Genomic DNA, 55920 nt, shown 5'->3' with positions numbered 1-55920 from the left:
ATTCCTGCCTGCCGCCACCCCGCTTGGTATTGGTCTCGATATTCTGGCGAATGCGCGTGTGTTCGTCTCGGGACGTTGGCACCCCTCCATCCTTGCCTCGACCGGAGGAACGCCATCAGTGCTTTTCTCGGGGAATACCCACAAGATCGCAGGTCTCGGACGTCTGCTTGGACTGCCAGATGCATCGATCGATGCGAAGCGCCTGGGGGACGCGACGCCACAGATTCTCGACATGACCCGGCGATTCCTGGATGAGGGTGAGGTGCGACGTTCTGATATCTTGGCGCGTGTGGCGGGACATGCGAAACTGGCAGAACGAAATGTCCGCTGCCTGATGTCATAACATCAAGGCTGTCACTCAGAACGCGTGCGGAATAATCGGAAACCGCATGTTATAACCTGTCGTCGCTGTGGTTTTGGCGCACCCACTATTTCTATCGTCGAGGAAGTGAAAATCATGCCGTCCGTCGTAGCCAAAGATACCTTTAGTTTCCAAGATGTCGTTTCGGGTGCCGTCTCAGCCGACATGTTGCGAAAATCGATTGGCGTCAATGGATTTGTTGTCGTGAAAGAAGTCTTCACAGCGGTAGAGATTGCCCGTATGCGTGAGCAGGCAAAGGCATATCTTGAGAAGCGGGGTCTTCGTTTGGGCCTGGGAAGGACGCGCTCCAATGTCGCAGCTGATGACGACGAACTTGCCTGGGTTTTTGGGCATGATCGGATTGTTCAGGCGATTGGCTGGTCATTGAATGACCCAAAGGTGATCTTCACTGGACATAGCGATGCCCACATGAACATGGTCGCTGGATGGCACAAGGATAGCGAAACGCGCTATGGTAGCTATTTCTCTCAACCCTGCATTGGGGCAGAGGAGTGCCGTGTTTACAAGATTGGGATTTATCTTCAGGACCATTCCCATAATGACACCGGTCTGAAAGTGCGAAGGGGGTCCCATATGGTCGCGAACTTGACTGATGGAGAACTTCTTACGCTGCATTCAGGTCTTGGTGATATCGTGATATTTGATGTCCGGATCAGCCATTGCGGGGATCTTCCCGATGGTGTTGAGACTGTGATGCAGAAGGTGTCACGTGTGCTTAAGGGGCGGCATGCTCAGAGGCAGGATCCAGATCTATTCGTTCGAATTCGGGAAGCCTATGTGAGGATGCGCCGAGATCAGCAGAAGATGTCTCTTTTCTTCACATTCGGTGTCGAAAACTCCTATACGCGAGATTTTTCTCGCACGAATATGAAGCGGCAAATCGAGCAGGTTCGTCTTGCGGGAGATCAGATTCGCCTCGATTTTCCTGCTGAACTTGTTCAGAAGCTAGGGGCTGCGGGGATCGGGATTCCGGACTTTAAATCTCTCGTCTGACCACTTCGGATAAGGGCGCCGACGCTCGCCTGAAGGGCGAGGCAACGGAACCTGTATGTCAAAGTATCGCGTAGCCATAGGGATCGCCATCTGATGGGCCGCATTTCTGCGTTCGAGGGGCTGCGTGGTGTGATGGCCTGTTGGGTCATGCTTTTTCACATCGCCGCTTTTTCCGGCATGTCGTTCGCGAACGCCATTCAACCTGATATACCGGTCGATGTGTTCATTCTGATAAGCGGTTTTGTGATCGCGCATCTTTTTACAGCGAAAGACGAACCTTATGGGCAGTTTATCTTCCGTCGGTTTATGCGGCTTTATCCCATATATTTGCTCGCACTCGCACTGGCGATTGGACTTACAGAGGTATATCGGCATATCATTTTCGATAGTCCGCTGTCGCCATTCATGGGCTCGCAGCAGGAGCGACAGACGGAAGTGGATGAGGCGTTCCTTGTCCACATTGCCGTCCATCTGACGTTATTACATGGTGCGCTTCCAGATGCTGTCCTGCCCCGGTCCTCAATGGCCATCCTCAGCCCTGCCTGGAGCATTTCGCTGGAATGGCAATTCTATCTCATCGCTCCGTTTGTGATTGGCTGGATCAAGACGCTTCGCCGTTTCTTCATTGCTTTGACGCTCGCTTATATAGGGTTTTGGCTGATCCGATTGTCTGGTCTTGAGTTCGGTAAGCCATCATTCATCCTGCAAAGATTGCCTCACTTTATTCTTGGGATTGGAGCATATCTTTTTTATTTTAAATTACTACATGAGGGGAAGGCTTCTCCACGGCAGTCCAAATTTCTGTTAATAATAGGGACTGTCTGTGCTGTCGCTCTTGCGTCACAGGCGGTATTTATTGGCTTTCTATTTCTTCTGGCGATCAGCTGGCCGCTCAATTTGCGTGGAGGCGGCCTTGCATCTCGAATAGATAGTGCGCTGTCATCGCATTGGGTGGTTGCGGTTGGCGCTGCATCTTATTCGATTTACATCCTTCATGTTCCAATCATCTGGTTGGTGCTTCATTTCTTGATGCCAGTGGTCGGTGGAAACCGGTATGGGATCTTTGCGATCATGCTGGCGGTGGTACCCGCGGTCACGATCGCCATTTCAATGCAGACGTATCGATATGTGGAGAAGCCGTTGATGCGATTGCGGCTCACGCCTCGTGTGAATTGACCTATCCCCTGAAGATCATTCCGTTTGGCAGGACCGTTACCACAGGAGATGGCCGCATCGCGTGTTCCTGGCAGATCGCCGACCTCCTCACAAAGCAGAAGTGTGGAGGAAAATGTGGGCTCATGCACGGGCTCTCGCGTTCCGTCGCCTCGCTGCAGCCCACGGTTTTGCAGGGGGAATGTCGAACTCGGTCGGCGGGGTTTGGGTCTGGCTCACTGGGCGCTCACGCGGGTGGTGGGCAGATGGACGGCGATTGATGTTCCCGTGCCTGGCGTGCTGTTCACCTGCATGATGCCATCGTGCAGGGCTACGAAAGACGAGACAATCGCGAGCCCCAGTCCTGCACCTTCCTGACGGCGCACCATCGGGTCGCTATCGATGCGCCGGAACGGCTGAAGCGCCCGTGGAATTTCATCCAGCGCCATGCCCCGGCCATTGTCGGTGACGGTGATGGTCAGGGATCTGTCGGGCATCAGGCGCACGACCAGGGAGATACGGCCGCCATCGGGCGTGAACTTCACGGCATTGGTCAGCAGGTTGATGAGAACCTGGCGCAGCTTGCGGCTGTCGCAGCTGATCGCGACCGGCCGGGACGGCGTCATCAGGTGCAGCACGTGGCCGGCCTTGCGGGCCCGGGCGGAGATCATGGCGATCGCCGGCCGGACGATGTCGTCGACCATCACCACCTCTTCATCAAGCGTCGCCTCGCCGGCCTCGATCCGGGCCAGATCGAGCAGATCGTTGATCAGTTCCAGAAGATGGCTGCCGGCGTTGGCGATATCGCTGGCATATTCCATCTGCTTGGGCACCAGCGGCCCGAAGATCTGTGCCTTCAGCGCCTCGGCCATGCCGATGACCGCGTTCAGCGGTGTGCGCAGCTCGTGGCTCATATGGGCGAGAAAGGCGGTCTTGGCGTGATTGGCGGCCTGCGCTTCATCGCGCGCCCGCGCCAGATCCTCTCGTGCGTGCGCCAGTTCATTGACCCGTGCCGACAACAGGGCGCGCTTGCGGATCAGCGACCGCAGCGTCCGGCGATTGACCTCCAGCGCCAGCAGCATCGACAGCAGCAGCAGGGCCGCCACCGCTTCAGGCCACATCATCGCCAGCACCGATGCCTGGGTCCGCCTGAGATCGGTGCCGTGCACCAATGTCCAAGGGGTGCCGGCGATCGGCCGGGCGAAGAGCGCCATGCCATTGGCGGCCCGGATGGTGCCGTCATCGCCGGCGGCGCGGGTATCGGCAAACGACCCCCGCGCGCCAGCCGCCTGCCACACGGCGTCGATGGTCTGCCCTGCGGTCTGCCCTGCCACCGGCAGCACCGATCCGCCTGCGTGGGATGAGCCGACGGAACCGGCATCTGCCGTCGCCACGATCCGTCCGGTATCATCCACCAGCATCGGCGTGCCGGCGGTGGTGCCGATCTGCCGCAGCATCGACGCGATGGCGGCAATGGTGACGTCGAGGGCGATGACACCCCGGAACCGGTCATCGGCCAGAACCGGCCGGACCAGGGTCACCACCGGCACCCTGCCGGCGGCATCGTCATGGGGGGCGGTCCAGAACTGCCGGCCGGTGGGGTTGACGGCCGGCCGTGCGGGCGTCAGCACCGCGCCGGTCAGAAGATCGTCGTGGAACCGGGTCTGCGACGATGGCCCATAGGGATAGAGCATCAGGAAGCCCAGATCCGAGATGTAGTAGATCCAGGCGGCTTCGGGCAACTGACGCAGGGCCTGCAGCATGAACGGCTCGATCCGCGCCACGGCCGCGACCTCCGCCGCCATCACCATCGCCCGGTCGGGATCGCGGTGCAGGCGACCGGTCAGCCGGCCCGAGACACCCGCGCCGGGCGGCACCTGGAACATCGGCATGGTTCCGCCGTCGTCCCCGGCTCCCACCGGTCCGTCCGGCAGCATCGGCAGCGGCTGGGCCGACCGGTCGGTGATCGCCATCGTGGCAGCAATGGCCAGGGCATCGACCTCGACAGCCGCAATCCGTGCGCTCGTGGCGATCATTTCGGCGCCGGTCTGCAACCGGGCCTGACGATCGGACATCAATGTCGCGAAGCGTTGCTGGTACTGCACATAAAGACCACCACCGGCCGAGAACAGCACGCAACCATACACCACGGTTGCCAGCCACCCGGCCATTGGCCGGCGCGGCTGCCGTGACTGCCTCCGTGCCGCCGTGACAGCGGCCGGTGCCGGCTCGGTTGATGTCTCAACAGTCATGAGCGAGACGCTACACGAGCGGATTGCGGCCGTCATCGGAAATGCCGCGCAAATATCAGATATGTCTCAGATCACGGTGCATATCGTCGGAATGTGTCGCCGTACCGCCGCAGTCGTCGCCGCATTGGCAAGGTTGCAGGGAAACAACTGCCGTCAGACGTTCTGCAACGGGCACTTGTCCAAACTCCGCCCCCGGCCATCAGCCTCGCTTCCGGCCGCCCTGATCAGCGGTCCCAGTCGTCCTGCACGCCATACGGCTTCCTGCACGTCATACGGCTTCCCGCGGGTCATCCGGCGTTTTGCGGATCATCGGGCGCTGTATCGCGTTCCCAGATCGGCGGCGGCCGGTTCATGGCGTCGAGCGCGCCCTCCAGGATGTAGCTGGCGGCGGCCTTGTCGACCAGTTCCGCCCGGCGCTTGCGCGACAGATCGGCATCGATCATGTGACGCTGAACGGCGGCGGTCGACCAGCGTTCATCCCAGAACAGCATCGGCAGATCCAGATGCTCGGCCAGATTCTGGCGGAACTGCCGGATCGACTGGCAGCGCGGCCCCTCGCTGCCGTCCATATTGACCGGCAGGCCGATGACCACGGCCACGACCGCGCGTTCTCGGACGATATCGACCATCCGTACAGCGTCGATCTTGAACTTGGTCCGGCGGATCAGCTCAAGCGGTGTCGCCACCTGCCGCCGCTCGTCGGACACGGCCACACCGATGGTCTTGGTGCCGACGTCGAGGCCCATGATCCGGCCGCGGGCGGGCAGGATACGGGCAAGCTGCCAAGGGCTGAGATCGGCCTCTGGGGCGGGGTTGCGGTTCGTCATGCCGGGTGCTACCTTGCCGCCTCGCTGCCGCTGAACGGGTGTGTCGAGAGCCGCCATCTGGCCGCTTTTCCGCCAAGGATGTCAAGCACGGCGGGCATGCACACGCGAAGGTGCATGATCCGCCGTCGACCGGCCCGGGTAGGCGGCCGTCGTCAGGATTGACCGCCGGTTTTCGCGAAACCGACCGCTGGATTCAATGGAGTGGGCAGCGACGATGACGCTCGATCGAGCCGCCGTCAGGAAGATCGCCACCCTCGCCCGTCTGGACGTGCCCGAAGATGAGCTCGACGGCTATGCCCGTGAGCTGGGGGCCATTCTGGACTGGGTCGAGCTGCTGCGCGAGGTCGACACCCAGGGCGTCGCACCGATGACCGGTGCCTCGGCCAAGGGGCTGCCGCAGCGCCCGGACGTCGTGACCGATGGCAATTGCCGCGACAAGGTGATGGCCAACAACCCGGTCGGCGACCCGGTGTTCTATGTGGTGCCGAAGGTGGTGGAGTGAGCGCGATGGCGACCCGAGCGACCGATTTCACCATTGCCACCGCGGCCGACGCCCTGGCGCGCGGCGAGGTGACCGCCCGCACGCTGACCCAGGCCCATCTGGACCGCATGGCCGCGACCCGCGCGCTGAACGCCTATGTCGCGGAAACCCCCGACATCGCGCTGGCGCTGGCCGATGCCGCCGACGCCCGCCGCGCCCGTGGCGAGGCGCTGGGGCCGATGGACGGCGTGCCGATCGCGGTCAAGGATCTGTTCTGCACCGAAGGTGTCGCCTCGACCGCCTCGTCGGCGATCCTGGCAAGCTTCGTGCCGCCTTACGAGTCGACCGTCAGCGCGAAATTGAAGGCCGCCGGCGCGGTGATGCTGGGCAAGACCAACATGGACGAGTTCGCCATGGGCTCGGCCAACATCACCAGCGCGCAGGGCCCGGTGCGCAATCCCTGGGGCCCGGATGGCGACAGCTTCCTGGTGCCCGGCGGTTCGTCGGGTGGCTCGGCGGCGGCCGTGGCCGCGCGCTCGGCGATTGCCGCCACCGGCTCGGATACCGGCGGATCGATCCGCCAGCCGGCGTCGTTCTGCGGTCTGGTCGGGTTGAAGCCCACCTATGGCCGCTGCTCGCGCTGGGGCATGATCGCGTTTGCGAGTTCGCTGGATCAGGCGGGGCCGATCACCCGCACGGTCGAGGACGCGGCGATCATGCTGGGCGCCATGGCCGGCCATGACCCGAAGGATTCGACATCGGCCGAGATCGCGGTGCCGGATTTCCGTGCGGCCGTGAACCGGGGCGTCCGGGGGCTGAAGATCGGCGTTCCCAGGGAATACCGGGTCGACGGCATGCCGGCCGAGATCGAGGCCCTGTGGCAGCAGGGCATCGACATGCTGAAGGCCGCCGGTGCCGAGGTGGTCGAGATCAGCCTGCCGCATACCCGCTATGCCCTGCCGACCTATTACATCGTGGCCCCCGCCGAGGCGTCGTCGAACCTGGCGCGCTATGACGGTGTCCGCTATGGCCATCGGACCCGCGCCAATGTGTCGAGCCTGGGCGAGATGTACGAGAAATCGCGTGCCGAAGGCTTCGGTCGCGAGGTGAAACGCCGGATCATGATCGGCACTTATGTGCTGTCGGCCGGCTATTACGACGCCTATTATCTGAAGGCTCAGCAGGTCCGCACCCGGATTGCCGGCGATTTCACCACGGCCTTCGAGCAGGTGGACGCGATTCTGGCGCCGACCGCGCCGTCGGCCGCCTTCCGCTTCGGCGAGAAGATGGACGACCCGGTGCAGATGTATCTGAACGACGTGTTCACGGTGCCGGCAAGCCTGGCCGGCCTGCCCGCCATCTCGGTGCCGGCCGGGCTGTCGGCCGATGGCCTGCCGCTGGGCCTGCAGGTGATCGGCCGGTCGTTCGATGAAGAGACGGTGCTGGCCGTGGGCCGCGCGATCGAGCAGGCCTCGGGCTTCGACGCGGTGCCGGCCATGGTTCGGGGGACTGTCTGATGGGCCTGATCCGCGGCAACACGGGCGACTGGGAGATCGTGATCGGTCTTGAGGTCCACGCCCAGGTGTCGAGCAATGCCAAGCTGTTCTCGGGCGCCGCCACCGCTTACGGCGCCGAGCCGAACACCCAGGTGTCGCTGGTCGATGCGGCGATGCCGGGCATGCTGCCGGTGATCAACGAATGGTGCGTGGCCCAGGCGGTGCGCACCGGGCTGGCGCTGAATGCCCAGATCAACAAGCACTCGGTGTTCGACCGGAAGAATTATTTCTATCCGGACCTGCCGCAGGGCTATCAGATCTCGCAGTTCAAGCAGCCGGTGGTGGGTGAGGGCGAGATCGTCGTCGATCTGGACGACGGCGAGAGCATGACCGTGCGCATCGAGCGCCTGCATCTGGAACAGGATGCCGGCAAGTCGATGCATGACCAGCGGCCGGGCGAAACCCTGATCGACCTGAACCGGTCGGGCGTGGCGCTGATGGAGATCGTGTCGAAGCCGGATATGCGCGCCCCCGAACAGGCCGGCGCCTATATGCGCAAGCTGCGCACGATCCTGCGCTATATCGGCAGTTGCGACGGCAATATGGAGGAAGGCTCGCTGCGCTGTGATGCCAACGTCTCGGTCCGCCGTCCGGGCGACGAGCTTGGCACGCGCTGCGAGATCAAGAACCTGAACTCGATCCGCCACGTCATGAAGGCGATCGAGTATGAGGCGCATCGTCAGGTCGGTGTGCTGGAGGATGGCGGCAAGATCGTGCAGCAGACCCGGCTGTATGATGTGGCCAAGGGCGAGACCCGGTCGATGCGCTCGAAGGAAGAGGCGCATGACTACCGCTATTTCCCCGACCCCGATCTGCTGCCGCTGATCTTCGATGACGCCTTCATCGAGACCCAGCGCGCCGCGCTGCCGGAACTGCCCGATGCCAAGAAGGCGCGCTTCCAGCAGCAATATGGTTTGTCGGCCTATGACGCCGGCGTGCTGGTGGGCGAGCAGGCATCGGCGGCGTTCTTCGAAACCGCGGCGGCCGGACGCGATGCCAAGCTGGTCGCGAACTGGACGATCACCGAGCTGTTCGGCGCGCTGAACCGGCTGTCGAAGGGCATCGAGGACAGCCCGGTGACCGCCGACAATCTGGGCGGGCTGGTCGATCTGATCCAGGACGGCACGATTTCCGGCCGTCTGGCCAAGGAAGTCTTCGCCGAAATGCTGGAAACCGGCGAGACCGCCGCGGCCGTGGTCGACCGCAAGGGGCTGAAGCAGGTGTCGGATGAGGGCGCGATCGCCGCGGCCATCGACCAGGTCATCGCCGCCAACCCCGACAAGCTCGCGGAATACAAAGGCGGCAAGACCAAGCTTGCCGGCTTCTTCGTGGGCCAGGTGATGAAGGCGACCGGCGGCAAGGCCAATCCGCAGGTGGTGAACAAGCTGCTGACGGAAAAGCTCGACGCCTGATCGCGCCGATCCTTCTGCGCGAACGCCCGGCATGGGACCATGCCGGGCGTTTTGCGTGGGGGGGCGTTTTGCGTGGGGGGCGGCGATGTGCGGCGGGCGGGCGTGACCGATGCGCGCGGCCGTTGTCCGCCGCTTGCCAAAGCCGCGACGACCGGCCATGGTCTGGTCAGACGACACCATTGACGCAAGCCCTGAGGTCTCGCCGCCAGATGCCGCCCGGCCATCGCCAGCTCAGCCCCCATCCGCGCCGCCGGCTTCGCCGGGCGGCTATGGTGCTGCTGCTGGCGGCGCTGGCACAGATGATGGGCGTCATCGCCCATGCGCCGATGGCGCTGGCGATGGTTCTGGCCCCGGGGCAGGTTCTGGAGATCTGTTCGCCCACGGTGGGCGACAGCCGGACCGATGATCGCGGCGCGCTGCCGGGCGCCGTCTGTCACGATTGTCTGGCCGCTCAGGCGGTGATGACACCCGCCGAGCCGGCTCCGCTGCCGCTGCCGGCGATGCGGCAGGCCGTCCCCGACCGGCCATGGCCGGCATCCCCTGTCGATATCGCCGCCGCCGTACCGCCGGTGCCGGCGCGGGCACCACCTGTCTTCGTGGACTGACCCTGCAAGGATCACGGTCACTTCCATTGCGACTACAGGATACAGGTTCCATGTCGATCATCTCCCGCACCATCCGCGCCGGTGTTGCCGGCGCCGCCCTGATGCTGGCCGCCGGTGCCGCCTCGGCCCATGACTACACGGCCGGCGACCTGCATATCGAGCATCCCTGGGCGCGCGCCTCGGTGAATGTCGGCGGCACCGCCGGCGCCTTTCTGAGCGTTCAGAACCACGGGGCCGCCACCGACCGGCTGGTGTCGGTGTCGAGCCCGGTTGCCGAGGCCGCCGAGATCCATGAGAGCTTCGAGGACAAGGGCGTGATGCGCATGCGCCATGTCGAGGGGATCGAGATTCCGGCCGGCGGCGAGGCGATACTTGCGCCCGGCGGCTATCACATCATGCTGATCAAGCTGAAGCAGCCGCTGATGCCGGGCGACAAGGTGCCGGCGACCCTGACCTTCGAGACGGCGGGCACGGTCGATGTTGAGCTGGCGGTCGAGAAGCCGGGCGCGGGTGCGGCTGGTCATGATGCCCATGACGGCCACGGCATGAAGAAGACCGATCATTCGGCCCATTGATCAAGGCCGTCCTTCGGCCGGGGAGCCGCGATGACCTCGGATGCCATAACGATCCGGCCGGCGGTGACCGATGATGCCGACGCGATCAGCCGGATCATTCTTCAGGCGCTGCGCCAGACCAATGCGGCGGATTACACCCCCGAGGTCATCGCGGCGGTCGCGGCGAATTTTTCGCCCGCGGCCGTCGCCGCGCGCATGGCCGGCCGGCGGGTTCTGGTGGCCGTGGCGCAAACCGGCGCGATCGGCACCGCAAGTCTCGACGGGGCCACGGTGCGCAGCGTCTTCGTCCAGCCCGATGGCCATGGCCGGGGGATCGGCACCGCCCTGATGGCGGCGGTCGAGCGTCTGGCCCGGGCGGACGGGCTGTCCCGGCTGGTCGTGCCATCCTCGGTCACGGCCGAAGGCTTCTATGCCAGGCTTGGATTCGTGGCGCTGCGCGATGAATACCATGGGGCCGAGCGGACCATCGTCATGGAGAAACGGTTGCCGCCGCCGGCCTGATCGGATCGGCGGCGGCAGGCCCGGATTCGTCGTCCGGGCCTGCCGCCCAGACTATGGTGATCATCCCGTCACCCTGGTGACAATGCTCGTTGATGTCGCTGTCATCCGGCTTGAAGGTGATTGCCGTTCCGCAGCAGTGTCATTGAAATTTCAATCCAAAAACGACTTCGGTCGTGAAATCCTGCAACCACTGCATTAGGCTTGACCGATCATAATCGCCTGAAGCGGATGGATCGTCATGGATAGCCTGATCGGAACCCCGGAGCGCCATCTGGCACGCCTGACTGCCGAGACTGCATCGTCACCTCGGCGCGATCAGAGCCGCCCGGCCAGGGTTGCCGAGAAACGGGCGTTACGCCAGAACGGTCTGAAGGCATCGCAGGCGATTCCCTTTGCCGAGATGGCCAGAGATCCGCTCTATCAGCGGATCGCCGCGGCCACCTGCCCGAAGGCTCTGAAGGCCGATCTCGCGGCCTTCGGCCTGGAGACGGCGGCCGAGGTCGCGGCCTGCAGGTCGCTCCCCGGCCTCAACAGGCTTCTGTCGCGCCGCGCGGGCAAGGGCGAGACGCCAGGCGAGGCGACACAGGATTTCTTCGGCCGGGCCCGACATGAGGCGATCCGCGGCTACCGGCTGATGCGGCACATGCTGGCGGTGAAAGACCCGATGAACCAGGGGCTGCGCCATACAAGCGCCAGTTTGTCGGTGGAGATGGAGCAGGCGGTGCGGTCTGCGGGTGGGCAGGTCTATGCCAAGCCGTCGAGCCTGCAATCGAACCAGTCACCCGCGGCCTATCTGCGCTATCTCTATCGCATCGCCACGGGGCTGGACGAGGAGATCGGCATCACGCCGCCCGAGCAGGGCGGCCGCCGGCTGGAGATCCGACGGCCGGATCTGGCGCGGCTCGTGTTGAGCGAAACCAATCTCAAGCAGGAAATCCCCACCATCGTGCTGGTCAACGAGGTGTTGACGGCGGGGCTGGGCGCGATCGATATCCGCACCGCCTTTTACCCGATCGCGCTGCCCTTCGATAAACCGGCATCGGCGACGCGGGCGGCGCTCGCCCAGATCGGCGGCACGACGCTCAACGACATCGGCGCGCAGACCTCCCGGAGCGTGTTCCCGCTCCGCGCCGATGTCTGCCTCGCCAGCGATCAGGCGGGGCTTCTGGGGCTGACCGGTGCTGTAGACGAGGCATCGGGCGTCGGCAGCGAAATCGCCCTGCTCACCGAGGATACCGGCATTCCTCCTGAGAGCCATCCGACCACCCTGGGCGGCCTCTACGGCGTGACGAACGAGCTGGAAACCAGTACGGTCGTCAAGGTGATGGCCCGCCTCGACCTGGATTTTGACCGGCTCATCCAGTTGCTGGGGCTCTATGTCGCTCACCAGGAAAATGGTCGGCCGGTTGCCCCGAAGGATTATGCGACATCATTTCTCGACAACAAGTTCCCCTTCCAGCTCATAACCCGGAGCGGCCACACCTATGTCTATCTGAACAGTATTGATGTGGCGCCGCCCGAACTGCGCGGGTTCAACTATCTCGCGCGCCTGCATCACGCGACCGGGCTGGACTTTCATCACCTCAACTGGCTGCTGGCCTGTCCGGGCGTGAGTGAGGCGGGCAATCCCGGAGCGGCGTGGGACCGCGTCGCCCGCCGGCATCTCACCACGACCGGTCTGCGGGTGCTGGCGGGATACAGGCTCTGCCGCGATGCCTTCGATCTGGGGCCAGAGGCCTATGCGGCGCTGTTCGGAGAGATCTGCCCGTTCTGGCGGAGCGACATGGTGGTCGCGGGTGCCGAGGGCGGCATGGCGGGGTTGGAGCAGACCGAAATCTCGTTCCTGCGCACGCTGTTCGGCGATGACGCATCCTGGCTGCACCAGGTGATCACCGAGGCCGCGACACCGATCGACGACACCCGGCTTGCCGATGTGGTCTGCCGTGGGCTCGGGCTTTCGGTGGTCGAACTGGATGGCCTGATCGATGCCTTGAACGCCGGTTTCAGCCTGAAGACGGCGCTGGATGCCCGCGGCCTTGGCGCATTGTATCGCCTGACCACGGTCTTCCGCATGATCGGCTGGCCGCTTCTATCGGGCCTGCGGCTGGTGTCGCTTGTAAGCCGGCAGTCGACCGTCGACGACCAGCTTCGGCGCGACCTGACGGCAAGGAACGAGACTGCCGCCGAGACGGCGCGTCTGTGCACGGCACTCGACCAGATCATCGAACTCGCCCGGTGGATGGCGGAGGTCGAGCTGTCGCCCGACATGCTGCTGGCCCTGCTGACGCCGACCGGGACCGCCGGCCTGCGGGCAGACGAGGCGGACCGTCTCTGGTTGAGCGATCTCGCGGCGGCGATTGCGTCCGCGCTGGTCAATGCCGACAGCTTTCGCGGGTTCGAGGCATGGGACAGCCGGGACGCATCGTCGATCATCATCCTCGGCGAGGCCTGGGACGCGCATATGCGGGCAGCGGGCGGGCTGTATCGGGCGTCCGGCGTGTTTCATCCGGAGATGGACCGCGCGGCCATGGTTATGATCTGCCGCGATTTTCTGCACGAGGCTCACGCGGTCGATCTCGACATCGACAGCAACACCGCCCGGCTCGACCGGCTGGTCTCGGCCCTGGACAAGGCCCGCGACACCCAGGCATTGACGCTTCAGCGCTCTCTGGGGACCATTGGCACCACGCTGACGGCCTTGGGCGCCGGGGCACTGATCATCTGGGCGCAGACCAATGCGTTGGACGCGCTTCATACCCTGCTGGCCGGCGCCGACGACGCGGAGGCGTTGCTCCAGCTTCGGGAACTGCGGCGCCACGCGTCAGTGGTCGATGCCGTGGCATTGGGCGATGTCGCGTTGCAGATGATCGCCTGGAGGCCGGATTGGCTGGCCCCGGCGGCGGCTGATATGAGGCAGGATCCGCGGCGGCCCCGGGCGCTGGGTCTTGAGCAGCTTGTCGCCCTCCACCGCTTCGCGACGCTTCAGGTCGGTGCCGCGACGGATGAGGCGTGGCTGGGCTATCTGACGGTGGCACGGGATGGCCGGCCGGGGACCGAGGCCACGGATGACGAGGTGACGATCTGGCGCACGGCCTGCAAGGACATGCTTGCCATCCTGCTTGGCTGCCCGGCCGCGGATGTTCTGACCTATCTGGTGGACCTTGCCGGCCCCGAGGGTGTGGCCGACGATCTGGCCACCATCGACGCGGTCGCCCGTCATGCCCGTCTGGCCGATGATCTTCGCATCGGTGCCGACGAACTGCTCGCGCTCAAGGGGGTGAGCGCCCCGCCTGCGAGCGGTGACCGGACGGGGGGCGACTGGACGGCGGCGGCGGCCGCGGCCGCTGCCGGGCTCGCGCGTTTCAAGGGCGGCAGCCAGATATCCGCCTTCCGTCATGCCCTCGCCGAAGTCGAACGCGACGCGCTGGTTGCCGCCTATATGCGCACCACGATCGCTGCCGATGCCGATCTCGCGGCCCAGGTCACCGACCGCGACACGCTCTACAGCCATCTGTTGCTCGACGTGCAGGTGACGAGTGCTGTTCCGACCAGCCGGCTGGTCGAGGCGACCAGTTCCTTGCAGCTCTATATCAGTCGCGCGCTCAATGGCCTGGAACCGGGGGTCGGCTTCGTCGATCGCCCGGCCCTTGCCGCAGAATGGCGTCTGAACAGATATTATCGGCAATGGGAAGCCAATCAGAAGCTTCAGCTCTATCCGCAGAATTATATCGAGCCGGAGTTGCGCTATATCACCTCGCCGGAATTCGATGACCTGCTGCAATCGGTCTCTGGCGGCGATATCAGCGAGGATAGTGTCGAGGCGGCGGTGAACACCTATATGACGGGTCTTGCCGGCTGTTGTGATCTGAGCCTGTGCAGCCTCTATGTCGAGCAGGGGCACGAGACTGCCTCATCGAATACGATCTATCATTTTCTTGCCAAAGCGCATTGGGAACCGGGGCGTTTTTTCTATCGTAAACTTGAGGCGGACTACGAAACGATTGCATCGTTGGCTGACCCGTCGCGGTATCTCAAGGCGCTCGACTGGACATTCTGGCAGGAAGTCTTCATCCCGAAGGCCCATGATCTTCTGTCTGACGTGACGCTCTGCTTCTTCCTGAACCGGTACTATTTCTTCTGGCTGGAAATCGAGGAACGAAAGAGCCAGAGCGTCGACGGTGAGGTGATTTCCTGGCGGATTCACCCACGCTATATGCGGTGCGATGCGAATGCCCTGACCGGCGTGATGCAGACGCCCGGTCTGTTCATCAACGGCGACACCGCCGGCAGTGACGACCTGCTCATGATCGACGGCTCGTTCAACTGGTCGGGCCGGAAGCCCGCGCTCGACGGCACCTATCAGCCGCTCGCCGTGGCAAATGTCTTTTCCTATGGCGACGTGGAGACCGAGGCCGAGGCGGTGGGTGGTCAGGATGGCGCCATCATTGTCAGCTTCGGTGTCAATCTTGAGGATGCAAGCCAGGTTGTCCGGAAAACGTCGCTTCAGATGCGCCTGACCGAAAAATGGGCCGACGCCATTTTTATTCTGAGTGATGTCATTGATACGACGTTTCAGGATGCCGCACCAGCCGGCTACAAGAGCATCTATCCGCGACTGTTCGTCGAAGATGGCGTAATCGCCGATACATACATCAAGACAGGCTCTTTTCCCCTCATCGATTTACTCACTGAGACCTATATCTGCAGCCGTCCTGCCGGTCAGCCTGTCGATCTTTCTGTGACCAATGACTATGGTGACCCGAAAAATGCCGTGATCAACACGACCTTTGTGCCGTCTCCCATTGGCGGGGGGACGCTTGGTGTTGTCAAGGTGAGCGCCAATCTGGGGCACCGCACATATTCGAGGCGCGTCTACAATTCCACCGCGCAGGATAGCGCGTTCGCTGCCCTGAGAGAGGCGCAGCCGACCGAGATCCGGATGAAGATGACTATAACTTTGATATACGGGTCGCGCAGGCCGGCCAGGAGATTGGATAGTGCCTGGTTTACGAGTACCACGGCACTCTACAAAGATGATTTCGCCGACATGCCCTTCAAGGACATGACGACCCTGAAAACCGTGCATATTCGCGACGAGACGATCGAGGGGGGCGTGGCACTTCCCCGCGACTGGGTGCTCTGGGAGGGAGAAGACGCGTTTCTGGTTGTAGATATAGAGGTCGAAAGACTCGTCTCTAATATGATATTCTCTGTGATCGTGAAGGGAGAGCCTGTCGATTTCTCCAAAGGCCCAAATAACGATCCGAGAAATTTCAGCGTTGGGGCTGCTACCTTCCAGCTTTATCCCGCTAAGGGAAAATTGAATACCGGATGGGCGCTTGGCGGTGCACATGACAGCCACAATTTTATCCATATCATGGATCGGGAAAACGCGGCCAACGCGGATACATTTCTTCTTCTGAATTCATCGCCAGCACTCAGTTCCCTTGCGGAGACGATGCCGCGGCCCGGAGGTTGTGCCAGCCTCTTTGCCTCCGGGAACCAATCGCTCTCGGAAGACCCTGGTACGTTTATCAAAGACTTCGAGAGCACCTTGCGAGTGGTCTATCCTGACGACACCACATCGCTCGATACTGTCCGTACCCCGTCACCCTTGTTTGACTTCGATGCGGCCTATGGCGGCTATGGCTGGGAAATCTTCTACCACATTCCATCGGCCGTGGCCGCCGGCTATGCGAACAGCGGACACTATGACAAGGCCATCGGCTGGCTGGAGAAAATCTTCGATCCTGGCGCCGACCAGCCCTGGAGAGTGGCGCCACTGATCGGTGCCTCGATGCCGGAAGGCGCATTGGCCTTCGACACCGGTGATATCATCGTCGACCCGGATCGGATCGCCACCGATTACCCGTTCTATTATCAGCAGGCGGCGATCCGCCATTATCTGGAAGTCATGCTTGCCGAGGGTGACGCTGCCTATGAACAGCAGAGTCAGGAGACGCTGCAACAGGCAAAGGCAATCTATGTCGCGGCAAAGCAGCTCTTCGGCGAGAGGTTGCCTGAGATCCTGGATGCCCTGACCAACCAGCCATGGCCCAATCCCAGCCTGGATGATGTTTCGGTCGATGGCCATACTGGCTTTCTGCCACCGTATAATCAGGAGCTTCGCGCGCTTTATGACACGATCGAGGCGCGCCTTGCCAATCTCAGGCAATGGCTCGACATCGACGGCAACCCGCTGAACGTCCCATTGCTCTCGGCGCCGATCGATCCCAGAGCGCTCCAGACCGCAGCGAAAGCCTCGTTGACCCTGGGACGTGGCGACGAGCCGGAGGAGGCGGAGCAGGATTCCCTGGTCGACTTCACCACCCTCGTCAGATCGGCCAAGCTGTATATCGGGAATCTGCAAACCACCAGCACCCGACTGCTGGCCACACTGGAGAAACTCGACGGCGCGAGGATCGGCCGATTCGAGAAGAGTATTGAGGCAGAGAAAATCCGGCGATCCGCTGCCGTCCAGGATCTGACGCGCGATGCCGCTCAAAAGGATGTTCAGATAAAGCAGGCTAATCTGAGCGGTGCCACCAGCGCGCTCGCCTTTCATCTGGGATCGGTTCTGGTTTCACTGGGGGCGCTTAATTCCTTTGCAGCCGTCGATGCCGGCAGAAAGAGCATTGAATTCGTTTATGGCAAAGCAAAGCTACGATATGACATGATAAGGGCGGTCGCTTTTTCATTTATTCCCAATATATACGGATTGGCATCTGGCGGACAGCGGTCTGAGCAGGGGGCAATTGCAAATATTCTGGGGATGTTGACCAGTGAGATTTTGTATGATTCAAAAAAATCAGCCATTGATAAATACAAAGAAAGCTCTCTGAAGATCGTTGATCAGTTAAAAAACACCATAGATCTCACAGCAAAGGTATCTTCTGCCTCTTTGGAACTTCAGAAGGCAAATATTTCTCTGAATGAGCAGGAAAAAAAGCGAGAGAATTTGGACTTTGATCTTCAGGATCTCGAAAACATCAAGTTGGAGAAGGCAAAAAATTTCGCCACGCTCGATTTCTATCAATGGCTGGCGGATGATCTTCAATCGCTCTTCGAGGAAGAATGGGCGACGACGCAGGATTTCTGCAAGCTGCTGGTGAGGCTCTATGAGTACGACACCGGGGAGACGAACGGCGCCAGCTTCATCAAGACGACAAGTCCGGGTGGCGACTATCAGCGGCTGAACGCCCCCTATCGGCTTGCTCTGGATGTCGAGCGGCTGGAGGCGGCCTATTTCCGCGCGCTCATGGATCAGCAGGGCCAGAGCGCCACGATGAGCTTCGCGATGAGCGAGCTTCCGGCGCCCGGTGGCGGCAGCTCGGCGCTGACCACCCTGATCGAACAGGGCGAGACCTATTTCGACCTCACCGACGAGATGTTCGACACGCTCTATCCGGGCCAGTATGACCGCCGTATCCAGAGCGTGCGTGTCAGCTTTCCGGGCCTCGGCCGGGCCGGCCTCAGCCCGCATGCCCGCCTGACCCAGATCGCCAACACGCGCTATGCCACCCGCGAGCGCGATCCGAAGCGGGGCGGTAAGATCCGCAAGGACAGATACGCCTTACAGAGCATCGTGATCAGCGCCCCCAGCATCGACACGGCGACGCTCGACCACCCCGATGGCAGCCTGAAACGCTTTCAGCACACCGGCGTCTCGTCGCGCTGGCATCTGGTGCTGCCGGCGGTCCACGAGCTCACGCGTCACCGACATGGCGCCGGCCGAAGCAAGGCATGGCATGAGGCCGCGACCCGGCATGTCCAGGCCCTGAAACCCCATCTGGACGATGTCGTGTTCGAGGTGACCTTCTCGGGCCGCTGGTAGGCATCCGGCGGCGAAACGGCAGCCCCGGTCAGTGATGTCTGATCGGGGCCGGCACGTATCTGTCACCGATGCCGTTTGTTGACCGCCTTGGCGATCCGGTCGCCGACCGACTGCACCAGTTGCACCAGCACGATCAGCAGCACCACCACCGCGATCATCATCTCGGGCATGAAGCGCTGATAGCCATAGCGGATGCCCAGATCGCCAAGCCCGCCGCCGCCGACCGCGCCGACCATGGCCGAATAGCCGATCAGCGACACCACCGCCAGCGTCAGCCCGTGCACGATGCCGGGCAGGGCCTCGGGCAGCAGCACCTTCAGCACGATCTGCAACGGCCTGGCACCCATGGCGTGGGCGGCTTCGATCAGGCCGCGATCGACCTCGTGAATGGCGCCTTCCACCAGCCGGGCGATGAACGGGATCGCGGCCACGGTCAATGGCACGATCGCGGCCGAGGTGCCGATAGAGGTGCCGGCCACCAGCCGGGTGAAGGGGATGATCGCCACCGCCAGAATGATGAACGGGATCGAGCGGGTGGCATTGACGACCGCGCCCGCGATCCGGTTCCAGGCCGGCGCGCCATAGAGCCGGCCACGGCCGGTGACCGCCACCGAAATGCCGAGCGGACCGCCGATCAGGGTGCCGATCAGGGTGGCGACGGCGACCATATAGGCGGTCTCGCCGGTCGCGCGCAGCAGCAGGTCGATCAACTGCGGCGGGAAGACTGCGTTAAACCACTGGAACATGATCTGTAATCCGTGCATCGAGGCCGAGGCCGTTGATGAAGTCGACGACAGTGGCCCCGCGGGCCTCGCCGCCGGGCACTTCCACCAGCATCAGGCCGAAGGGGCGACCCTGGATGTATTCGATCCGGCCATGAAGGATGTTGACCGAAATGCCGCGATCGGTGGCCAGCCGGGCGATCGCCGGCTCGAAGGCGGCATCGCCCTTGAACACGATCCGCACGACGGCATTGCGGCCGGCGCCGGCGGGCAGGGCGGCACCCGCGTCGAAGCGGCGCTTCAGGCCTGAGGGGATCGCGAGATCGACCTCGCTGGACACGAAGCTGCGGGTGGTTGCGTGTTTCGGGTCGGTGAACACGTCATAGACCGGCCCCTGTTCGATGATCCGGCCGGCTTCCATCACCGCCACCCGGTCGCAGATCTCGCGGATCACGCCCATCTCGTGGGTGATGGCGACCACGGTCAGGCCCAACCGCTGCTTCAGATCGACGATCAGCGACAGGATCTGCTGGGTGGTTTCAGGGTCGAGCGCCGAGGTGATCTCGTCGCAGAGCAGCAGTTCCGGGCTGTTCGACAGCGCCCGGGCGATGCCGACGCGCTGCTTCTGGCCGCCGGAGAGTTCCGACGGATAGCGGTCGGCCTTGTCGGCGAGGCCGACCATGTCGAGCAGCGGCGCCACCCGGCGGCGGCGTTCGGCACGCCCGACACCCGCCAGTTCCAGCGGCAGGGCGACATTGTCGAACACGCTGCGCGACGACAGCAGATTGAAATGCTGAAACACCATGCCCATCCGGCGGCGGCCGGCGATCAGCCCGGCGCGATCCAGCGCCATCATGTCGACGCCGGCCACCGTTACCCGGCCCTGGGTCGGCCGCTCCAGCAGGTTGATGCAGCGCACCAGCGTGCTTTTGCCGGCGCCGCTGCGGCCGATGATGCCATAGATTTCGCCGGCCTCGACCGTAAGGTCGATCCCGTCCAGTGCCGAGACGGCGGTCGCGGTGCCGCGTGCGGCATATCTCTTCGCGACCCCTTCCAGCGTGACCATTGCGGTCATGCGCGCATGTCCTTCCGTCCAACCGGTTCGCGGATCGTGACGCGCCGGCGGCCCCTGAACCGCGGACACAAAAAAATCCCGCGGGCGGTCGGCTGCCGGCGGGATCGATCCGCCTCTCTTTAGCGGCATTTTTATAAAGGCGCCCCGCAAGCTGAAGCCTCAAATCGGCGCCATGTCCAGACCATAATCCACGCCATTGCTTGTTGAAAGAAACGAATGCGCATATGCGGCATGTGAATGTCGCATGGTGGACCTGAGAGCCGGATCATGCTTCAAGATGGCCTCACGGGCAGCCGGCTTCACCGGCACGCGGCGATCGCCGTATCGGCTGATGCCCGCAGCGATGAGGGATATGATGAGCTACACGGTCAAGGAGTTGTTCCTGACCTTGCAGGGCGAGGGCGCGCAGGCCGGTCGGGCCGCGGTGTTCTGTCGCTTTGCCGGGTGCAATCTGTGGTCGGGGCGCGAGATGGACCGGGCGGAGGCGATCTGCCGGTTCTGCGACACCGATTTCGTGGGCGCTGACGGCAGCGGCGGCGGCCGCTTCGCCAGCGCCGACCAATTGGCGGCGGCGATTGCCGCCTGCTGGGGCGATGGACGGCCGCACCGCTATGTGGTGTTCACCGGCGGCGAACCGCTGCTGCAACTCGATCCGGCATTGATCGCCGCGGTCAAGGCGCGGGGCTTCGAGATCGCGATCGAAACCAACGGCACGATCGCCGCACCCGACGGCATCGACTGGATCTGTGTCAGCCCCAAGGCCGGGGCAAGGCTGGTCCAGCGCCGGGGCCAGGAACTGAAGCTGGTGTTTCCGCAGGCCGGGCTGATGCCCGGCGACCTGGACGAGATGGCCCTGGGCGACCTCGATTTCGTGCACCGCTGGGTGCAGCCCATGGATGGTCCGGCGCAGACGCGCAACACCGAAGCGGCCGTCGCCTGGTGTCTGGCCCATCCGGGCTGGCGCCTGAGCCTTCAGACCCACAAGCTGATCGGGATCGCGTGATGTTCGAACTGTCCAAGCAGTTCCGCTTCGAGGCGGCCCATACCCTGCATCGCGCGGTCGATGCCGAACCCAGCCGTCGCATTCATGGCCATTCCTACCGCGCCGAGGTGGTGATCCGCGGCCGCCCCGATCCGCTGAGCGGCATGGTGCTCGACCTTGGCCTGTTTGAGCGCGCGCTAGCTGACGCCCGCGACGGGCTGGATCATCGCCTGCTTGATGAGGTCGCGGATCTGGGGCCTGCGACCATGGAGAACCTGGCCGGCTGGATCTGGCGGCGGCTGGCGGGCAGGCTGCCGAGGCTGGCCCGGGTGACCGTGCACCGCGACAGCACCGGCGATATCTGCACCTGCCTCGGGCTGGACGAGGTGGCGGCATGACCGCGCCCGACCGTGCCGCCAGCCTCCCGGCACGGACATCCGGCGCCCTGGTGCTGTTCTCAGGCGGCCAGGACAGCGCCACCTGCCTTGCCTGGGCGCTGGAGCATTTCGAGCGGGTCGAAACCCTGGGCTTCGATTACGGCCAGCGCCACCGGGTGGAACTCGACTGTCGGCAGGTGCTGCGGGCCGGCATGGTGGCGATGAACCCGCGCTGGGCCGCGCGGCTGGGCGATGACCACACCCTCGATCTGGGGGTGCTGGGCGCGATGTCGGAGTCCAGCCTGACCCGTGCGGTCGAGATCGGCCTGCGTGATGACGGCCTGCCCGATACCTTCGTGCCCGGCCGCAACCTGATGTTCCTCACCTTCGCCGCGGCGCTGGGTTTCCGACGCGGGCTTGACCATATCGTCGGCGGCATGTGCGAGACCGATTATTCCGGCTATCCGGATTGCCGCGACGACACCATCAAGGCATTGCAGGTGGCGCTGAACCTGGGCATGAACCGGCGCTTCGTGCTGCACACCCCCCTGATGTGGATCGACAAGGCCGAGACCTGGGCGCTGGCCGCGCGGCTGGGCGGGCCGGATCTGGTCGATCTGATCGTTGCCGACAGCCATACCTGCTATCTGGGCACCCGTGGCGAACGCCATGACTGGGGCCATGGTTGCGGCACCTGCCCGGCATGTGTCTTGCGCGCCGATGGCTATCGGCGGTATCGAGAGGCCGGGCACAATGTAGACGGGGCGTGACGGCAATGGAGATGCGGGGGTTTTTCGCGATCGGGCTGGAGGCGGTGACCCGGCCGATGAATGCCGGCACCCTGTTCCGGGCGGCCCATGCCTTCGGTGCCGCCTATGCCTTCGCCATCTCGGATGCGGGTCTGACCCGCAAGGCGGCCCAGGCGGATACCTCGACCTCAAATCGCCATCTGCCGTTCTTCCGGCTGCCGGCGATCGAGGGGCTGATGCTGCCCGACCGCGCCATGCTGATCGGTATCGAGATCGACGACGCCTTGGACAGCATGCCCTATATCCCCCACCCAGAGCAGGCGGTCTATCTGATCGCGCCGGAGGGCCTGTCGGCCGACGCCCGCCGGCGGTGTTCGGCGGTGGTGCGCCTGCCGGGGCGGCTGGCGCTCAACCCGGCGATGGCCGGCGCGCTGGTGATGTATGACCGCATGCTGATCCATGGCCGCTTCGCGCCGCGCCCCGTGGCATCGAGCGGCGTGCCGGGGCGCGGCGCCGGCGCCCGCCACAACCAGGACTGACCGGCAAAGACGGGGGCGGAGGCGTCACGGATGGGGCCGGCGGCGCGGGATGTCATCCGATGCGGGCTCACTGCCGCCCAACCGCGTGAGGCGACGGGCGCCTTCCCGCTCGATCAGCGCCTTCAGGGCCTCGCGCACCAATGCCGACGTCTCGGTCAGACCGGTGCAGGCCTGTGCCTTTGCCAGCAACGCGTCATCGACGGCGATGGTGGTGCGCATGGTCCGGTCTCCAGTGTCATGCATTGATCGTGGCGTCGAACGATGCTGCAATCAATGTCGTTCACGATGGCTCAGGGTCGGCCGGCCGCCATACGCTTGGAAGGTGCTTCGATGACGATGTGCAGGTGCCGGTTGCGAGCGGCCGCTTTGCCAGCGCTGGCTAGGTGCTTCAAGAGGCGCTGCGGCTGATGACGGTTCGGGATCGGCAACTTGCGGCGCTGGATGCCGCCATAGACCGTGGCCTTGAAGACGAGCGTGCCGGCAGATTGCATGATGCCGACGCCGTCCTCGACGAGCTTGATGCCCGCTATGCCAGCATGAGCGAACAGCGGGCTCAGCATCCGACGCCTTGACGTCCGTGACGGCTCCGGCGGGCCGGAGCCGTCACCTACGCGTCACGCCCCCTGCCGCAGCAGGAACTTCTGAAGCTTGCCGGTGGGGGTGCGGGGCAGGGCGTCGACCACGCGGATGATGCGCGGGATCTTGTAGCGGGCGAGGTTGGCGGCGCAATGGGCCTTCACCTCATCCTCGTCGATGGTGGTGTCGGCCCTGGCGACGATGATCGCGGTGACCGTCTCGCCCCATTCATCGTGCGGCGTGCCGATGACCGCGACCTCGGCAATGGCCGGATGGCCGGCCAGCACGTCTTCCACCTCTTTGGAATAGACGTTCTCGCCACCGGTCACGATCATGTCCTTCAGCCGGTCGATGATGAACAGATAGCCATCCTCGTCGATGCGGGCGAGGTCGCCCGATCGATACCAGCCGTCATGGAAGGCGGCGGCGGTGGCGTCGGGATCCTTGTGATAGCCCAGCATCATCGACTGGCAGCGCAGCCAGATTTCGCCGGTCTCGCCGGGGCCGGCCTCGGTATCGGTGTCGCGCATGACCTTCAGGTCGCAGCCGCTGACCGCGACCCGGCCGATCGATCCGGCCTTGGCAATCTGTTCCTCGGGGTAGAGTGCGGTGCCGGTGGGGCCGGTCTCGGTCATGCCGAAGACCTGATAGAACCGGTCGGATCTGTAGCGCTCGGCCAGCATGCGCGCGGTGCCGGCATCGATCGGCCCGCCGCCATAGATCCAGGCCCGCACATGCGACAGATCGATGCTGTCGAAATGCGGCAGCATGCGCGGCGGCATCAGGAAGGCGATCGGCGCGCCGAAGAACAGGGTGCAGCCTTCGTCATGCATGGTCTGGACGAAATGCAGCGGGTGATATTCGGGCAGCAGCACAACGCTTGCGCCGACGAAGATGCTGTTGATCAGCATGTTGTTGAGCGGAAAGCTGTGCCAGACCGGCATCGCCAGCAGCACCCGGTCGCTGGGCCCCAGACCATAGACCAGACTGGATCCCACCCCCGCCAGCAGGACATTGGCATGGCTGTGCAGGCAGCCCTTCGGCCGGCCTGTGGTGCCGGAGGTATACAGGATCTCGACCGGATCGGTATCGGCCATGGTCACCGGGCTCGGGCCGTCACCGGGTGCCACACCGGCGAACAGGCCGGGCAGGTCAGCGTCATCGGCTGCATCCAGCGGCCGCACGACCGCCGCACCCGCGATGTCGGGGCCATGGGCGAGGTCGCGATCGACCAGCCACAGCTTGGCGTCGCTGTGATCGAGGATATAGGCGGTTTCGGGGCCGGCGAGCTTGTGATTGATCGGCACGGTCACGGCACCGGCACGGACCGCGCCGAAGAAGGCCACCACCCAGTCGATGGTGTTGCGGCCCTGAAGCGCCACGGCATCGCCGGGGCCGATGCCCAGCGCCTGAAGGCGGGCGGCGGCGTCGCTTGCCGCCGCATCCAGATCGGCGAAGCTCAGGCGCCGGTCGCCCGCGACCAGCGCCTCACGGGTCTTGAACTTGGCGGCGGCGCTGGCGAGCACCGCGTCGAGCGTCCACATGAATGTTCCCTCCCTGGGAATGGTGCGTCCGGCTCCGTTGCGGAGCGTTGTTGTTCTGGTGCTCAAGGTGTGTCGTGAGGCTCAGGCGGCCCGCTCGTCATGGCGGCGGTCGGCGGTGCCCATCGCCAGATGGCCGAGGGCATCGCCGCCCAGATCGCCGGTTGCCGGCTGGACCAGCGGCTCGCGGGTGATCAGCATGGCGGCGGTCAGCGCGCTGCCATCGCCCTTGGCGGCGATCCGCCAGTCGGCGGCCTCGGCCTGAAGCGTTGCCTGCACGCAGCGCGCAAGCCCCCAGGCCAGACGACGGCCGTCGGCTTCGGTCGGCTCCGCCAGCAGGGGCGACAAGGTCGCAAAACCACGGCCGATGGCCTGGCGGACCGGATCGAGGGCCGGCGCCCGCAGATCGGCCAGCCGGCGCTGCATCTCCTCGACCAATGCGCCGCCCAGATCGGTGGTGGTCAGCACCCGCAGCACGTCATGGGCCAGCACCGAGGTGGTGCCCTCCCAGATGCAGTTGACATGGACATTGCGCAGAATGCGCGGGATGCCGGTGTCCTCGACATAGCCGGCGCCACCGAAGCTTTCCAGCAGCTCGCTGGTCGCCCACACACCCTGACGGGCAGAGGCCAGCTTGGTGAGCGGGGCCAGCAGCCGGGCCAGGCCGGTGTTGTCGCCATGTTCGGCGGCGCCCATCACCCCGGCGGTGTGGAAGGTCAGCGCCAGCATCGCCTCGTATTCGGCGGCGATGCGCGCGATCCAGCCCAGATGGATCGGCTTTTCGGCCAAGGTCGAGCCGAAGACCCGCCGGCGGCCGGCATAATCGCGCGCCAGCGCCAGCAGATGGCCGGTGCCGGCCGGGCCGCTCCACGACGACCACAGCCGGGCGATGTTCAGCAGCCCGCCCATCTTGCCGACACCACGCCCGATGCCACCGACCGGCACGCCGATCATGTCCTTCAACTCAAGCTCCGCCGTGGGCAGGGCGCGGGTGCCCAGCTTGTCCTTCAGCCGGCGGACCTCGATGCCATTCCAACTGCCATCGGGTTTTTTCAGCTCGACCAGGAACAGCGACAGGCCGCGGCTGCCGGGGGCGGCACCCTCGGGGCGCGCCAGCACCAGCGCCATCTGTGAGGTGGTGGCGGAAGTGAACCATTTCAGGCCGTTCAGCGCATAGCGGCCATCGCCGAGCGGTCGGGCGGTGGTTTCGCTCTGCCCGACATCCGAGCCGCCGGCGGCTTCGGTCATCCACTGGCCCGAGGTCCAGCCGCCCTGGCGTGCGGTGAGCTTCGGCACATAGCGTGCCGCAAGTTCGGGATCATGCTCGCTCAACAGCCGGGCGGCGCCATCGGTCATCACCAGCGGGCAGGTGGCCATCGCCGAGACCGGATCATACAGATTGACCATGCCTGCCTGGATGATGCGCGACCAGGGACCGTAAGGCGCCTCGTATGGCAGCGCCACCAGCCCTTCTTCCTGGCCGATCGCAACCAGCCGCAGCCACGAGGCGTCGACATCCACCCGGTCGACCCGGCGGCCCCAACTGTCGAAGGCGGTGTGCTCGGGCTCGTGGCGCTCGGCCTGATCGGCCAGCGGCGCCAGTTCGGCGGCGGCTCGGGCACCGAACCGGTCGAGCATCACCTGCGCGTCTTCAAAGGCATCGCGCGGCACCAGCCGTTCAATCGTGTCGCGCAGGGCCGGATCGGTGCGGAACCGGTTGGTGATCTGCGGCGGGTCCTGAAAGAAGCGGGTCAATGGAGGTCTCCTTGGGCAGATATGTCTGCGGCAGATCAGGGCAGCGTGGCTGCCAGCGGTAGCTGTGCCATCCGGACGGGCGCGCCATCGGGCCGGGGCCCCAGCGCCTGAACGCAGAAGCGGGTGACGGTGCCGATCAGGTGGTCGGCATCGGCCGTGGCCGTGGGCGTCGTCAGCGGGCCGGCCATCGCCTCGGCGATCGCGCCGACGATCGCCGAGGCCAGGATGTCGGCGTCCTGGGGCATGACCTCGCCCGCGGCGACGCCGTCGCGGATGATGCCCGCGAAGATGTCGCGGTAAGGCGGGCGATAGCGCAGCCGTTCGGCCTCGATCGCCGGATCGACCGGTTCGGCCAGCAGCGCCCAGGCCAGCTTCGGCCCCTTCAACGCGCGCCGGGCAAAGGTTTCCACCACCGCCGCCAGACGGTCGCGCGCCGCGCCGGGCAAGGCGGCGGCACGGGCGCAGGCGTCGATCTCGCGCTGGCTGGCGCGGCGGAACACCTCTTCGAACAGATCGGCCTTGGACGGGAAATAGCGATAAAGCAGCCCGGTCGAAACCTGCGCCTGCGCGGCGATCGCCGGCATGCTGGCAGCCGCATAGCCGCCGCCCGCCACCAGGGTGAGGGCGGCGGTGACGATGTCCTCGCGGGTCCGGGCAAGCCGTTCCTCGACCTTTTTCGTGCGTCGATATGCCATGACAAAGAGTGAACCATCTTTCATTTCTTGTTGCAAGCGCTCTGAGGCAGCCGTAGAGTTTGTGCAATCACAAGAAGAGTCGAGCCTCACCGGGAGTTGAAGTCATGGACCGATTTCCACACGAACCCAGGTTCCCACACGAACCCTATGCGTTCGGCTGGTATCAGATCGATTATGCCGATCAGCTAAAACCCAACGACGTCAGACCGTTCCGGGCCTTCGGCCGCGAATTCGTGCTGTGGCGCGACGGCGAGGGCACGGCCCATCTGTTCGATGCCTATTGTCCGCATCTGGGGGCGCATCTGGGCCATGGCGGCCGGGTGCAGGGCACGGAGCTGCAATGCCCGTTCCATGGCTGGCGCTTCGATCAGGCGGGGCGGTGCAGCGGCATTCCCTACAGCCCCGACGCCCGGCTTGGCGGATCGCGCGCCGTGACCGCATGGCCGGTGGTGGAACAGAACGGCCTGCTGCTGGGCTGGTGGCATCCGGAGGGACAGGCGCCGGGCTTCGAGACGCCGGTGCTGCCGGAATATGGCCATCGCGGCTGGTCGCGCTATCGCCGGCATCACTGGCGGGCCAACACGGTCTGGCAGGAGATTCAGGAGAACATCGTCGACAGCACCCATTTTCATTATCTGCACGGGGTCGACAGTCTGGCGGTGGTGGATCGCTGCCAGCCGACGGGGCCGGTGCTGGACGTGAACATCCTGCACCGGTTCCGGACCCCGGCCGGGCTGCAGGACGGTTATATCCAGACCACGCTGTATGGTCCGTTCTTCGCAACCGTCCGCTTCAGGATCGGCGATGTCGCCGAAATTCTGTTCGTCGATGCGGTGACGCCGATCGATGACGGGATCGTCGATGTTCGCTTCAGCCTGCTCGCCCGACTTGAGGGCGTGCGGATTCCGGATATGAGTCTCGCTCTGGTTGATGAAGCCATTAAACAGGTGAGCGAGGATGTGCCGATCTGGAACCATAAGATGCATTGGGCGACACCAAGTCTTGCGCCCGGTGATGGACCCGTGATGAAATTCAGAGCCTGGGCAAAACAGTTCCGCAACTATAAAGACGCTGGGAATACAACTTTAAATGAGCAATTTGCCACAGTCTGAACAACTTTACGTTTATTCCTGGCAAGGGGAGGGCGATGTCCTGTCCTCTCCCCTGGCGCGGGGGCCGTGGAGCGAGACGGCCCAGCACGGCGGCGCGCCGGCGGCTTTGCTGGCGCATGCGGCCGAGCGCATGGTCGGCGAGCCGGGCTGGTTTCTCAGCCGGATGACCATGGAACTGTTGCGCCCGGTGCCGGTGGCGCCGCTGAGGATCGTGGCGACGGCCGGGGGCGGTCGGTCGGTGCAGCGGGCCGGGCTGTCGCTGATGGCCGGGCAGCAGGAGGTCGCGCGCGCGGTCGCGGTGATGATGCGCGAAGAGGCGCTGGATCTGTCGCCGCCCCGGACCGATGGCCCGGGCCTGCCGCCGCCGGCGGATTGCAGCGAACCGGTGCGTATTCCGGGCATGCCGGAGGTGCCGTCCTTCCACTACACCGCCATGGAGTCGCGCTGCGCCACCGGATCGGTCCGCCGGCCGGGGCCGGCGGCGGTGTGGTTCCGCCTGGCGGTACCGCTGGTGGCGGGCGTGGCGAATTCACCGGCGATGCGGGTGATGGCGGCGGCGGATTTCGGCAATGGCATCAGTTGGACTCTGCCGCCCGACCGCTTCACCTTCGTGAACACCGACCTGACCGTGCATCTGCACCGGGCGCCGGTGGGTGACTGGGTGGGGGTGGACGCGACCACGGTGATGCAGCCGCATGGTGTGGGCCTGACCACCGCGCGGCTGGTGGACGAGGCCGGGCCGATCGGTGTGGCCATGCAGGGGCTGGTGGTCAGAAGCCGGGCGGCCGTGGCCGCGTGACGCAGAACGGCCGTCAGGCGACCACAATCCGGGTGCCGGCCTGGGCCGCCGCATCGGTGATATGACGGGGTGGCATGGTGTCGGTGACGATGCGGTCGATCTGGGCCAGCGTCGCGATCCGCACCGGGGCGGCGCGGGTGAATTTGGATGCCACGCCCACGGCGATCACCATGCGCGCCGCCCGGATCATCGCCTGCTTGGCCGCGACCTTGTGCAGATCGAAATCCATCAGCGCGCCGTCGTCGTCGACCCCTGAAAAACCGATCACCGCCACATCGCAGCGGAACCGGTCGAGCCCCGATATGGTGGTGTCGCCGATCAGCGAGCCATCGGGGCCGTGGATGCTGCCGCCGGTGACATAGATTTCCGAGGCGCCGCCGCCACCGCCCGATCCGGCGGCCAGCAGCATGGCGGCGGGCAGGCTGTTGGTGACGATGGTGAAGCCCGACCGTGCCGCCAATGCCCGGGCCACCGCCTCGACCGTCGTGCCGACATCCAGGAACATGGCCGCGCCATCGGGGATCAGCCCGGCGGCACAGCGGCCGATGCTGTCTTTGGCACTGGTCTGGGTGGCCTGTTTTTCCGCATAGACCGGCCGTACGGCCGGCTCGATGACGCCGGCGCCGCCATGAAAGCGCTGAAGCCGCTTCTGCGCGTCCAGCCGGATGATCTCGCGCCGGATGGTCTGGGCCGAGACGTCGAACTGGCGCGCCAGGGCATCGATGGTGGCAAAACCCTGATCGCGGACGATGGCCAGGATATCGGCCTGACGCGGGGTCAGCCGGTCATCGTCGCCGGTGCCGCCGGCGTCGTCTTCAGCCCTGATCATCTGGTCGGCATCCCTGGTCATGCATCATCATCCCATCTGATCGCCGGCTCTGGACGCGACGGATTTTGGAAGATAGTTTACAAGCACCCCCGCCGGGCCGCGAGCCCGGTTCCGATCGGACCGGAGATGGTGATGGAACCGCAGCTCTTCGTGGCAGACGGCAGGCTCTGGCGCAATGATGGTGTGACGGCGCGATCCTTCGATCCCTGGGCGCTGGCCTGGCAGGACCAGACGGCGCTGCCGGGCGATGTGGCGCCGGTGGTGGCCGAAGATGCCGTGGCCATGCTGGCGGCCGGCGGCGGCATGCGTCGCCTGCCGGTGGCGGTGATCGGCCCGCGGGAGCCGGTGGGCGACCAGGAAGCCATCGCCCGCGCGCTGGGCGCCGCCATCGCCGGGCTGGGGCTGGTGCTGCTGACGGGGGCCAAGGGCGGGGTGATGGCGGCGGCCAGCCGCGGTGCCGCCGAAGCCGGCGGGCTGGTTCTGGGGCTGGTGCCCGACGAGGACTGGCGGATGACCAATCCTTACGTGACGGTGCCGCTGGCAACCGGCATCGGCCCGGTGCGCAACGCCCTGATCGCCCGGGCGTCCCCTGTGCTGGTGGCGGTGGGCGGCGGCTATGGCACGCTGTCTGAAATCGCCTATGGCCTGCATTTCGACAAGCTGGTGCTGACCCTGGCCGATGCGCCGGTGGTCGACGGCGCGATCATCTGCGCCGATGTGACCGATGCCCGCGCCCGCATCGCGCGCCGGATGCTGGCGCTGGATGCCGCTCTCTGATCCGCCGCCTGATCGTTGCTGCCATCCGGCCATCGCTGATCTGTAATCAAACGATCATTGGTGACTGAAATGGAAGAAAACGATAATGCGCCCGTCACCCGGGATGTCGCGGCATCCCGGCCTTTCCGGCACCGGACCCCGCATCGATGGCACTCGTCACCGCACTCTATCTGGTCTATCTGGCGGCGCCGATCGTGCTGCTGGTGATGGGCTCGTTCGGGCAGAGCTGGACCAACACCCTGCTGCCCACCGGCTTCACCACCCATTGGTATGAGGAACTGGCCGCCGATGCCAGCTTCCGCCGCGCCTTCGTCACCAGCCTGAAGGTGCTGGCGGCAACCGCGGTGATCGATGCGCTGATCGCGGTTCCAGCCGCCTATGCGATCCACAATGCCGCCGCGCGCGGGGTGCGGGTGGCCGCGCGGATCGCCTCGCTGATGCCGGTCGCGGTGCCGGAACTGGTGCTGGGTTTCGGCTTCATTCTGGTGTTCTCGTCATCGACCCTGCCATGGCTTGGTTCGTTCGAACTGCTGGTCGCCGCCCATGTGGTGCTGACCCTGCCCTATCTGCTGAACACGCTGCTGGCCGATATGCAGGCGCTGGGGCTGGCACAGTTGGAGGCGGCGGCCGCCACGCTGGGCGCGGGCTTCCGGCAGCGCTTCGCCGATATCGTGCTGCCATCGCTGCGCCACAGCCTGACATCGGGGCTGGTGATGGTGGCGGCGCTGTCGATCGGCGAGTTCCAGTTGTCGAACCTGATCGCCGGCTTCCTGGACCGCACCTATCCGATCGTGCTGTTGCAGGCGTTTTATGGCGCCACCGGCTTTGCCTGTGCGGCCACCGTGGTGCTGCTGGTGCTGGCCATGGTGGCGGCCGGCGGATCGGCGCTGGCGGCGGCCGGCGGCGGCAGACGGAAGCGGACGGCGGCAGCCGGCCAGGCCGAGGGGAATTGAGGCGATGAGCGTGCATTTCGAGAACATCGCCTTCCGCTATCCGGCCGGCGGCGCCGGTGTCGAGGATATCGACCTGTCGATCGGCGATGGCGAGTTGCTGGCCGTGATCGGCCCGTCCGGTTCCGGCAAGACCACGCTGCTGCGCCTGTTGGCCGGCTTTCTGATCCCCGATCGCGGCCGCATCCTGATCGATGGCCGCGATGTGGCACGGGTGCCGGTGAAGGAACGCGGCCTGGGCGTGGTGTTCCAGGCCTATGCCCTGTTCCCGCATATGACCGCCGCCGACAATGTCGCCTATCCGTTGAAACTGCGCGGTGTCGGTGGTGGACAGCGCGCGGCGAAAGCGGCCGAGGCCCTGGCCAAGGTGGGGCTGGACGGTTTCGGCGCGCGGCTGCCGGCCTCGCTGTCGGGCGGGCAGCAGCAGCGGGTGGCGCTGGCCCGGGCACTGGTGTTCGATCCGCGCGCGCTGCTGCTGGATGAACCGCTGTCGGCCCTGGATGCGGGGCTGCGCGCCGGCATGCGCGACGAGATCCTGCGGGTCCAGCGCGCGGCCGGCATCGCCACCCTGTTCGTGACCCATGATCAGGAAGAGGCGCTGTCGATGGCCGATCGCGTGGCGGTGCTGAAGGATGGCCGGCTGTTGCAGGTCGACACGCCCCGCGCGCTCTATGAACGCCCGACCAGCCACGCGGTCGCGGGTTTTGTGGGCCACGCCAATCTATGGCCGGGCACGGTGACCGGCCCCGATCTGGTGACCACACCGATCGGCCGGCTGACCACCGCCACCGCCGGCCATGCGCCCGGTGCCGCCGTGACCGTGCTGGTCCGGCCCGAAGACGTGGTGGCGGCGCCGGCGCCCGATGCGCCGAACCTGATTGCCGGCCGGATCGTGGCCGATCGTTTTCTCGGCAATCTCCGCCGCCTCGACCTGTCGGTCACGGGCGGGCTGGTGATGGTCGAAACCCGCCGTCGCGATGCCGTCGAGGCCATCGCGATTCCGCCAGAGGCGATCCGGCTGCTGCCGGGCGGCCGCTGATGACCCCGACGCCGACCTTCCGATCATGATCACGGGCCGCGACCAAGGCGGACCGTCGCATCGAGCACCAACGGGAACCGATCCGATGAGCACCAGCATCTGGAAGAAGACGGCCGCGGCCCTGCTGATGGCCGCCGGCACCATGACCGCCACCGCCGCCCTGGCCTTCGACGGCCCCGAACTCTATCAGGGCGAACAGGCGCTGTATGACGCGGCGAAGGAAGAGGGTCTGGTGGTGTCGTTCGACACCGGCCCGACCTGGGCCAACTGGGCCGCGCAGTTCAAGGCGTTCAAGGCGCGCTATCCGGGCGTCGAGATCGTCTATAACGACCTGGGCTCCGCCGCCACGGTGGTGGCGCTCGACAAGTCGCGCAACCGTCCGCAGGCCGACACCGCCTATTACTTCGCGGGCTCGGCGCTGGATGCGGTGGAAAAGGGCGTGGTCGCCGATTTCCAGCCGGTGAATTTCGACAAGCTGCCGGAACCCTTCCGTCATCCGGCCGGCCAGTGGTTCACCATCCACACCCTGAACGTGGCGTTCCTGGTCAACACCAAGCTGGTCAAGGACGTGCCGCAGAGCTGGGAAGACCTGCTGGGCGATGCCTATCGCAACAGCATCGTCTATCTGGACCCGCGCACCGCCGGTCAGGGCCAGGTGGTGACCATCGCCGCCGCCTTCGGCAATGGCGGTGACATGGACAATGTCCAGCCGGGCATCGACTATCTGGGCCGGCTGCACAAGGCCGGCAACGTGCTGCGCACGCTGGGCACCACGCCCTATGCCCAGTTCGTGAAGGGCGAGATCCCGATCTGGATCGGCTATGAGAATGATGGTCTGAAGGCGAAATATGTCGATGGCATGGGCGATGATGTCGCGGTGGTCATCCCGCGCGAAGCCTCGGCCGCGGCACCCTATGCGATCAGTCTGGTCAAGGACGGCCCCAATCCGGATGCCGGCAAGCTGTGGCTGAACTACATCATGACCGATCAGGGCCAGACCACCTTCGCCGAAGGCTTCGTGCGCCCGTCGGTGCCGGGTGTGGCACTGCCCGAGGCGGTGCTGGCCAAGCTGCCCGACGCGCCGCAGATCCGCCCGGTCGATGTCGCCAAGGCCCGCGACGCCAAGCCGGTGATCGATGCCGGCTGGGCCAAGGCCGTGCTCGGTCAGTAACCCGGCGCGCGCCATCAACCCGAAGGACACCCCCGCCCCATGACCCTGCCGCCGCGGCTTCTGGCCCTGTTGCTGCTGCCTGCGATCATCTGTCTGGCGGTGTTCTTCGTGCTGCCGCTCTCCGTTCTGGTCGCCGAGACCGGGGCGGAGGGTGGCGTCGCCTATCTCCGGCTGGTCGACGATCCGGTGTTCTGGCAGGGGTTGCGCGGCACGCTGATCCTGGGGACCGCCGCACCGGCACTGTCGGTCGCCGTCGGGTTCTGTGTCGCCATGCATCTGGCGCGACAGCCGGAAGGCCGGCGTCAGGCGCTGCTGTTCGTGCTGTCGCTGCCGCTGACCTTCTCTGGCCTCATCGTCGCCTATGGCTTCATCCTGGTGTTCGGCCGGGCGGGGTTCTTCACCCTGCTGCTGGCGGAACTGGGCGCCGATCCGGCGGTGGTCGGCGCGATGATCTTCACCCCCGCCGGTCTCGGCTTCGCCTATTGCTATTACCTGATCCCGCGTGTGGTTCTGGTGGTGCTGCCGGTGCTGGTCAATTTCGACAGCCGCCAGATCGATGCCGCCGAAAGCCTGGGCGCCAGCCGTTTCGCCGCCTTCCGCGATGTGCTGCTGCCGCAGGTGGCGCCGGCGCTGGTGGCAGCCTTCTGCCTGACGGCCGCGGTCGCGATCGGTGCCTATGGCACGGCGCTGGCGCTGGTCGGCACCCAGGTCAACATCCTGCCGCTGCTGCTGTTTTCCAAGATTTCCGAGACCGGCGCCGACCTTCCGGCGGCGGCGGCGGCATCGGTGGTGCTGATGGCGGTGTGCTGCGCCGTGGTCGGCCTGGCCGAAGCCCTGATGGGGCTTCGGCGCAGGAGCGACGGTGTGCGGTGAGGCACCCGGATCAACGACAAGTCGATCAACGATAGGGCCGATCAACGATAGGGGAAGCCGGCCTTCTCCATCACCGCGGCATAGTCCTTCAGGATCTTGACCACCTTGGCGGCGCGCGGGCTGGTATCGGCGATCTCGTCCCAGAACTGCTCGGCGTCTTTCTCCACCTGCGCCCATTCCGCCTGCGGAATGCTGGTCAGTTCCATCTTCTGGCCGGTGACGCGCAATTGCGCCTCGCCACCCCAGTACCAGACCTGCCGATAGTAATGCGACTGGTCGATGGTGGTCAGGAACAACTGCTTCAGATGCGGCGGCACCTTTTCCCAGCTTTTGGAATTGGCGAAATACGATCCGCACCACGCGCCGCAGACATTGTTGGTCAGCGCGTAATTGCACACATCCGCCCAGCCGACCTCATAGGCCTCGGTGAAGCCGCACCAGGCGACGCCGTCCAACTGCCCGGTCTGGATCGCGACCTCGACGTCATCCCAGGGCACCGTCACCGGGATCAGGCCATAACGCGACAGGAACTTGCCGGCGGTGGGCACGCCGAACACCCGCTTGCCGCGCATATCGGCCAGCGAGCGGATCGGCTCCTTGGTGAAGATCTGCAACGGATCCCAGGCGCCGGCCGACAGCCATTCCACGCCGTCGACCTCGTCATAGGCCTCCTTCCAGATCTCGTTCAGGCCATAGCGCTGGAACAGCACCGGCAGATCCAGGCTGAAGCGCGACGAGAACGGGAAATAGCCGCCGAACACCGCGATGTCGACCGGCGATGCCATGGTGGCGTCGTCGGACTGCACGGCATCGATGGTGCCGTTCTGGAGCGCGCGGAACAGCTCGGCCGTCGGCACAAGCTGGTCGGCATAGTACAGCTCGATCTCCATCTCGCCATTGGCGGCGGCGTTGAACGCCTCGATCTGGGGCTTGATCACATGGGCGCCAAGCGGTGCGCCGGAATAGGTCTGCAACCGCCAGCGGATCGGCGCCGTCTTGGCATGCACCGCCGGCGCCGCCAGCGTCGAGCCGGCGGCGAGCGCCGCGCCGCCGATGCCGGCGGCCTTCAGAAACTGGCGGCGGCTGCCCGCGACCGGTTCGGCCGAGGTGATCTTCTTCTCGGTGTCACTCATGTCGTCATTCTCCATCCGGCGCGGTCGGGTATCGGGCCGCGCCAAGCCGTGGTGCCGGGGGTAGGGTCGGGTCCGGGGGAGGGCGGGAAGAGACGGAAGCGGCGGATTATTTCCCGTAGACGAGGTTCGGGAGCCAGAGGGCGATCTGCGGGAAGATCATCAACAGGACGATGGCGAGGGTCATCATCACCACGAAGGGGATGATCGAGCGGTAGATGTCGATCAGGGTGATCTCTTTTGGCGCCATCGCCCGCATCAGGAACAGGTTGTAGCCGAAGGGCGGGGTGATATAGGCGATCTGGCAGGTGATGGTGTAGAGCACGCCGAACCAGATCAGATCGAAGCCCAGCGTCTTGACCAGCGGCACATAGAGCGGTGCCACGATCACCAGCATGGCGGTGTCGTCGAGAAACATGCCCATGACGATGAACGAGGCCATCATCATGATCAGCACCTGCCAGGGGGTGAGCTCCCAGTTGGTGATGAACAGGCTTTCGATCGCCCGCGCGGCGCCGATGCCGTCGAACACCGCGCCGAAGGCAAGCGCCGCCAGGATCAGCCACATGAACATGCACGAGATGGCGAGCGTCTTCTGCGACGTGGTCTTGAGCAGCGACCAGGTCAGCCGCCGCTTGGCCAGCGCCGCCAGCGTGGCACCGGTGGCGCCGATCGCCGAGCTTTCCACCAGGCTGGTATAGCCCATCACGAACAGCCCCATCATCGTGAAGAAGATCACGAAGGGGATGATGCCGGCGCGCAGCAGCTTCAGCTTCTGGCCCAGCGGCATGTTCAGTTCGTCGTCGGTGACCGTGGGGGCGAGCGCCGGGTTGAGCCGGCAGCGGATCACGACATAGGCCGTGAACATGGCCGCCATCATCAGCCCCGGCATCAAGCCGGCCAGCCATAGCTGCCCGACCGGCGCCCGCGCGATCATGCCATAGAGCACCAGCACCACGCTTGGCGGGATCAGGATGCCCAGCGACGATCCGCCCTGAATGACGCCGGTGATCAGCACCTTGTCATAGCCGCGCCGGAGCATTTCCGGCAGGGCCACGGTGGCACCGATGGCGAGCCCCGCCACCGACAGCCCGTTCATGGCCGAGATGACCACCATCAGCACGATGGTGCCGATGGCCAACCCGCCGCGCAACCGGCCGAACCAGATGTGGAAGGCCTTGTAGAGATCCTCGGCGATGCCGGCTTCCGACAGGATATAGCCCATGTAGATGAACAGGGGCAGGGTCAGCATCGGGAACCAGTTGAACAGCTTCAACGTGGCATTGAACGGCATTTCGACCGCGCCGTTGCCATAGAGCAGCAGGGCGGCGCCCGCCGCGACGAAACCGATGGCACCGAAGACCCGCTGGCCGGTCAGCAGCATCATGGCCATGGTCGCGAACATCAGGATGGCGATGAGTTCATAGCTCATGGCACATCCACCCCGCGCGGGGCCGGCTGATGCAGAGGGGCCCGGCGCAGTGTGGCGATGTGCTTGAAGATCAGCGACAGGGTCTGAAGGATCATCAGGAACAGGCAGACCACCAACAGCGACTTGATCGGGATCATCGACGGGTTCCACATCGAGAACCGCCGTTCGCCGGTGGCGATCGCGTATTGCAGGCTGGAGATCGAGCCCACCGTCATCACCACCAGATAGAACATCAGGCAGGTCGAGGTGATGAGGTCGAGCACCGCCTTGCCGCGATCGGTGAGGTGCTGATAGATCAGGTCCATGCGGACATGATCGTCGTTCTTCAGGGTCATCGGCCCGCCCATGAAGAAATAGGCGAGCAGCAGGAACTGTGCGACCTCGACACACCAGTGCAGCGGGATGTCGAGCGCGTTGCGCGTGACGGCGTCGAGCAGAAGCACGCCGATCATGAGAAAGACCAGAACCATCGCCGCGATGCCGACATAGTCGGACAGCCGGTCGACCACCCTTACATACCATCTGATTGCTGCCGGCATCTGCCTGCATGCCCCCCCGTCTTGGCCCCCTCCGGCGCCCACCCCTCCCGTGGCCCAGCGCGCGGATATCCGGATATCTAGATGATGTCCGCTCCCGCCGCTCTGATGGCGGCTTCATGTGTTGCGTCGAGCGGCCCGTCGGTGATCACCGCGTCGATATCGTCGAGCGCGCAGACCCGGAACGCCGCCTTGCGGCCGAATTTGCTGCGGTTCGCCGCCACGAAGACATGGCGCGCATTGCCGATCATCGCGCGGGCGACCTGTGCCTCGTCGAAATTGGCGTCCATCGCGCCCACCTCGGCATCCAGCGCCGCCACGGTCAGGATCGCGTGATCGGCCTGGAAATCGCGGATCTGCTCGATCACCAGCGGCCCGACGGTCTGGTTGTTGTCGTGGCTGAAGGTGCCGCCCAGCAGATAGATCGTGGCGGCGGGCGGGCTGGCGCCGAAGATCTGGGCGATGTGCAGCGAATTGGTGATCACGGTCAGGGCCTCGATACCCGCCAGCGCCTCGGCGCAGGCAAGGGTGGTCGAGCCGGTGTCGATGAACAGCGTGTCGCCGGGCTCCACCAGCCGGGCAAGCTTGGCGGCGATCGCCTGCTTGGCCTCGGCATCCTCGGCCATGCGATCCTTGAAGCTGCTCTCGGCATGGAGCTTCAGCCGGCGTGCGCCGCCATGCACCTTCTGGAGCACGCCATCCTCGGCCAGTTGGCCCAGGTCGCGGCGAATGGTTTCGACCGACACCCCGAATGATGCCGCCAGCGCGTCCACCGACATCTCACCCTGTTGCCAGATGATATCCGCGATCTGTGCCTGTCGCTGTTTTGGCCGCATATCCGCCCTCCGCTTCTGAAAGTAGGACATCGGCACATGCCCGAGTCAAGGTGGATATCTTGACAAAATTGACCGAATGGCCATATTTGATCGATGATAAATGACCGAACGGGCATACGGATCCCGTGCGGGGACGTGCGGCGTCGGCTGCGCCGCCAGTGGGGAGGGACCGCCGGATGACGGATGATCCCGGCGATATCCATGGCGAGATCTTCGATGCCGCCATCATCGGCGGTGGTGTGATCGGCTGCGCGCTCGCCCGTCGGTTCACGCTCGACGGTGCCCGGGTGGTGCTGATCGAAAAGGCGGCCGATGTTCTGGACGGGGCGTCCAAGGCCAACAGCGCCATTCTCCACACCGGTTTCGATGCGCCGCCGGGATCGCTGGAGGCTGCCTGCATCGCGGCCGGCTATCAGGAATACATGGCGATCCGCGACCGGTTGAACCTGTCGCTGCTGCGCACCGGCGCCCTCGTCGTCGCCTGGACCGAGGCCGAGGCCGTCATTCTGCCCGACCTGATCGCCCAGGCGCGGCGGAACGGTGTCGACGACGTGATGGCGCTGACCGAGGCCGAGGCCCGGCGTCTGGAACCCGAACTGGGCCCGGGGGTGCGGGCGGCCTTCCGGGTGCCGCGCGAATATGTGATCGATCCGTGGTCGGCGCCGCATGCCTATCTGCGCCAGGCAATTGAAAACGGCGCCAGATTGCTGTGCCGGGCGGAGGTTACCGGCGGTCGGTTCGATGGGGCGACATGGCGCCTGGAGACCGGGCGTGGCGCCGTCCGGGCCGGGCTGGTGATCAATGCCGCCGGGCTGCATGGCGACCGGATCGACGCGATGCTGACCGGGACGCAGCATTTCACCATCCGGCCGCGCAAGGGCCAGTTCGTGGTCTATGACAAACCGGCCGCGGCGCTGACGCGTCACGTCCTGCTGCCGGTGCCGACGGCGGTCACCAAGGGCGTCGTTGTCTGTCGCACGGCCTTCGGCAATCTGCTGGTCGGGCCGACCGCCGAGGAACAGGACGATCGTGAACACGCAATGCTGGTGCCCGAAACCCTGAAGGCGCTGATCCGCCGCGGCACCGAGATCCTACCGGCGCTGGCCGATCACGATGTGACCGCGATCTATGCCGGCCTGCGCCCTGCCACCGAATTCAAGGATTATCAGATCCGCCTGGATGCGGACCGGCGCTATGTCACGGTCGGCGGCATCCGCTCGACCGGGCTGAGTTCGGCGCTGGGCACGGCGCGCCATGTCCACGACCTGTGCGCGGGCTTAGGGTTCGGGGCCACGCCGCTTGCCGATCCGGTCTGGCCCCGCATGCCGATGCTGGCCGAGGACGAGATCCGCGACTGGCGATACCCCGGCAATGGCGGCGTGGTCTGCCATTGCGAGCGGGTGACCCGGCGCGAGATCGAGGCGGCCCTGACCGGCCCGATCGCCGCCGGCAGCCTGGCCGGGCTGAAGCGCCGCACGCGGGTGACCATGGGGCGCTGCCAGGGATTCTATTGCACGCAGGAACTGGCGGCGATCACCGCCGGCCGGCTGGATATGCCGATGACGGGCGGTGACACATGACCGGACGGACCGACTGGTGCGATGTGGCGATCATCGGCGCCGGTCCGGCGGGGCTTGCCGCCGCGACCGAACTGAAGCGGCGGGGCATCGGCCGGGTGCTGGTGCTGGACCGCGAGCCGGTGGCCGGTGGGATTCCGCGCCATTGCGACCACCACCCGTTCGGCCTGCGTGAATTCCATCGTCTGCTGCGTGGCCCGGCCTATGCCCGGCGGCTGGTGGCAGCGGCCGAGGCGGCCGGCGTTGACATCCGCACCGGTGTGACGGTGGCGGCGATCCGTTCCGGCCCGGAACTGGAGGTGTCGACCCCCGAGGGGGGGCTGGGCGTGATCAGGGCCTTGCGGGTGTTGATCGCGACCGGCGTGCGGGAATCCAGCCGTGCCGCCCGGCTGATCGGCGGTACCCGCCCCGGCGGTGTGCTGTCGACCGGCGCCCTTCAGGGGCTGGTGCATCTGGACTATCTGAAACCGGTGTCGCGACCGGTTGTGGTGGGGACCGAACTGGTGTCGTTTTCGGCCCTGCTGACCTGCCGTCATGCCGGCATCCGGCCGGTGGCGATGATCGAGGGCCGCGCGCGTGCCACGGCGCGCTGGCCCTCGGCCCTGCTGCCACGGCTGATGGGGGTGCCGCTGCTGATCGGCACCCGGCTTGAGACGATCGAGGGCCGCGACCGGGTGTCGGCGGTGACCGTGCGCGATGCCGCCGGCGCGGTCCGGCGGATCGAGACCGACGGCGTGATCCTGACCGGCGATTTCCGCCCCGAAGCCAGCCTGCTGGCGGGCAGCCATCTTGCGCGGGACCGCGCCAGCGGCGGGCCGGTGGTGGACGACTACGGCCGATGTTCCGATCCGATGATCTTTGCCGCCGGCAATCTGCTGCGGCCGGTGGAAACCGCCGGCTGGAGCTGGATGGAAGGCAGGCGCGCGGGCATCGCCATCGCCCGCGATCTGACCGGCGGGCTGCCGACACCGGGGGCCGTCACCCTGGCGGTGGCGGGATCGCCGCTCGCCTATGTCGTGCCGCAGCGCGTGACGGGCGGGGCGCGGCACGGTGCCGGGCACGATCATCTGCAATTCCGGGTCGACCGGCCGGTGACGGGGCGGCTGGTGCTGGTTCATGATGGGGGCGAGATCCTGTCCAGGCGGATAACCGCGCGGCCCGAGCGGCGCATCCTCGTGGCGCTGGACGACCTGCCCGCCGGGCTCACCGGCCGGATCGAGGCCAGATGGGAAGACCGCCGGTGACCGTTCTCGCCATCGATCAGGGAACCACCTCCACCCGCGCCCTGCTGGTCGATGCCGCCGGCCGGACCCGGATCGTCGCCAGCCTGCCGCATCGCCAGATCTATCCCGGTGCCGGGATGGTGGAGCACGACCCTGAGGCATTGCTGGCCAATCTGCGCGCCTGCCTGGATGCCGCCGGCGCGATCGCGGTTCCAGACGCGGTCGGCATCGACAATCAGGGGGAAAGCTGCCTGGCCTGGGATGCCGATACCGGGCGCGCGGTGTCGCCGGTGCTGGTCTGGCAGGACGACCGCACCCGCGCCATGGCCGATGCACTGCGTGCCGACGGCGCCGAGACCGAGGTTCTGGCACGGGCCGGGCTGCCGATCGACCCGTATTTCTCGGCCACCAAATTCGCCTGGATCCTGCGGGAGATACCGGAGGCGCGGCGGCTGCTGGCACAGGGCAGGTTGCGGCTTGGCACCACCGATGCCTTCTTCCGCGACCGGCTGAGCGGGCATTTTCAGACCGATGTCACCACCGCCTCGCGCACCGCGCTGATGAACCTCGACACCTGCGACTGGGATCCGGAACTGTGCCGGATCTTCGGCGTGCCGTTGGCCGCCTTGCCACCCATCGGCGCCAGCACCGGCGATTTCGGCACCGTGTCCTGTGCCGGCCATCCGGTGCCCCTGACCGCCAGCATCGTCGATCAGCAGGCGGCGCTTTACGGCCATGGCTGCCGCCGGCCGGGGGATGCCAAGATGACCTTCGGCACCGGCGGCTTCGCGCTGGCGGTGACCGGGCGGCGGATCGCCACCGGCGGCGATGGTCCGCTTGCCACCATCGCCTGGCAGAAGGCTGGTGCCGCACCGGTTTATGCGCTGGATGGCGGGGTCTATTGCGCATCCTCGGCGGTGAACTGGGCGCGCGGTCTGGGGCTGTTCGATGATTACGCGGCGATCCGGCAGTTCGAGGCACCTCCGGCGATCAGCCGCGGGCTGGTTTTCGTGCCGGCGCTTGCAGGCCTTGCCTGTCCGCATTGGGACCGGCGGGCGCGGGGCGCCTGGATGGGGCTGTCGCTCGACACGACCCCGGCCGACATGATGCAGGCTCTGCTGGAAGGCGTCGCCTTCCGCATGGCCGAGGTTGTCGACACCATGACCGCGCACCAGCCGCTCACCGATCCGGTGTCGATCGATGGCGGCATGGCGGGCAATGACTATTTCTGTCAGATGCTGGCGGATTGTCTGGGCCGGCCGGTGATGGTGCAGGACGAGCCGGAGTTGACCGCGGTCGGCACCGCCGCGCTGGCGGCCGAGGCGGTGGGGCAGGCGATCGCCAGCCCCCGCCCCGGCCTGCTGGTTGCCCCGCGCCCGCTGCCGCCCGGACTGCACGCGCGGTTCCAGGCGGCGCGGGTGGCGGTTCAGGCCTTCGGGGCGGCCTGAGATCTGCCGAAGACCAGCGCCAGACCACCCAGGATCGACCCCATGCCGGCAAGCGCCAGCGGTGCCGGCACGGTGTTGAAGATCAGCAGATCCAGCACCGCCGTGCCCACCGGCACCAGATAGAACAGGCTGGTGACATCGACCAGATCACCCGCCCGGATCAACCGGTAGAGCAGAAGCTGGGCGCCGACCGAAATCACCAGCGCGAGCCAGAGCAGCGCGGGCAGCAGGGCTGCGGTCATCTCCAGCCGGACGGGTGCGACGGGCAGGGCGATCAGGCACAGGCCGAGTGCCGCCAGATAATGCAGCGGCATGGCGGCCAGCGGGTCGACGCGGCTGCGTTTCTGCATCAACGCGCCGGTGGTCATGGCGATCAGCGCGGCGATGGCGAAACCCGCCCCCAGCGGGGTGACGGTGGCGGCGGCAAGGCTCTGCCAGACCACGGCGACCAGCCCGCCCAGTGCCAGACCCAGGCCGGCGAGCCGCCGGGGTTCCCATGCGCCGCCGGTCGCCATCAGGGTCAGGACCGGCTGGACGCCCATCACGGTCGCGATGGCGCCGGGCGTCATGCCCTGGTCCATGGCGGCCATATAGCAGATGCCATAGGCGCCGATCAGCATGACGCCGGTGGCGAGCACCGCCGGGATCTGGTCGCGGCGCGGCCAGGGCCTGCGGGTGATGCGCATGATCGCCGCCAGCACCACGAAGGCGATGGCGAAGCGCAGGGCGAGGAAGGCCAGTGGGGTCGCATGGTCAAGCCCGAGCCGGGTGAAGATGGCGCCGCTGCTCCACAGGCAGACGAACGCCGCCGTGGGGCCGAACGACCCCAGGGCACGAAGAGATGACGTCATGGAAGGATGAAGACCTGTCCTTGCCGGAAATCCGCGGCGGCGCCAACTGTCCGCGGCCGGCATGTCGACCGGCTGGCGGTGGCGCCGCTGAAAGGCTGGCCGCCGGTCAGGCGGCGGCAGACTTTGCGGGCGGCGGCGGGGTGCCGGCCCGGAGGGTTGGCAACGGGGCGACGGTCATCATCTCGGGCGTGTGGATCGGGATCATGAACGTCGTCCTTCGGACAGGTCGATCTGGATGGGGTGGCGATCAGAATAGGCCGGCTGTGACCGCCGATCAATCCCGCCAGGCATTCTCCCAGGTGTTGACGATCCGGGTCATGCTGCGCAGCACCGGCTTTTCGATCAGCTTGCCATCCACCACCAGCAGGCCGCCATCGGCGGCGGCGAAGGCATCCAGCACCTTGCGGGCATGGGCGACGGTTGCGGCATCGGGCATGAAGACGGCATTGATCGCCGGGATCTGCTTGGGATGGATGGTGCCCTTGCCGGTGAAGCCCAGCTCCGCCGCGGCCTCGGCTTCGCGGATCATGCCGGCCTCGTCTTCCAGATCGAGCCAGGGCACGTCGATGACGTCGACACCGGCGGTGGCGGCCGCGTGCACCACGCGCGAGCGGGCATAGAGCAGGGCGTTCCAGCTTGTGCGGCAGCGCAGATCGGCGGCCATGTCGACGCCGCCGAAGAACAGCCCGTCGATGCGGTCCGAACACCGGCCGATCTCGACCGCCGCCTCCAGCGCCTCGTTGGTTTCGATGATCACATGCAGCCGGGTCGGGCGCTGATACTCGGCCAGCAGATCGGCCAGATTGCGCACCTCCTCCGGCCCCTTCACCTTGGGCAGCATCACCGCCGGCGCCGGCAGGGGCGCCTCGATCAGCGCCTTCACATCGGCCATGCCTTCGGGCGTGCGCAGGCAGTTGATGCGGATGATCCGCTCAACCCCCGCGCCGCCTTCGGTGACCGGCACATAGGCGAAGGCCTTGTCGCGCGCCTCGGGCTTGTCGCGCGGGGCGACCGCGTCCTCCAGATCGACACAGACCATGTCGGTACCCGATGCCAGCGCCTTTGGAAACATGTCGGGACGGGTGCCGGGGGTGAAGATGAAGCTGCGGCGCGACTGGATGCGGGGTGCGGCGGACATGGGGGCTCCTGGTCTGGCGGGATGGGGGTGCTGCCTGCCATGATATGGGACGGGCGGATCGCCGTCACCACACCGGCGGGGTGGTGATCCACAGGATGCGGGTCCGTCCGGTCGCCAGATTGCGGAACTTGTGCGGCGAGGCGCTTTCGAAGTGGAAGGCGTCGCCTTCGCCCAGGCGATAGACCTGTCCGTCGATATAGAGCTCCAGCCGCCCCTCAAGCACCACGCCGCATTCCTCGCCCTCGTGATTGTACGGGTCATCGCCCGAGCCGCCATTCACATCCAGGGTGAGTTCCATCACCTGCAACATGCCCTGATCGTGGACGGTGAGGAATTCCTTGACCATGCCCTTGTCGCCGAAATCCACCCGCCGGCGCTGGCCGGACCGGACGATGCGCCGCGCCTCCAGGCCGGTATCGGTGTCGTTGCCGCCCAGCAGCGTCAGAACCGGCACGTCGAGCGTGGCGCAGATCGCGCGCAGCGCCCGCACCGAGGGCGACGAGATGCCCCGCTCGATCTGGCTGAGAAAGCCGACCGAGACATTGGCCGCATCGGCCACCTGCTTCAGCGACAGGCCACGCGCCTGACGGGCTTTGCGCACCGCAAGCCCCAGGCTCAGATCGTCCTCTTCATTCTGCGGCGCATCGGCGGCCGGCGTCGGGGCTGCATCGGGGGCTGTCATCGCGGGTGGATACCTCAACGTTCATTGCGTTGAAAGGAGGGCCATATTTTTTCACCAATTGCCAGCGCCATGCGCGTGCCGGCCGCTGTGATCTCGTCGGCGACCTCGTCGGCGGGGCATGATGCTTCGTCAGCGCGGTCTGGCATTCCTGTTCATGAAAATGAAATCGCCCGCCCAATTTCATTGCATGGCATGATAATTTCATTACCATGAAAATAGATCAACGACAAAAGCCGGCTGACGGGGATGCGGAGGGAGCCGCGTGACCCGGGGAGCGGATATCCTTCGCCGCGGCCGGCACAGCCAGACAGGGGATGTTTCATGAAGCTGAAGACGATTGCGGCCGTGATCACGACACTGGCCATCGGCTTCACCGCGCCGGCGATCGCCGCCGATGCGGTGACGGTGGGCGTTACCACCACCGGCGTACCGTTCACCTTCATCGACACCGCGACCAGCAAGCCGACCGGCGCCATGGTCGATCTGGCCGAGGCGATCGCGGCCGAGACCGGCATGACCGCCGAATTCGAGGTGGTGGCGTTCTCGGCGCTGATCCCGTCGCTGACCACGGGCAAGATCGACATGATCTCGGCCGGCATGTTCGCGACCGACAAGCGGCGCGAGGTGGTCGATTTCTCAACCCCGGTCTACAGCTATGGCGAGGGCATGTTCGTCGCGGCGGATGACGCCACCGACTACACGCTCGACGACCTGAACGGGGCCACCGTCGGCGCCCAGGTCGGCACCACCTTCGCCGACACGCTGAAGGCGCGCGGCACGTTTGGCGAGATCAAGCTGTATGACAGCATCGCCGACATCATGCGCGACGTGAAGCTGGGCCGGATCAAGGCCGGCTTCGGCGACAAGCCGATCATCGCCTATCAGATCAGCCAGAACCCGAAGATGGGCGTGCGGCTGGTTGAAGGTTATCAGCCGATGAAGCCGGGCGATGTGGCGCTGGCGGTTTCCAAGGAGAACACCGCCCTGCTCGATGCCGTGAACGCGGCGATCGCCAAGCTGAAGGACAGCGGCGCGCTGGCGAAGATCTTCGCCAAATACGGCCTCTGACCGGTTCCGGGGCCGGCGCTCCGGCAGGACGCCGGCCCTGTCATCACGGCGCATTGCCATGAAAGGCGATCGATGAGCGACTTCCTCAGCCAGTCCGCCGAATATCTGCCAATTCTGCTTCAGGGGGCGTGGCTGACGGTGGCGGTGACCGTGCTCTCGCTGGCGCTCGCGACCCTGCTTGGTCTGCTCTGGGCCTTGCTGCGCACCTCGGGCGTGGCGGCGCTGGCGGCGCCGACACGGGTTCTGGTCGAATTCGTGCGCGGCATCCCGATTCTGGTGATCCTGTTCTATCTCTATTTCGTGATGCCGGAAATCGGGCTGGATCTGACGGCGTTCCAGGCCGGGGTGATCGGGCTGGCGCTGACCTATTCCTGTTATATCGGCGAAACCTTCCGTGCCGGGATCGAGGCCGTGGACAAGGGCCAGATCGAGGCGGCGAAATCGATCGGCATGAAGCGGCCGCTGATGATGCGCCGCGTGGTCCTGCCGCAGGCCTTCCGGATCGTGGTGCCGCCCTATGCCAACAATCTGGTGATGCTGTTGAAGGACAGTTCGCAGGTCTCGGTGATCTCGGTGGCGGAACTCACCATGCAGGGCAAGATGCTGGCCTCGTCGACCTTCGACAACATGACGGTCTTCACTCTGGTGGCGCTGCTCTATCTGTGCCTGACCATTCCGCTGAACATGGTGATGCGCCGGGTCGAACTCCGGATGGGGGGCGCGCGATGATCCGCTTCGAGGCCGTACACAAATCCTATGGCCGCCATGAGGTGCTGAAGGGCATCGATGCCGAGGTCGGCCGCGGTCAGGTGGTGTGCCTGATCGGCCCGTCGGGTTCGGGCAAATCGACCCTGCTGCGCTGTGTCAACGGGCTTGAGACCTATCAGGCCGGGCGGATCACGGTGGATGGTGTGCCGGTCGATGCGACGGCGCCGACCATTCATGGTCTGCGCACGCGGGTCTCGATGGTATTCCAGCGCTTCAACCTGTTTCCGCACCGCTCGGCGATCGAGAATGTCATGGAAGGCCCGATCCATGTGCTGAAGGAAAAGCCGGCCGAAGCGCGCGCCCATGCCGCGGCGCTGCTGACGCGCGTGGGGCTTGCCGACAAGATGGATGCCGCGCCGGCCGCCCTGTCGGGCGGTCAGCAGCAGCGCGTCGCCATCGCCCGCGCGCTGGCCATGCGGCCCGACGCGATTCTGTTCGACGAGCCGACCTCGGCGCTGGACCCGGAAATGGTCGGCGAGGTGTTGCAGGTGATGCGCGCCCTGGCCGACGAGCACATGACCATGCTGGTCGTGACCCACGAGATCCAGTTCGCGCGTGAGGTCGCCGATGCGGTGCTGTTTCTCGATGGCGGCCGGATCGTCGAACAGGGGCCGGCCGACGCCGTGCTGCGCAACCCCACCCATGAGCGCACGCAGGATTTCCTGCGCCGCGTCACCCATCCCGTCTGAACATCTGGTCCGGGGGCCGTCATGCCATCATCCGCCACCATCCGCACCGTGCCGTCGGTCTGGGCCGCGACCGCAGCGCCCGGTCCGGACCTGCCTGCCATCGCGGGCGCGCACAGGGCCGATGTCGCGATCATCGGCGCCGGCTTCACCGGCCTCACCACGGCGCTGGCGCTGGCTGAAGGCGGCGCATCGGTGATCGTCGCCGACACCGTCGAGCCGGGATACGGTGCCAGCGGTCGCAATGGCGGGCAGGTGATCCCCGGCCTGAAATACGATCCCGACACCCTGGATGCGATGTTCGGTCCTGAGACCACGGCCTTCGTCGGCGGCACCGCCGATGTCGTGTTCAGGCTGGTGCGGACCCATGGCATCGATTGCGATCCGATCCGCGGTGGCTGGATTCAGGCCTCGGTGAAGCATGCCCATCTGCCGGCATTGGAACGGCGGATGGCGCAGTGGCGGGCGCGCGGCGCCGATGTCGCGATGCTGGATGCCGGCGCCATGGCCGCCCGCACCGGCGGCACCGGCTTCGTCGGCGGCTGGATCGACCATCGCGGCGGCAGCGTTCATCCGCTGAACTATGCCTGCGGACTGGCGCGCGCGGCACTGGCGGCCGGGGCGCGGATCTTTCGCGAGGCGGAGGCCGTGTCGCTTGTTCGTGCCGACGGCGGCTGGGCCATCGGCTTTGACAATGGCGCAAGCCTGCGGGCCGGTCAGGTGGTCGTGGCCACCAATGGCTATACCGGGCGGCTTTGGCCGGGGTTGAAGGCGACGGTGATCCCGGCCAACAGCATCCAGGTGGCGACCGCGCCGCTCGATGCCGACCAGCTTGCCCGCATCCTGCCCGCGCGCAGCGTGGTATCCGACAGCCGGCGGATCGCGAATTATTTCCGGATCGGCCCGGAGGGACGGCTGATGATGGGCGGGCGCGGCGCCTTCACCGATCCGCGCGGTGCCACCGACTATCACCGGATCGACGCCGCCCTGCATGGCTTCTTCCCTGAGGCCCGCTCGCTGCCGATCGATTTCCGCTGGGCGGGGCGGGTGGCGATGACCCGCGATCACCTGCCGCATATCCATCAGCCGGCGCCGGGTGTCACCATGGCGCTGGGCTATAATGGCCGGGGTGTCGCCATGGCCAGCGCGCTCGGCGGGGCGATCGGCGCCCATCTGCTCGACAGCGCACAGCCATTGCCGCTGAGCCTCAGCACGATCCGGCCGATGCCGGTGCACGGCCTGCACCCGCTTTATGCCTCGGCGATGATCGCGGCCTATCGGGTGCGGGACATGCTGGAGCGCTGACGCTCAGGTGCAGGTCGGGCCGCTGACGCTCAGGTGCAGGCCGGGCCGCTGACGCTCAGGCGCGCAATTCGCGGGTCGAGCCGCCGAAGCGCAGCAGGTTGCCATGGGGGTCGATGATGTGAAACTCGGTCATCCCCCAGGGCTTGTCTTCCACCGGCGACAGGCCGGGCACGCCATGGGCGGCGAATTCCGTATACAGGTCCAGGATTTCGCCGCCGCGTATATAGCACGAGGTGTGTTCCGGATAGCGCCGGTCATCGGCCAGCCAGAAATGGATCTCCATCCGGTTGCGCCGGACGATCAGATAATTCCCATAGGCCTCGCCGGCGAAGCCAAGCCGGCTTTCATAGAAGTGCTGGCTTTCCGCCAGATCGAGAGAGGCGAGCACGGGGATGCACAGGGCGGGATCGGTCATCGGTCTGGGTCCATTGTCTGAGGTCTGCGGGGCGGCGCGCGCTCAACCGGCCACACCCGCGGCTTTCAGCCCGGTATGCCTGCGGCTTTCAGCCGGGGGGCCAGCCGGCCGGTCAGCCACAGCCCGTACATCCGCCAGTCGCTGACCAGCGACCAGATGGGATAGGTGAAGGTGGCGGGGCGGTTCTTTTCGATGAAGAAATGGCCGATCCAGGCGAAACCATAGCCGGAGATCAGGGCGCCGGCCAGATACCACCACGAGCCGGTGACGATCAGCGCCGCCAGGCACAGCAAGGCGAGCGTGCTGCCGATGTAATGCAGGTGCCGGCAGCGCGGGTCGGCGTGCTCACGCAGGTAATGGGGCCAGAAGTCGGCATAGCGCCGATAGATCGTCGGTTCGGCTGTTGAAGACATGGGTGGAGACCTCCCTCCGCCTGGGCGCTGTTATCGCGGCTGGCGCCTGTCATTGAAACCGATAGTCTAGCATAGAGTGCCCGTGGTGGCCGACTGGGACAGAAACCGCGGGGCCGATGTCACATATCATGCCGTGGGGCTGGAACCGGCCTGCCGCCGCGTGCGATCCTGTGCCGCCCGCAGCCGGCGGCAGGATGACAGCCGGTGCGGGATCGGGTTGTGGTGCTGGTCGATAGATCCAGGTTCATAATATGCACCCGCTGTGGTCCGCCCCCGACGGATCCGGCCTTGCGGGATGCATGACGGGAGGACGTTCAGGCATGCAGACGGGCAACCAGGCCGGTGAGGACGAGATGATGGCCGAGGATGCGGGCTTCGAGGATATCGAGGCCGGGCGCGGCGTCGTGGTCGCGGGCGAGACCGATGCGCGCGGCCGGATGAGCGCCGCCGCGATCACCGACCGGATCACCGATGGCGCGGTGTTCGTGCTGTCGGCGGCGGGCCTTGGCCGCCATGCGCTGTCGGAACAGGGTCTGCGACTGAAGGTGCTGGCCAGTGCCGTCGAGATCGACGAGGCGCCGGCCGTGGGCGAGGCCTGGCGGCTGGGCCTGCAACCGGTGCCGGCCGAAGAGGGCGCCATCGGCTTTGCCGCCGAACTGGTCGACCCGCTGTTCGGCGACCTGATGGCGCGCGGGCTGGTGGAGGTGATCCTGGAAGACGCCGAGGGTGAGCCGGTGTCGTTTCCCGACGACATCGCCGATCGTCTGGCCGATGCCGCCACCGAGGCCGCGGCCCCGGATGACAGCCTGCCCGCCGGATGCGGCGTGGTGGCGACCCGCCATTGCGACATCATGGGCCATATGAACGTGCAGTTCTATGGCGTGGCTTTCGAACAGGCGACCCGGCTGCTGACCGTGGGCCTGGGGCTGCCCGACGGCGTGGTGCTGAAGCCGACGCGTTCGGTGATCCGCTTCAAGGCGGAACAGCGGCTGGGCGATGCCTTTCAGGTGACCACCCGCCCGACCATGGTGGCGCCGGATGCTCTGGCCGTGACCCATGAGCTGCACAATATCGAGACCGGCGCGCTTGCGGCTTCGGTGGAATATGTGCTGATCCCGATCACCGCCGCGACCGGCGCCACGCATCCCTTCGACGACGAGACGGTGGAAACCGCGGCGATGCTGGGAGCCGAGGTGCTGGCCGGCATCGATATCGGCCCCGGCCCCACCCCCACCGAGGGCGTGCGGGTCGAAACCTATCGCGGCTCGATCGATCCCTGGCATTGCGACGAGAACGGGTTGCTGAGCCAACAGGCGCTGATCGACCGGTTCTCGTCGGGCGCCGGCCAGTTGCTGGGCGCCATCGGCCTGAGCGGAGAGCGCATTCAGACCGACCGTATCGGCACGGCTGCGGTCGAATACCGGGTGCGCTATGAGGGCCCGGCCCGCAATGGCGATGCGCTGGTGCTGGAAAGCCAGATCGCCGGCGTGCGCGACAAGGTGCTGATCCTGCGCCATCGCCTGGTCCGTCCCGGCGAGGAGGCGACTCCGCTGCTGGAGATCGATGTCGTGGCGGTGATGCTCGACCTGGAACAGCGCCGCGCCACCCGCGTGCCGGCCGATGTGGCCGAACGTGCCCGTGGCCTGCTGGTCGAGACCGAAGCCTCGGCGGGCTGATGCCGGCCTCATAGCCAGATCCGCGGCCCCATGCACAAGGCGGTATGGGGCCGCCGGCATCAGCGCGGGGGGCTGGCCGCAGGCCCGACCGGTACGGCCAGATCCACCTTCACCCGCTCCATGGCAACAAAGGTCCGGAAGCGGCGGATATTGGGGTTGGCGAGGAACAGCCGGCGGGTGAGGGCTTGATAGGCGGCCATGTCGGGAACCGTCAGGATCAGAATGAAATCGGCCTCGCCGGTCACGTAATAGCATTGCTGCACCTCGGGTGCGGCGGCGAAGGCCAGGCGTGTCGCATCCAGGGGGGCGCTCTGCTCGCTCTCCACCTCGACCGCCACCAGTATGGTGATCGGCCGGCCGACCCGGGCCGGATCGAGCACGGCCGCATTGCGCAGGATGACGCCGATGTCTTCCAGGCGCCGGATGCGCCGCTGCACCGCCGGCGTCGACAGGTTCACCGCCTGGGCGATCAGGCGCTGCGGCGTGCGGGCATCGCGTTGCAGAATGGCCAGGATATCGAGGTCGAACCGGTCCAGTTCGCCGCGATCGGGAAGAATGTTCATCCAGAGGCCCTTTGACGCGATAATCTTGCGTATCCGACATCGGATCAGAGCCCATTTCCCGCAAGGAACGCAATATTCTTTCGGTCCTCGCCTGATGATGCCTGAAGAGGACGGATGATGCTGATCCCGAACACGCTGCCCGATGCCGGTCTGCCGCTCGATACCGGCGATGCCAAGGCCTTCGGCGCCGATGCGGCACAGGCCGCGGCGGCGCTGTTCGCCCTGACCCATGCCCATGGTGATACCCATGCCCATGGTGATGCCGCGACCCCGCTCACCGCCCTGCCGGCCCTTGCCGCCGGGCTGGGGCTCCACAGCCTGCATGTGAAGGATGAAGGCGGCCGCCATGGGCTTGGCAGCTTCAAGGCGCTGGGCGGTGCCCATGCGGTGATCCGGCTGGTGCTGGCCGAAGCGGCGCGCCGCCTGGGGCGCCCGGTTGCCGCCGCTGATCTCGGTACGGTCGCGGTGCGGGCGATTGCCGGCACCATGACGGTCAGTTGCGCGACCGATGGCAATCATGGCCGGTCGGTGGCGGCGGGGGCCCGGCTGGTCGGCGCGCGATCGGTGGTGTTTCTGCATCGGGGGGTCAGCGAGGTGCGTGCGGCCGCCATCCGCGAGCAGGGCGCGCGGATCGTGGTGGTCGACGGCGATTATGACGACAGCCTTGCCGAAGCCGGCCGTGTGGCTGCCGCCGAAGGCTGGATCAATGTGTCCGACATGGCGCTGCCGGGGGATGAACGGATCCCGGCGCTGGTCATGCAGGGCTATACCGTGATGGCCGCCGAAATCCTGCGCCAGATGCCGCAGCCGCCCAGCCATCTGTTCATCCAGGCCGGGGTTGGCGGCGTTGCCGGCGCGCTGGCCGCCCATCTGGCGGCGGTGCTGGGCGACAGCCGGCCGCAGGTGGTGGTGGTCGAGCCCGACCGCGCGCCCTGCCTGTTCGACAGCGCCCGGGCCGGTCATCGGCTGCGGCTCGACCGGCACCGGCCGACGGTGATGGCGATGCTGGAATGCCGCGAGCCCTCGGTGGTGGCATGGCGCATCCTCGCCCGTCTGGCTGCCGGTTTCATGACCGTGGCCGATGACGAGGCCATGGCCGCGGTCGACCGGCTGGCGCGGCCCCTGGGTCACGATCCGGCGATCCCTGCGGGCGAGAGTGGTGCGGCGGGGCTGGCCGGTCTGCTTCAGGCCGTGTCGGATCCGGCGTCGCGCGCGGCTCTGGCGCTGGATGACCGGGCGCGGGTGCTGGTGATCGCGACCGAAGGTGCCAATGATCCGCAGAACCAGCACCGGCTCTCGACCACCGAAGCCCCCCCGATGACATCGAAGGATACCAGATGAACCAGATGGAACACGAGGCGCCCCTGGCGGTCGACATCACGATCCGCCGCGCGACGGTCGCGGATGTGCCTGATCTGTGGGCGCTGCTGCGCGACCTTGCGGTCGAAGAGGGGCTTGGCGCGCGCTTCACCGCCACCATCGACGATATGCGGCGCGACGGTTTCGGGCCGCGGCCGCGTTTCACTGCCGCGCTGGCGCGGGCGTCGGCGGGGGATGTGCTGGGCTTCGCCAGTTGGTTCCCGCTCTATTCAAGCATCCGGGCGCGGGATTATCTGTTCCTCGACAATCTCTATGTCCGGCCCCAGGCGCGCGGCGGTGGTGGCCGGGTCGCCCGCTTGCTGATCGCGCATGTGGCGGCGGATGCGGTGGTCTGGCAGGCCGATCGCCTGGAGCTGCATGTGCGGCAGCCGAACGACCGCGCCCGCCGCTTCTATACCCGGACGGGTATCGATGCGACGGGCGTGATCGTGCATGGGGCCGGCAGCGACGGACTGGCCCGGCTGGCCGCAGACGGGGAGGCCGGCTGAGCGCGGGCCGATCAGGGCGCGTTACTGCACGCCGGCCACGTAATCCCGCAGCGCCTGGGCCTCGGTCTCCAACTCATCGAGCCGCGACTTCACCGCGTCGCCGATGCTGACCATCCCGGCCAGACTGCCGTCCTCGTCCAGCACCGGGACATGGCGGATCCGGCGCTCGGTCATCATGGCCATCAGGTCGTCGAGATTGGTATCGGGCCTGCAGGTGGTGATACGGGTGCTCATAACGCCGGAAACCGGCGTGTCGAGCAGGCTGGCGCCACGATCGACCAGCCCGCGTGCGACATCGCGTTCCGAGATCATGCCGATGATGGTATCGCCCTCGACCACCGGCAGGGCGCCGATATTGTCATGCGCCAGAATTTCAAGCGCGCGGGCAATGGTGGCTTGCGGGTCGACGGTCGCGATGCGCCGTCCCTTCCGTCTCAGGATGTGCTCGACGAGCATACGCCCGGTCCTCCTCTGTACCGGCCGTCCCCGATAGCGGGGCGGGCCGCGTTGGCAGACCATGGCGCGATCCGCGCCATCGGTCGCAGTCAACGGACCGGCCGGTGATGACGTTATCCTCCGGCGATGCCTGACCTGGTGGGGCCAGGGCCCGGCACCGGTGTCCCGCATGGGGCCTGTCGCGCAGGCATCGGCCGCCATTTCACGTGGCTGCCGCGTCGTATCGTTGACGACCCCTTAAGAAAGGAGGGTGGGGGCGCGCTGTCACGGAAACAAGGGGCGGTGTGACAGAGGATGCGGGGGCATGATGCAGGGGGCGGGGTTCGGCCCGCAGAATAATTCAGACGGGTTCCACCAGCCTTTTCAATGGCCTGTCAGGGAATGGCCTGGGCCTGTCGAAAAACCGTCAAAAAAGGTGTTGCCAGTGTGTGCGGGGACCCTTATAAACCGCCCCACACCAGACGGCAGCGCGGTTGACGCGGCGCCGGACGGGGCCGAAAGGCCAGGAAATACAGGCTCTTAAATGGGTTTGGGCTCTTAAATGAGCCGACAGCGTCTGAGGGCGCGGCGGATCTTCGGGTTCGCTGGGGTTTGTGACCCCGGATCTTTGACATTGTGAAACGGATCGGAAGGGATGCGAGGGCGGCGGTTGTTGGCTTAGTCATCTAAGAACGACAAACCGATGAGCGCCTTGGCATCTTAACTATGACCTTGTGCC

The 55920-nt window shown here is 65.9% G+C and carries 52 protein-coding genes (1 of these 52 only partly in view); 31 read left to right on the top strand and 21 right to left on the bottom strand.

All coding sequences use genetic code 11. The features are described 5' to 3' along the window. The 3 genes from WG924_RS24640 to WG924_RS24630 all read left to right on the top strand — a co-directional run. Nucleotides 1–343, top strand: the end of a protein-coding gene (locus WG924_RS24640; RefSeq protein WP_345935698.1) for a polysaccharide pyruvyl transferase family protein. The gene continues 932 nt to the left of window position 1, outside the view; the window shows 343 of its 1275 coding nt (coding positions 933–1275); the start codon falls outside the window, past its left edge; its stop codon occupies nucleotides 341–343. A gap of 114 nt (nucleotides 344–457) precedes the next feature. Next, nucleotides 458–1375 (top strand): phytanoyl-CoA dioxygenase family protein, encoded by a 918-nt coding sequence (locus WG924_RS24635; RefSeq protein ID WP_345935697.1) that lies wholly within the window; start codon nucleotides 458–460, stop codon nucleotides 1373–1375. A gap of 93 nt (nucleotides 1376–1468) precedes the next feature. Next, the gene (locus WG924_RS24630) at nucleotides 1469–2551 is read left to right on the top strand and encodes an acyltransferase family protein (RefSeq protein WP_345935696.1); all 1083 of its coding nucleotides are present in this window, start codon (nucleotides 1469–1471) and stop codon (nucleotides 2549–2551) included. 212 nt (nucleotides 2552–2763) lie between these two features. Here the strand turns inward: WG924_RS24630 and WG924_RS24625 are convergent, their stop codons facing one another. Together WG924_RS24625 and ruvX are read right to left on the bottom strand one after the other, a co-directional pair. Then, a complete protein-coding gene (locus WG924_RS24625; protein ID WP_345935695.1) occupies nucleotides 2764–4698 on the bottom strand; it encodes an ATP-binding protein in 1935 nt (644 codons plus the stop codon). 368 nt (nucleotides 4699–5066) lie between these two features. After that, nucleotides 5067–5606, bottom strand: a complete 540-nt coding sequence (ruvX, locus tag WG924_RS24620) for a Holliday junction resolvase RuvX (RefSeq protein WP_345935751.1) — start codon at nucleotides 5604–5606, stop codon at nucleotides 5067–5069. 214 nt (nucleotides 5607–5820) lie between these two features. On the opposite strand from ruvX, the gene gatC reads away from it, so the two are divergent. The 7 genes from gatC (at nucleotide 5821) to WG924_RS24585 (ending at nucleotide 18570) form a co-directional block, all read left to right on the top strand. Further along, entirely contained in the window at nucleotides 5821–6108 is a 288-nt protein-coding gene (gene gatC, locus WG924_RS24615; protein WP_188582642.1) for an Asp-tRNA(Asn)/Glu-tRNA(Gln) amidotransferase subunit GatC, read from the top strand. Nucleotides 6109–6113: 5 nt separating this feature from the next. Further along, complete coding sequence (gene gatA / locus WG924_RS24610; protein WP_345935694.1) at nucleotides 6114–7604, top strand: Asp-tRNA(Asn)/Glu-tRNA(Gln) amidotransferase subunit GatA; 1491 nt, start codon at nucleotides 6114–6116, stop codon at nucleotides 7602–7604. Continuing rightward, a complete protein-coding gene (gene gatB / locus WG924_RS24605; RefSeq protein ID WP_345935693.1) occupies nucleotides 7604–9055 on the top strand; it encodes an Asp-tRNA(Asn)/Glu-tRNA(Gln) amidotransferase subunit GatB in 1452 nt (483 codons plus the stop codon). Before gatA ends, gatB begins: the two co-directional genes overlap by 1 nt. A gap of 209 nt (nucleotides 9056–9264) precedes the next feature. Beyond that, nucleotides 9265–9660 (top strand): hypothetical protein, encoded by a 396-nt coding sequence (locus tag WG924_RS24600; protein WP_345935692.1) that lies wholly within the window; start codon nucleotides 9265–9267, stop codon nucleotides 9658–9660. A 50-nt stretch (nucleotides 9661–9710) separates the two neighbouring features. Beyond that, nucleotides 9711–10235 carry a copper chaperone PCu(A)C gene (locus WG924_RS24595; RefSeq protein WP_345935691.1) on the top strand — a complete coding sequence of 175 codons (525 nt, stop codon included), beginning with the start codon at nucleotides 9711–9713 and terminating at the stop codon, nucleotides 10233–10235. A 30-nt stretch (nucleotides 10236–10265) separates the two neighbouring features. Next, complete coding sequence (locus WG924_RS24590; protein WP_345935690.1) at nucleotides 10266–10736, top strand: GNAT family N-acetyltransferase; 471 nt, start codon at nucleotides 10266–10268, stop codon at nucleotides 10734–10736. Between the two features lie 238 nt (nucleotides 10737–10974). Beyond that, nucleotides 10975–18570 (top strand): neuraminidase-like domain-containing protein, encoded by a 7596-nt coding sequence (locus WG924_RS24585; protein WP_345935689.1) that lies wholly within the window; start codon nucleotides 10975–10977, stop codon nucleotides 18568–18570. Nucleotides 18571–18632: 62 nt separating this feature from the next. On the opposite strand, the gene WG924_RS24580 is transcribed toward WG924_RS24585, so the two are convergent. Both WG924_RS24580 and WG924_RS24575 read right to left on the bottom strand, forming a co-directional pair. Continuing rightward, nucleotides 18633–19316 carry a methionine ABC transporter permease gene (locus tag WG924_RS24580; protein ID WP_345935688.1) on the bottom strand — a complete coding sequence of 228 codons (684 nt, stop codon included), beginning with the start codon at nucleotides 19314–19316 and terminating at the stop codon, nucleotides 18633–18635. Beyond that, a complete protein-coding gene (locus WG924_RS24575; RefSeq protein ID WP_345935687.1) occupies nucleotides 19300–20367 on the bottom strand; it encodes a methionine ABC transporter ATP-binding protein in 1068 nt (355 codons plus the stop codon). The genes WG924_RS24580 and WG924_RS24575 overlap by 17 nt, the downstream gene beginning before the upstream one ends. Nucleotides 20368–20722: 355 nt before the next feature. Here WG924_RS24575 and queE point away from each other — a divergent pair, with 355 nt between their 5' ends. Genes queE through WG924_RS24555 form a run of 4 tightly spaced genes read left to right on the top strand, consistent with a single transcriptional unit; the run spans nucleotide 20723 to nucleotide 23014 of the window. Then, nucleotides 20723–21370, top strand: coding sequence for a 7-carboxy-7-deazaguanine synthase (gene queE / locus WG924_RS24570; RefSeq protein ID WP_345935686.1), 648 nt, complete (start codon nucleotides 20723–20725; stop codon nucleotides 21368–21370). Further along, the gene (locus WG924_RS24565) at nucleotides 21370–21747 is read left to right on the top strand and encodes a 6-pyruvoyl trahydropterin synthase family protein (protein ID WP_345935685.1); all 378 of its coding nucleotides are present in this window, start codon (nucleotides 21370–21372) and stop codon (nucleotides 21745–21747) included. The genes queE and WG924_RS24565 overlap by 1 nt, the downstream gene beginning before the upstream one ends. Next, complete coding sequence (gene queC / locus WG924_RS24560) at nucleotides 21744–22496, top strand: 7-cyano-7-deazaguanine synthase QueC (protein WP_345935684.1); 753 nt, start codon at nucleotides 21744–21746, stop codon at nucleotides 22494–22496. Before WG924_RS24565 ends, queC begins: the two co-directional genes overlap by 4 nt. Before the next feature lie 11 nt (nucleotides 22497–22507). Then, on the top strand, nucleotides 22508–23014 hold the full coding sequence (locus WG924_RS24555) for a TrmH family RNA methyltransferase (protein WP_345935683.1): 507 nt from the start codon (nucleotides 22508–22510) through the stop codon (nucleotides 23012–23014). Between the two features lie 24 nt (nucleotides 23015–23038). Here WG924_RS24555 and WG924_RS24550 read toward each other — a convergent pair whose 3' ends face one another. The 5 genes from WG924_RS24550 to WG924_RS24530 all read right to left on the bottom strand — a co-directional run bounded on the left by WG924_RS24550 (nucleotide 23039) and on the right by WG924_RS24530 (nucleotide 27581). Further along, nucleotides 23039–23233, bottom strand: a complete 195-nt coding sequence (locus tag WG924_RS24550) for a type II toxin-antitoxin system VapB family antitoxin (protein ID WP_345935682.1) — start codon at nucleotides 23231–23233, stop codon at nucleotides 23039–23041. 71 nt (nucleotides 23234–23304) lie between these two features. Beyond that, on the bottom strand, nucleotides 23305–23574 hold the full coding sequence (locus tag WG924_RS24545; protein WP_345935681.1) for a hypothetical protein: 270 nt from the start codon (nucleotides 23572–23574) through the stop codon (nucleotides 23305–23307). Nucleotides 23575–23628: 54 nt separating this feature from the next. Then, on the bottom strand, nucleotides 23629–25134 hold the full coding sequence (locus WG924_RS24540; protein ID WP_345935680.1) for a class I adenylate-forming enzyme family protein: 1506 nt from the start codon (nucleotides 25132–25134) through the stop codon (nucleotides 23629–23631). Nucleotides 25135–25215: 81 nt separating this feature from the next. Continuing rightward, nucleotides 25216–26886: an acyl-CoA dehydrogenase family protein gene (locus WG924_RS24535; protein WP_345935679.1), complete on the bottom strand. Its 1671-nt coding sequence runs from the start codon at nucleotides 26884–26886 to the stop codon at nucleotides 25216–25218. A gap of 35 nt (nucleotides 26887–26921) precedes the next feature. After that, nucleotides 26922–27581, bottom strand: coding sequence for a TetR/AcrR family transcriptional regulator (locus WG924_RS24530; RefSeq protein WP_345935678.1), 660 nt, complete (start codon nucleotides 27579–27581; stop codon nucleotides 26922–26924). A 104-nt stretch (nucleotides 27582–27685) separates the two neighbouring features. Between WG924_RS24530 and WG924_RS24525 the strand changes: the two genes are divergently transcribed. Both WG924_RS24525 and WG924_RS24520 read left to right on the top strand, forming a co-directional pair. Beyond that, complete coding sequence (locus tag WG924_RS24525) at nucleotides 27686–28693, top strand: Rieske 2Fe-2S domain-containing protein (RefSeq protein ID WP_345935677.1); 1008 nt, start codon at nucleotides 27686–27688, stop codon at nucleotides 28691–28693. Further along, the gene (locus WG924_RS24520) at nucleotides 28671–29492 is read left to right on the top strand and encodes a thioesterase family protein (RefSeq protein WP_345935676.1); all 822 of its coding nucleotides are present in this window, start codon (nucleotides 28671–28673) and stop codon (nucleotides 29490–29492) included. Before WG924_RS24525 ends, WG924_RS24520 begins: the two co-directional genes overlap by 23 nt. Before the next feature lie 13 nt (nucleotides 29493–29505). Here WG924_RS24520 and WG924_RS24515 read toward each other — a convergent pair whose 3' ends face one another. Beyond that, the gene (locus WG924_RS24515; protein ID WP_345935675.1) at nucleotides 29506–30342 is read right to left on the bottom strand and encodes a DeoR/GlpR family DNA-binding transcription regulator; all 837 of its coding nucleotides are present in this window, start codon (nucleotides 30340–30342) and stop codon (nucleotides 29506–29508) included. Nucleotides 30343–30453: 111 nt separating this feature from the next. Between WG924_RS24515 and WG924_RS24510 the strand changes: the two genes are divergently transcribed. The 5 genes from WG924_RS24510 to WG924_RS24490 all read left to right on the top strand — a co-directional run bounded on the left by WG924_RS24510 (nucleotide 30454) and on the right by WG924_RS24490 (nucleotide 35131). Further along, complete coding sequence (locus WG924_RS24510; protein WP_345935674.1) at nucleotides 30454–31098, top strand: SLOG cluster 4 domain-containing protein; 645 nt, start codon at nucleotides 30454–30456, stop codon at nucleotides 31096–31098. A 146-nt stretch (nucleotides 31099–31244) separates the two neighbouring features. Further along, nucleotides 31245–32051, top strand: coding sequence for an ABC transporter permease (locus WG924_RS24505; RefSeq protein ID WP_345935673.1), 807 nt, complete (start codon nucleotides 31245–31247; stop codon nucleotides 32049–32051). Between the two features lie 4 nt (nucleotides 32052–32055). Then, nucleotides 32056–33087 carry an ABC transporter ATP-binding protein gene (locus WG924_RS24500; protein ID WP_345935672.1) on the top strand — a complete coding sequence of 344 codons (1032 nt, stop codon included), beginning with the start codon at nucleotides 32056–32058 and terminating at the stop codon, nucleotides 33085–33087. Between the two features lie 127 nt (nucleotides 33088–33214). Beyond that, a complete protein-coding gene (locus tag WG924_RS24495; protein WP_188581601.1) occupies nucleotides 33215–34258 on the top strand; it encodes an extracellular solute-binding protein in 1044 nt (347 codons plus the stop codon). Between the two features lie 39 nt (nucleotides 34259–34297). Further along, nucleotides 34298–35131, top strand: a complete 834-nt coding sequence (locus WG924_RS24490) for an ABC transporter permease (protein ID WP_345935671.1) — start codon at nucleotides 34298–34300, stop codon at nucleotides 35129–35131. A gap of 41 nt (nucleotides 35132–35172) precedes the next feature. On the opposite strand, the gene WG924_RS24485 is transcribed toward WG924_RS24490, so the two are convergent. The 4 genes from WG924_RS24485 to WG924_RS24470 form a co-directional block, all read right to left on the bottom strand. Further along, nucleotides 35173–36264: a TRAP transporter substrate-binding protein gene (locus WG924_RS24485; protein ID WP_345935670.1), complete on the bottom strand. Its 1092-nt coding sequence runs from the start codon at nucleotides 36262–36264 to the stop codon at nucleotides 35173–35175. A 106-nt stretch (nucleotides 36265–36370) separates the two neighbouring features. Next, complete coding sequence (locus tag WG924_RS24480) at nucleotides 36371–37693, bottom strand: TRAP transporter large permease (RefSeq protein ID WP_345935669.1); 1323 nt, start codon at nucleotides 37691–37693, stop codon at nucleotides 36371–36373. Next, nucleotides 37690–38232: a TRAP transporter small permease subunit gene (locus tag WG924_RS24475; RefSeq protein WP_345935668.1), complete on the bottom strand. Its 543-nt coding sequence runs from the start codon at nucleotides 38230–38232 to the stop codon at nucleotides 37690–37692. The genes WG924_RS24480 and WG924_RS24475 overlap by 4 nt, the downstream gene beginning before the upstream one ends. Nucleotides 38233–38309: 77 nt before the next feature. After that, nucleotides 38310–39065 carry a DeoR/GlpR family DNA-binding transcription regulator gene (locus WG924_RS24470; RefSeq protein ID WP_345935667.1) on the bottom strand — a complete coding sequence of 252 codons (756 nt, stop codon included), beginning with the start codon at nucleotides 39063–39065 and terminating at the stop codon, nucleotides 38310–38312. Nucleotides 39066–39241: 176 nt separating this feature from the next. Here WG924_RS24470 and WG924_RS24465 point away from each other — a divergent pair, with 176 nt between their 5' ends. From WG924_RS24465 to WG924_RS24455, 3 genes are read left to right on the top strand one after another with little or no spacing between them, the layout of a single operon-like run. After that, on the top strand, nucleotides 39242–40645 hold the full coding sequence (locus WG924_RS24465; RefSeq protein ID WP_345935666.1) for an NAD(P)/FAD-dependent oxidoreductase: 1404 nt from the start codon (nucleotides 39242–39244) through the stop codon (nucleotides 40643–40645). Then, nucleotides 40642–41886, top strand: coding sequence for an NAD(P)/FAD-dependent oxidoreductase (locus WG924_RS24460; RefSeq protein WP_345935665.1), 1245 nt, complete (start codon nucleotides 40642–40644; stop codon nucleotides 41884–41886). The genes WG924_RS24465 and WG924_RS24460 overlap by 4 nt, the downstream gene beginning before the upstream one ends. Continuing rightward, a complete protein-coding gene (locus tag WG924_RS24455; protein WP_345935664.1) occupies nucleotides 41883–43313 on the top strand; it encodes an FGGY family carbohydrate kinase in 1431 nt (476 codons plus the stop codon). Before WG924_RS24460 ends, WG924_RS24455 begins: the two co-directional genes overlap by 4 nt. Here WG924_RS24455 and WG924_RS24450 read toward each other — a convergent pair. The 3 genes from WG924_RS24450 to WG924_RS24440 form a co-directional block, all read right to left on the bottom strand. After that, nucleotides 43292–44164, bottom strand: a complete 873-nt coding sequence (locus WG924_RS24450) for a DMT family transporter (protein WP_345935663.1) — start codon at nucleotides 44162–44164, stop codon at nucleotides 43292–43294. The genes WG924_RS24455 and WG924_RS24450 overlap by 22 nt on opposite strands. A gap of 274 nt (nucleotides 44165–44438) precedes the next feature. Beyond that, the gene (locus WG924_RS24445; protein WP_345935662.1) at nucleotides 44439–45302 is read right to left on the bottom strand and encodes an HpcH/HpaI aldolase/citrate lyase family protein; all 864 of its coding nucleotides are present in this window, start codon (nucleotides 45300–45302) and stop codon (nucleotides 44439–44441) included. Between the two features lie 64 nt (nucleotides 45303–45366). After that, the gene (locus tag WG924_RS24440; RefSeq protein WP_345935661.1) at nucleotides 45367–45984 is read right to left on the bottom strand and encodes a helix-turn-helix domain-containing protein; all 618 of its coding nucleotides are present in this window, start codon (nucleotides 45982–45984) and stop codon (nucleotides 45367–45369) included. A 321-nt stretch (nucleotides 45985–46305) separates the two neighbouring features. On the opposite strand from WG924_RS24440, the gene WG924_RS24435 reads away from it, so the two are divergent. The 4 genes from WG924_RS24435 to WG924_RS24420 all read left to right on the top strand — a co-directional run bounded on the left by WG924_RS24435 (nucleotide 46306) and on the right by WG924_RS24420 (nucleotide 49811). After that, nucleotides 46306–47052 carry a substrate-binding periplasmic protein gene (locus tag WG924_RS24435; RefSeq protein WP_345935660.1) on the top strand — a complete coding sequence of 249 codons (747 nt, stop codon included), beginning with the start codon at nucleotides 46306–46308 and terminating at the stop codon, nucleotides 47050–47052. A 72-nt stretch (nucleotides 47053–47124) separates the two neighbouring features. Continuing rightward, complete coding sequence (locus WG924_RS24430; protein WP_345935659.1) at nucleotides 47125–47781, top strand: amino acid ABC transporter permease; 657 nt, start codon at nucleotides 47125–47127, stop codon at nucleotides 47779–47781. Next, nucleotides 47778–48509, top strand: coding sequence for an amino acid ABC transporter ATP-binding protein (locus tag WG924_RS24425; protein WP_345935658.1), 732 nt, complete (start codon nucleotides 47778–47780; stop codon nucleotides 48507–48509). Before WG924_RS24430 ends, WG924_RS24425 begins: the two co-directional genes overlap by 4 nt. Before the next feature lie 21 nt (nucleotides 48510–48530). Then, a complete protein-coding gene (locus WG924_RS24420; RefSeq protein WP_345935657.1) occupies nucleotides 48531–49811 on the top strand; it encodes an NAD(P)/FAD-dependent oxidoreductase in 1281 nt (426 codons plus the stop codon). Between the two features lie 55 nt (nucleotides 49812–49866). On the opposite strand, the gene WG924_RS24415 is transcribed toward WG924_RS24420, so the two are convergent. Together WG924_RS24415 and WG924_RS24410 are read right to left on the bottom strand one after the other, a co-directional pair. Beyond that, entirely contained in the window at nucleotides 49867–50226 is a 360-nt protein-coding gene (locus WG924_RS24415) for a bleomycin resistance protein (protein ID WP_345935656.1), read from the bottom strand. Between the two features lie 65 nt (nucleotides 50227–50291). Further along, nucleotides 50292–50639, bottom strand: coding sequence for an Mpo1-like protein (locus WG924_RS24410; RefSeq protein ID WP_345935655.1), 348 nt, complete (start codon nucleotides 50637–50639; stop codon nucleotides 50292–50294). A gap of 320 nt (nucleotides 50640–50959) precedes the next feature. On the opposite strand from WG924_RS24410, the gene WG924_RS24405 reads away from it, so the two are divergent. Further along, on the top strand, nucleotides 50960–52315 hold the full coding sequence (locus tag WG924_RS24405; protein ID WP_345935654.1) for a thioesterase family protein: 1356 nt from the start codon (nucleotides 50960–50962) through the stop codon (nucleotides 52313–52315). A 59-nt stretch (nucleotides 52316–52374) separates the two neighbouring features. Here WG924_RS24405 and WG924_RS24400 read toward each other — a convergent pair whose 3' ends face one another. Beyond that, nucleotides 52375–52878 carry an Lrp/AsnC family transcriptional regulator gene (locus tag WG924_RS24400; protein WP_345935653.1) on the bottom strand — a complete coding sequence of 168 codons (504 nt, stop codon included), beginning with the start codon at nucleotides 52876–52878 and terminating at the stop codon, nucleotides 52375–52377. Nucleotides 52879–52992: 114 nt separating this feature from the next. On the opposite strand from WG924_RS24400, the gene WG924_RS24395 reads away from it, so the two are divergent. Further along, on the top strand, nucleotides 52993–54219 hold the full coding sequence (locus tag WG924_RS24395; protein ID WP_345935652.1) for a diaminopropionate ammonia-lyase: 1227 nt from the start codon (nucleotides 52993–52995) through the stop codon (nucleotides 54217–54219). Further along, nucleotides 54216–54746, top strand: coding sequence for a GNAT family N-acetyltransferase (locus tag WG924_RS24390; protein WP_345935651.1), 531 nt, complete (start codon nucleotides 54216–54218; stop codon nucleotides 54744–54746). The genes WG924_RS24395 and WG924_RS24390 overlap by 4 nt, the downstream gene beginning before the upstream one ends. Before the next feature lie 21 nt (nucleotides 54747–54767). Here WG924_RS24390 and WG924_RS24385 read toward each other — a convergent pair whose 3' ends face one another. Next, a complete protein-coding gene (locus tag WG924_RS24385; protein WP_345935650.1) occupies nucleotides 54768–55202 on the bottom strand; it encodes a CBS domain-containing protein in 435 nt (144 codons plus the stop codon). Between the last annotated feature and the right edge of the window lie 718 nt (nucleotides 55203–55920).

This window comes from Tistrella arctica, from assembly GCF_039630945.1.
Lineage (GTDB): Bacteria > Pseudomonadota > Alphaproteobacteria > Tistrellales > Tistrellaceae > Tistrella > Tistrella bauzanensis.
The sequence above is the reverse complement of the archived record's forward strand: the minus strand, read 5'-3'. Positions and strand labels throughout refer to the sequence as shown.

Excerpts from the sequence above, each read along its gene's own strand:
- WG924_RS24565 (WP_345935685.1), top strand. The coding sequence starts at position 21,370 with ATGTTCGAACTGTCCAAGCAGTTCCGCTTCGAGGCGGCCCATACCCTG.
- WG924_RS24465 (WP_345935666.1), top strand. The coding sequence starts at position 39,242 with ATGACGGATGATCCCGGCGATATCCATGGCGAGATCTTCGATGCCGCC.
- WG924_RS24590 (WP_345935690.1), top strand. The coding sequence starts at position 10,266 with ATGACCTCGGATGCCATAACGATCCGGCCGGCGGTGACCGATGATGCC.
- WG924_RS24475 (WP_345935668.1), bottom strand. The coding sequence starts at position 38,232 with ATGCCGGCAGCAATCAGATGGTATGTAAGGGTGGTCGACCGGCTGTCC.
- WG924_RS24450 (WP_345935663.1), bottom strand. The coding sequence starts at position 44,164 with ATGACGTCATCTCTTCGTGCCCTGGGGTCGTTCGGCCCCACGGCGGCG.
- WG924_RS24575 (WP_345935687.1), bottom strand. The coding sequence starts at position 20,367 with ATGACCGCAATGGTCACGCTGGAAGGGGTCGCGAAGAGATATGCCGCA.
- WG924_RS24395 (WP_345935652.1), top strand. The coding sequence starts at position 52,993 with ATGATGCTGATCCCGAACACGCTGCCCGATGCCGGTCTGCCGCTCGAT.
- WG924_RS24550 (WP_345935682.1), bottom strand. The coding sequence starts at position 23,233 with ATGCGCACCACCATCGCCGTCGATGACGCGTTGCTGGCAAAGGCACAG.
- WG924_RS24385 (WP_345935650.1), bottom strand. The coding sequence starts at position 55,202 with ATGCTCGTCGAGCACATCCTGAGACGGAAGGGACGGCGCATCGCGACC.
- WG924_RS24540 (WP_345935680.1), bottom strand. The coding sequence starts at position 25,134 with ATGTGGACGCTCGACGCGGTGCTCGCCAGCGCCGCCGCCAAGTTCAAG.
- WG924_RS24460 (WP_345935665.1), top strand. The coding sequence starts at position 40,642 with ATGACCGGACGGACCGACTGGTGCGATGTGGCGATCATCGGCGCCGGT.
- WG924_RS24545 (WP_345935681.1), bottom strand. The coding sequence starts at position 23,574 with ATGCTGAGCCCGCTGTTCGCTCATGCTGGCATAGCGGGCATCAAGCTC.
- WG924_RS24515 (WP_345935675.1), bottom strand. The coding sequence starts at position 30,342 with ATGACCAGGGATGCCGACCAGATGATCAGGGCTGAAGACGACGCCGGC.
- WG924_RS24635 (WP_345935697.1), top strand. The coding sequence starts at position 458 with ATGCCGTCCGTCGTAGCCAAAGATACCTTTAGTTTCCAAGATGTCGTT.
- WG924_RS24415 (WP_345935656.1), bottom strand. The coding sequence starts at position 50,226 with ATGACCGATCCCGCCCTGTGCATCCCCGTGCTCGCCTCTCTCGATCTG.
- WG924_RS24510 (WP_345935674.1), top strand. The coding sequence starts at position 30,454 with ATGGAACCGCAGCTCTTCGTGGCAGACGGCAGGCTCTGGCGCAATGAT.
- WG924_RS24555 (WP_345935683.1), top strand. The coding sequence starts at position 22,508 with ATGCGGGGGTTTTTCGCGATCGGGCTGGAGGCGGTGACCCGGCCGATG.
- WG924_RS24430 (WP_345935659.1), top strand. The coding sequence starts at position 47,125 with ATGAGCGACTTCCTCAGCCAGTCCGCCGAATATCTGCCAATTCTGCTT.
- WG924_RS24405 (WP_345935654.1), top strand. The coding sequence starts at position 50,960 with ATGCAGACGGGCAACCAGGCCGGTGAGGACGAGATGATGGCCGAGGAT.
- WG924_RS24530 (WP_345935678.1), bottom strand. The coding sequence starts at position 27,581 with ATGGCATATCGACGCACGAAAAAGGTCGAGGAACGGCTTGCCCGGACC.
- WG924_RS24630 (WP_345935696.1), top strand. The coding sequence starts at position 1,469 with ATGGGCCGCATTTCTGCGTTCGAGGGGCTGCGTGGTGTGATGGCCTGT.
- queC (WP_345935684.1), top strand. The coding sequence starts at position 21,744 with ATGACCGCGCCCGACCGTGCCGCCAGCCTCCCGGCACGGACATCCGGC.
- WG924_RS24495 (WP_188581601.1), top strand. The coding sequence starts at position 33,215 with ATGGCCGCCGGCACCATGACCGCCACCGCCGCCCTGGCCTTCGACGGC.
- queE (WP_345935686.1), top strand. The coding sequence starts at position 20,723 with ATGAGCTACACGGTCAAGGAGTTGTTCCTGACCTTGCAGGGCGAGGGC.
- gatA (WP_345935694.1), top strand. The coding sequence starts at position 6,114 with ATGGCGACCCGAGCGACCGATTTCACCATTGCCACCGCGGCCGACGCC.
- WG924_RS24435 (WP_345935660.1), top strand. The coding sequence starts at position 46,306 with ATGAAGCTGAAGACGATTGCGGCCGTGATCACGACACTGGCCATCGGC.
- ruvX (WP_345935751.1), bottom strand. The coding sequence starts at position 5,606 with ATGACGAACCGCAACCCCGCCCCAGAGGCCGATCTCAGCCCTTGGCAG.
- WG924_RS24410 (WP_345935655.1), bottom strand. The coding sequence starts at position 50,639 with ATGTCTTCAACAGCCGAACCGACGATCTATCGGCGCTATGCCGACTTC.
- WG924_RS24505 (WP_345935673.1), top strand. The coding sequence starts at position 31,245 with ATGGCACTCGTCACCGCACTCTATCTGGTCTATCTGGCGGCGCCGATC.
- WG924_RS24470 (WP_345935667.1), bottom strand. The coding sequence starts at position 39,065 with ATGCGGCCAAAACAGCGACAGGCACAGATCGCGGATATCATCTGGCAA.
- WG924_RS24425 (WP_345935658.1), top strand. The coding sequence starts at position 47,778 with ATGATCCGCTTCGAGGCCGTACACAAATCCTATGGCCGCCATGAGGTG.
- WG924_RS24485 (WP_345935670.1), bottom strand. The coding sequence starts at position 36,264 with ATGAGTGACACCGAGAAGAAGATCACCTCGGCCGAACCGGTCGCGGGC.
- WG924_RS24585 (WP_345935689.1), top strand. The coding sequence starts at position 10,975 with ATGGATAGCCTGATCGGAACCCCGGAGCGCCATCTGGCACGCCTGACT.
- WG924_RS24400 (WP_345935653.1), bottom strand. The coding sequence starts at position 52,878 with ATGAACATTCTTCCCGATCGCGGCGAACTGGACCGGTTCGACCTCGAT.
- gatB (WP_345935693.1), top strand. The coding sequence starts at position 7,604 with ATGGGCCTGATCCGCGGCAACACGGGCGACTGGGAGATCGTGATCGGT.
- WG924_RS24445 (WP_345935662.1), bottom strand. The coding sequence starts at position 45,302 with ATGTCCGCCGCACCCCGCATCCAGTCGCGCCGCAGCTTCATCTTCACC.
- WG924_RS24600 (WP_345935692.1), top strand. The coding sequence starts at position 9,265 with ATGCCGCCCGGCCATCGCCAGCTCAGCCCCCATCCGCGCCGCCGGCTT.
- WG924_RS24525 (WP_345935677.1), top strand. The coding sequence starts at position 27,686 with ATGGACCGATTTCCACACGAACCCAGGTTCCCACACGAACCCTATGCG.
- WG924_RS24420 (WP_345935657.1), top strand. The coding sequence starts at position 48,531 with ATGCCATCATCCGCCACCATCCGCACCGTGCCGTCGGTCTGGGCCGCG.
- WG924_RS24580 (WP_345935688.1), bottom strand. The coding sequence starts at position 19,316 with ATGTTCCAGTGGTTTAACGCAGTCTTCCCGCCGCAGTTGATCGACCTG.
- WG924_RS24440 (WP_345935661.1), bottom strand. The coding sequence starts at position 45,984 with ATGACAGCCCCCGATGCAGCCCCGACGCCGGCCGCCGATGCGCCGCAG.
- WG924_RS24390 (WP_345935651.1), top strand. The coding sequence starts at position 54,216 with ATGAACCAGATGGAACACGAGGCGCCCCTGGCGGTCGACATCACGATC.
- WG924_RS24595 (WP_345935691.1), top strand. The coding sequence starts at position 9,711 with ATGTCGATCATCTCCCGCACCATCCGCGCCGGTGTTGCCGGCGCCGCC.
- WG924_RS24500 (WP_345935672.1), top strand. The coding sequence starts at position 32,056 with ATGAGCGTGCATTTCGAGAACATCGCCTTCCGCTATCCGGCCGGCGGC.
- gatC (WP_188582642.1), top strand. The coding sequence starts at position 5,821 with ATGACGCTCGATCGAGCCGCCGTCAGGAAGATCGCCACCCTCGCCCGT.
- WG924_RS24520 (WP_345935676.1), top strand. The coding sequence starts at position 28,671 with ATGAGCAATTTGCCACAGTCTGAACAACTTTACGTTTATTCCTGGCAA.
- WG924_RS24480 (WP_345935669.1), bottom strand. The coding sequence starts at position 37,693 with ATGAGCTATGAACTCATCGCCATCCTGATGTTCGCGACCATGGCCATG.
- WG924_RS24490 (WP_345935671.1), top strand. The coding sequence starts at position 34,298 with ATGACCCTGCCGCCGCGGCTTCTGGCCCTGTTGCTGCTGCCTGCGATC.
- WG924_RS24625 (WP_345935695.1), bottom strand. The coding sequence starts at position 4,698 with ATGGCCGGGTGGCTGGCAACCGTGGTGTATGGTTGCGTGCTGTTCTCG.